49 protein-coding genes and 5 tRNA genes (2 of these 54 running past the window's edge) are annotated in these 57,382 nt (G+C 71.4%); 19 read left to right on the plus strand and 35 right to left on the minus strand.

Annotated features, from left to right (window positions below; genetic code table 11):
- Positions 1-519, minus strand: the start of a protein-coding gene (recG, locus tag ACIF80_RS32075; protein ID WP_399811066.1) for an ATP-dependent DNA helicase RecG. 1,719 nt of this gene lie to the left of the window's left edge; 519 of the gene's 2,238 nt are visible here — the first part of the coding sequence; the start codon lies at positions 517-519; its stop codon lies off the left edge, out of view.
- Positions 520-857: 338 nt separating this feature from the next.
- Here recG and ACIF80_RS32080 point away from each other — a divergent pair, with 338 nt between their 5' ends.
- Positions 858-2,708, plus strand: coding sequence for an HSP90 family protein (locus ACIF80_RS32080; protein ID WP_399811069.1), 1,851 nt, complete (start codon positions 858-860; stop codon positions 2,706-2,708).
- A complete protein-coding gene (locus ACIF80_RS32085) occupies positions 2,705-5,704 on the plus strand; it encodes a tetratricopeptide repeat protein (RefSeq protein ID WP_399811072.1) in 3,000 nt (999 codons plus the stop codon). The genes ACIF80_RS32080 and ACIF80_RS32085 overlap by 4 nt, the downstream gene beginning before the upstream one ends.
- Before the next feature lie 183 nt (positions 5,705-5,887).
- Here the strand turns inward: ACIF80_RS32085 and ACIF80_RS32090 are convergent, their stop codons facing one another.
- Positions 5,888-7,606 (minus strand): DAK2 domain-containing protein, encoded by a 1,719-nt coding sequence (locus tag ACIF80_RS32090; RefSeq protein ID WP_399811074.1) that lies wholly within the window; start codon positions 7,604-7,606, stop codon positions 5,888-5,890.
- Between the two features lie 266 nt (positions 7,607-7,872).
- On the opposite strand from ACIF80_RS32090, the gene rpmB reads away from it, so the two are divergent.
- A complete protein-coding gene (gene rpmB / locus ACIF80_RS32095) occupies positions 7,873-8,058 on the plus strand; it encodes a 50S ribosomal protein L28 (protein ID WP_033282681.1) in 186 nt (61 codons plus the stop codon).
- 149 nt (positions 8,059-8,207) lie between these two features.
- Here rpmB and thiD read toward each other — a convergent pair whose 3' ends face one another.
- Together thiD and ACIF80_RS32105 are read right to left on the minus strand one after the other, a co-directional pair.
- Positions 8,208-9,050, minus strand: a complete 843-nt coding sequence (thiD, locus tag ACIF80_RS32100) for a bifunctional hydroxymethylpyrimidine kinase/phosphomethylpyrimidine kinase (RefSeq protein ID WP_399811190.1) — start codon at positions 9,048-9,050, stop codon at positions 8,208-8,210.
- 74 nt (positions 9,051-9,124) lie between these two features.
- A complete protein-coding gene (locus ACIF80_RS32105) occupies positions 9,125-10,090 on the minus strand; it encodes a thiamine-phosphate kinase (protein WP_399811078.1) in 966 nt (321 codons plus the stop codon).
- A 218-nt stretch (positions 10,091-10,308) separates the two neighbouring features.
- Here ACIF80_RS32105 and ACIF80_RS32110 point away from each other — a divergent pair, with 218 nt between their 5' ends.
- Together ACIF80_RS32110 and ACIF80_RS32115 are read left to right on the plus strand one after the other, a co-directional pair.
- A complete protein-coding gene (locus ACIF80_RS32110; RefSeq protein WP_004983019.1) occupies positions 10,309-10,542 on the plus strand; it encodes an Lrp/AsnC family transcriptional regulator in 234 nt (77 codons plus the stop codon).
- A 20-nt stretch (positions 10,543-10,562) separates the two neighbouring features.
- Positions 10,563-11,063, plus strand: a complete 501-nt coding sequence (locus ACIF80_RS32115; protein WP_399811081.1) for a DUF3515 domain-containing protein — start codon at positions 10,563-10,565, stop codon at positions 11,061-11,063.
- Between the two features lie 15 nt (positions 11,064-11,078).
- Here ACIF80_RS32115 and ACIF80_RS32120 read toward each other — a convergent pair whose 3' ends face one another.
- The 3 genes from ACIF80_RS32120 to ACIF80_RS32130 form a co-directional block, all read right to left on the minus strand.
- Positions 11,079-12,236, minus strand: coding sequence for a D-alanine--D-alanine ligase family protein (locus tag ACIF80_RS32120; RefSeq protein WP_399811084.1), 1,158 nt, complete (start codon positions 12,234-12,236; stop codon positions 11,079-11,081).
- Between the two features lie 94 nt (positions 12,237-12,330).
- Complete coding sequence (locus ACIF80_RS32125) at positions 12,331-13,341, minus strand: NAD(P)H-dependent glycerol-3-phosphate dehydrogenase (RefSeq protein ID WP_399811087.1); 1,011 nt, start codon at positions 13,339-13,341, stop codon at positions 12,331-12,333.
- Positions 13,338-14,249, minus strand: coding sequence for a lysophospholipid acyltransferase family protein (locus tag ACIF80_RS32130; protein WP_399811090.1), 912 nt, complete (start codon positions 14,247-14,249; stop codon positions 13,338-13,340). Before ACIF80_RS32130 ends, ACIF80_RS32125 begins: the two co-directional genes overlap by 4 nt.
- Positions 14,250-14,407: 158 nt before the next feature.
- Here ACIF80_RS32130 and cofC point away from each other — a divergent pair, with 158 nt between their 5' ends.
- A complete protein-coding gene (cofC, locus tag ACIF80_RS32135; protein ID WP_399811093.1) occupies positions 14,408-15,046 on the plus strand; it encodes a 2-phospho-L-lactate guanylyltransferase in 639 nt (212 codons plus the stop codon).
- Positions 15,047-15,055: 9 nt separating this feature from the next.
- Positions 15,056-15,259, plus strand: a complete 204-nt coding sequence (locus ACIF80_RS32140; protein WP_055572423.1) for a hypothetical protein — start codon at positions 15,056-15,058, stop codon at positions 15,257-15,259.
- Positions 15,260-15,354: 95 nt separating this feature from the next.
- On the opposite strand, the gene ACIF80_RS32145 is transcribed toward ACIF80_RS32140, so the two are convergent.
- From ACIF80_RS32145 to leuC, 4 genes are all read right to left on the minus strand, one after another.
- A complete protein-coding gene (locus ACIF80_RS32145) occupies positions 15,355-15,981 on the minus strand; it encodes an HU family DNA-binding protein (protein ID WP_399811096.1) in 627 nt (208 codons plus the stop codon).
- Positions 15,982-16,117: 136 nt separating this feature from the next.
- A complete protein-coding gene (locus ACIF80_RS32150; RefSeq protein ID WP_399811098.1) occupies positions 16,118-16,348 on the minus strand; it encodes a hypothetical protein in 231 nt (76 codons plus the stop codon).
- Between the two features lie 265 nt (positions 16,349-16,613).
- The gene (gene leuD / locus ACIF80_RS32155; RefSeq protein WP_399811101.1) at positions 16,614-17,216 is read right to left on the minus strand and encodes a 3-isopropylmalate dehydratase small subunit; all 603 of its coding nucleotides are present in this window, start codon (positions 17,214-17,216) and stop codon (positions 16,614-16,616) included.
- A 2-nt stretch (positions 17,217-17,218) separates the two neighbouring features.
- A complete protein-coding gene (gene leuC / locus ACIF80_RS32160; protein WP_399811104.1) occupies positions 17,219-18,649 on the minus strand; it encodes a 3-isopropylmalate dehydratase large subunit in 1,431 nt (476 codons plus the stop codon).
- Positions 18,650-18,851: 202 nt separating this feature from the next.
- On the opposite strand from leuC, the gene ndgR reads away from it, so the two are divergent.
- A complete protein-coding gene (gene ndgR, locus ACIF80_RS32165) occupies positions 18,852-19,565 on the plus strand; it encodes an IclR family transcriptional regulator NdgR (RefSeq protein ID WP_055572410.1) in 714 nt (237 codons plus the stop codon).
- Between the two features lie 168 nt (positions 19,566-19,733).
- On the opposite strand, the gene ACIF80_RS32170 is transcribed toward ndgR, so the two are convergent.
- The 10 genes from ACIF80_RS32170 to ACIF80_RS32215 all read right to left on the minus strand — a co-directional run bounded on the left by ACIF80_RS32170 (position 19,734) and on the right by ACIF80_RS32215 (position 24,355).
- Positions 19,734-19,925 (minus strand): hypothetical protein, encoded by a 192-nt coding sequence (locus ACIF80_RS32170; RefSeq protein ID WP_399811107.1) that lies wholly within the window; start codon positions 19,923-19,925, stop codon positions 19,734-19,736.
- Positions 19,926-20,059: 134 nt separating this feature from the next.
- Positions 20,060-20,132 (minus strand) — tRNA-Glu (locus tag ACIF80_RS32175).
- 28 nt (positions 20,133-20,160) lie between these two features.
- Positions 20,161-20,232 (minus strand) — tRNA-Gln (locus ACIF80_RS32180).
- Positions 20,233-20,253: 21 nt separating this feature from the next.
- Positions 20,254-20,326, minus strand: a tRNA-Glu gene (locus ACIF80_RS32185).
- An 85-nt stretch (positions 20,327-20,411) separates the two neighbouring features.
- Positions 20,412-20,484: transfer RNA gene (locus ACIF80_RS32190), tRNA-Glu, on the minus strand.
- Between the two features lie 40 nt (positions 20,485-20,524).
- Positions 20,525-20,596: transfer RNA gene (locus ACIF80_RS32195), tRNA-Gln, on the minus strand.
- A 91-nt stretch (positions 20,597-20,687) separates the two neighbouring features.
- Positions 20,688-21,419, minus strand: a complete 732-nt coding sequence (locus ACIF80_RS32200) for an HAD family hydrolase (RefSeq protein ID WP_399811110.1) — start codon at positions 21,417-21,419, stop codon at positions 20,688-20,690.
- A gap of 129 nt (positions 21,420-21,548) precedes the next feature.
- Entirely contained in the window at positions 21,549-23,078 is a 1,530-nt protein-coding gene (gene gltX, locus ACIF80_RS32205) for a glutamate--tRNA ligase (RefSeq protein WP_399811113.1), read from the minus strand.
- Positions 23,071-23,856 carry a fumarylacetoacetate hydrolase family protein gene (locus ACIF80_RS32210; RefSeq protein ID WP_399811115.1) on the minus strand — a complete coding sequence of 262 codons (786 nt, stop codon included), beginning with the start codon at positions 23,854-23,856 and terminating at the stop codon, positions 23,071-23,073. Before ACIF80_RS32210 ends, gltX begins: the two co-directional genes overlap by 8 nt.
- A 307-nt stretch (positions 23,857-24,163) precedes the next feature.
- A complete protein-coding gene (locus tag ACIF80_RS32215; RefSeq protein WP_399811193.1) occupies positions 24,164-24,355 on the minus strand; it encodes a hypothetical protein in 192 nt (63 codons plus the stop codon).
- Between the two features lie 609 nt (positions 24,356-24,964).
- On the opposite strand from ACIF80_RS32215, the gene ACIF80_RS32220 reads away from it, so the two are divergent.
- The 8 genes from ACIF80_RS32220 (at position 24,965) to ACIF80_RS32255 (ending at position 35,684) form a co-directional block, all read left to right on the plus strand.
- Positions 24,965-28,816 carry a nitrate- and nitrite sensing domain-containing protein gene (locus ACIF80_RS32220; RefSeq protein WP_399811118.1) on the plus strand — a complete coding sequence of 1,284 codons (3,852 nt, stop codon included), beginning with the start codon at positions 24,965-24,967 and terminating at the stop codon, positions 28,814-28,816.
- Positions 28,817-28,825: 9 nt separating this feature from the next.
- Positions 28,826-29,239 (plus strand): roadblock/LC7 domain-containing protein, encoded by a 414-nt coding sequence (locus tag ACIF80_RS32225; protein WP_005479910.1) that lies wholly within the window; start codon positions 28,826-28,828, stop codon positions 29,237-29,239.
- Positions 29,240-29,350: 111 nt separating this feature from the next.
- On the plus strand, positions 29,351-29,746 hold the full coding sequence (locus ACIF80_RS32230) for a DUF742 domain-containing protein (RefSeq protein ID WP_399811121.1): 396 nt from the start codon (positions 29,351-29,353) through the stop codon (positions 29,744-29,746).
- Positions 29,727-30,317, plus strand: coding sequence for an ATP/GTP-binding protein (locus ACIF80_RS32235; RefSeq protein ID WP_055605268.1), 591 nt, complete (start codon positions 29,727-29,729; stop codon positions 30,315-30,317). Before ACIF80_RS32230 ends, ACIF80_RS32235 begins: the two co-directional genes overlap by 20 nt.
- Before the next feature lie 375 nt (positions 30,318-30,692).
- A complete protein-coding gene (locus tag ACIF80_RS32240) occupies positions 30,693-34,031 on the plus strand; it encodes a nitrate- and nitrite sensing domain-containing protein (RefSeq protein WP_399811123.1) in 3,339 nt (1,112 codons plus the stop codon).
- A 10-nt stretch (positions 34,032-34,041) separates the two neighbouring features.
- Positions 34,042-34,455 (plus strand): roadblock/LC7 domain-containing protein, encoded by a 414-nt coding sequence (locus ACIF80_RS32245; RefSeq protein ID WP_042168317.1) that lies wholly within the window; start codon positions 34,042-34,044, stop codon positions 34,453-34,455.
- Between the two features lie 94 nt (positions 34,456-34,549).
- On the plus strand, positions 34,550-35,122 hold the full coding sequence (locus ACIF80_RS32250; protein ID WP_399811125.1) for a DUF742 domain-containing protein: 573 nt from the start codon (positions 34,550-34,552) through the stop codon (positions 35,120-35,122).
- Entirely contained in the window at positions 35,103-35,684 is a 582-nt protein-coding gene (locus ACIF80_RS32255) for an ATP/GTP-binding protein (RefSeq protein WP_055625732.1), read from the plus strand. The genes ACIF80_RS32250 and ACIF80_RS32255 overlap by 20 nt, the downstream gene beginning before the upstream one ends.
- Before the next feature lie 175 nt (positions 35,685-35,859).
- On the opposite strand, the gene ACIF80_RS32260 is transcribed toward ACIF80_RS32255, so the two are convergent.
- Together ACIF80_RS32260 and ACIF80_RS32265 are read right to left on the minus strand one after the other, a co-directional pair.
- A complete protein-coding gene (locus ACIF80_RS32260; protein ID WP_399811127.1) occupies positions 35,860-36,054 on the minus strand; it encodes an acyl-CoA carboxylase subunit epsilon in 195 nt (64 codons plus the stop codon).
- A gap of 87 nt (positions 36,055-36,141) precedes the next feature.
- On the minus strand, positions 36,142-37,725 hold the full coding sequence (locus ACIF80_RS32265; RefSeq protein ID WP_399811129.1) for an acyl-CoA carboxylase subunit beta: 1,584 nt from the start codon (positions 37,723-37,725) through the stop codon (positions 36,142-36,144).
- Between the two features lie 697 nt (positions 37,726-38,422).
- Between ACIF80_RS32265 and ACIF80_RS32270 the strand changes: the two genes are divergently transcribed.
- On the plus strand, positions 38,423-39,031 hold the full coding sequence (locus tag ACIF80_RS32270; RefSeq protein WP_399811131.1) for a YceI family protein: 609 nt from the start codon (positions 38,423-38,425) through the stop codon (positions 39,029-39,031).
- Between the two features lie 161 nt (positions 39,032-39,192).
- Here ACIF80_RS32270 and ACIF80_RS32275 read toward each other — a convergent pair whose 3' ends face one another.
- The 7 genes from ACIF80_RS32275 to ACIF80_RS32305 all read right to left on the minus strand — a co-directional run bounded on the left by ACIF80_RS32275 (position 39,193) and on the right by ACIF80_RS32305 (position 48,364).
- Positions 39,193-40,533 (minus strand): hypothetical protein, encoded by a 1,341-nt coding sequence (locus ACIF80_RS32275; RefSeq protein ID WP_399811133.1) that lies wholly within the window; start codon positions 40,531-40,533, stop codon positions 39,193-39,195.
- Positions 40,534-40,653: 120 nt separating this feature from the next.
- The gene (gene cimA, locus ACIF80_RS32280) at positions 40,654-42,258 is read right to left on the minus strand and encodes a citramalate synthase (RefSeq protein ID WP_399811136.1); all 1,605 of its coding nucleotides are present in this window, start codon (positions 42,256-42,258) and stop codon (positions 40,654-40,656) included.
- A gap of 464 nt (positions 42,259-42,722) precedes the next feature.
- The gene (locus ACIF80_RS32285) at positions 42,723-43,811 is read right to left on the minus strand and encodes a branched-chain amino acid aminotransferase (RefSeq protein WP_399811139.1); all 1,089 of its coding nucleotides are present in this window, start codon (positions 43,809-43,811) and stop codon (positions 42,723-42,725) included.
- A 249-nt stretch (positions 43,812-44,060) separates the two neighbouring features.
- A complete protein-coding gene (locus tag ACIF80_RS32290; RefSeq protein WP_399811142.1) occupies positions 44,061-45,137 on the minus strand; it encodes a 3-isopropylmalate dehydrogenase in 1,077 nt (358 codons plus the stop codon).
- Positions 45,138-45,237: 100 nt separating this feature from the next.
- Positions 45,238-45,369 carry a hypothetical protein gene (locus ACIF80_RS32295; RefSeq protein ID WP_332430812.1) on the minus strand — a complete coding sequence of 44 codons (132 nt, stop codon included), beginning with the start codon at positions 45,367-45,369 and terminating at the stop codon, positions 45,238-45,240.
- Between the two features lie 327 nt (positions 45,370-45,696).
- Positions 45,697-47,337, minus strand: coding sequence for an L-glutamate gamma-semialdehyde dehydrogenase (gene pruA / locus ACIF80_RS32300; protein WP_399811144.1), 1,641 nt, complete (start codon positions 47,335-47,337; stop codon positions 45,697-45,699).
- 100 nt (positions 47,338-47,437) lie between these two features.
- Positions 47,438-48,364, minus strand: a complete 927-nt coding sequence (locus tag ACIF80_RS32305; RefSeq protein WP_399811147.1) for a proline dehydrogenase family protein — start codon at positions 48,362-48,364, stop codon at positions 47,438-47,440.
- A 139-nt stretch (positions 48,365-48,503) separates the two neighbouring features.
- Between ACIF80_RS32305 and ACIF80_RS32310 the strand changes: the two genes are divergently transcribed.
- Positions 48,504-49,760 (plus strand): PucR family transcriptional regulator, encoded by a 1,257-nt coding sequence (locus tag ACIF80_RS32310; RefSeq protein ID WP_399811150.1) that lies wholly within the window; start codon positions 48,504-48,506, stop codon positions 49,758-49,760.
- Positions 49,761-49,775: 15 nt separating this feature from the next.
- Here the strand turns inward: ACIF80_RS32310 and ACIF80_RS32315 are convergent, their stop codons facing one another.
- Positions 49,776-50,384, minus strand: a complete 609-nt coding sequence (locus ACIF80_RS32315) for a TetR/AcrR family transcriptional regulator (RefSeq protein ID WP_399811153.1) — start codon at positions 50,382-50,384, stop codon at positions 49,776-49,778.
- A 96-nt stretch (positions 50,385-50,480) separates the two neighbouring features.
- On the opposite strand from ACIF80_RS32315, the gene ACIF80_RS32320 reads away from it, so the two are divergent.
- Positions 50,481-52,028, plus strand: coding sequence for an MFS transporter (locus ACIF80_RS32320; protein WP_399811156.1), 1,548 nt, complete (start codon positions 50,481-50,483; stop codon positions 52,026-52,028).
- A gap of 290 nt (positions 52,029-52,318) precedes the next feature.
- Here the strand turns inward: ACIF80_RS32320 and serA are convergent, their stop codons facing one another.
- The 4 genes from serA to ACIF80_RS32340 all read right to left on the minus strand — a co-directional run.
- Complete coding sequence (gene serA, locus ACIF80_RS32325; RefSeq protein ID WP_399811158.1) at positions 52,319-53,908, minus strand: phosphoglycerate dehydrogenase; 1,590 nt, start codon at positions 53,906-53,908, stop codon at positions 52,319-52,321.
- Between the two features lie 348 nt (positions 53,909-54,256).
- Entirely contained in the window at positions 54,257-55,255 is a 999-nt protein-coding gene (gene ilvC / locus ACIF80_RS32330; RefSeq protein ID WP_399811161.1) for a ketol-acid reductoisomerase, read from the minus strand.
- A 118-nt stretch (positions 55,256-55,373) separates the two neighbouring features.
- On the minus strand, positions 55,374-55,898 hold the full coding sequence (gene ilvN, locus ACIF80_RS32335; RefSeq protein WP_030216544.1) for an acetolactate synthase small subunit: 525 nt from the start codon (positions 55,896-55,898) through the stop codon (positions 55,374-55,376).
- Between the two features lie 28 nt (positions 55,899-55,926).
- A protein-coding gene (locus ACIF80_RS32340) for an acetolactate synthase large subunit (protein ID WP_399811165.1) crosses the window boundary here: on the minus strand, positions 55,927-57,382 show its 3' portion. It continues 437 nt past the right edge of the window; 1,456 of the gene's 1,893 nt are visible here — the last part of the coding sequence; its start codon lies beyond the right edge, outside the window; its stop codon occupies positions 55,927-55,929.

A 57,382-nucleotide genomic window follows, 5' to 3' on the forward strand; every position in this document is an offset into this window, starting at 1 on the left:
GGCGGGGTAGAGCGGGATGAGGGCGCCGGCCCAGGTCTCGACGCTCTCCTCCGGATCGCCTCGCAGCAGCTCGTAGGCGGGGTGGGCGAGCTGGAGCCGGCGGTTGAAGACGGAGACCTTGCCGGCGAACATCGCGCGGGTGCCCGGCAGGAGTTCCTTGTGCGGCTTGTGGACTCCGCTGCCGAAGAAGACGAGCTGGAGCCGGCCGCTGCCGTCCGTGATGGTGACCTCCAGGCGCTGGCCCTTGCCGCGCGGGGCCTTGGCGGAGGCGAAGGTGTGCAGGCGGGCGTCGGCGACCTGGGCGACCACGGTGACGTGCTCGTCCATGGGGAGGTCGGCGAGATGGGTGAGCTGGCCGCGCTCCTCGTATCTGCGGGGGTAGTGGTGGAGGAGGTCGCCGACCGTGTGCAGGCCGAGGTGCTCGGCCATCACCTTCGCGGTGGGAGGGCCGAGCACCGACTTCAGCGGCTGTTGCAGTGGTTCTTGCGACGGTTTTTGCGATGCGGGCACGGGATCCATTGCACACCACGGCACTGACAAAGCGGGAACGCCCGTGCCGCCGCGCCCTGTCGTCCGGCTCGCGTCGTCCGCCCGGAGGGCGGGCAGCGCGGCGTGAGGTACGTGCTCCCGGTGCGTCGGGCCCTGAGCCTCGTACGGGAGGTACCCGGGTCCGGGCCCGGTGCGGCCAGTGGGGGTCCCCCGCTCGAAAAGCTTGGGGAAGGTCGGGAATTCCCTGGTCAGAGGAGTCTCCCGCGCTCTAGGATGACGCGCCAATGCTCCGGCCATCCCTGCGGTCACCGCCTCACCGGGACCGCCCGACCCCGCGCCGTCAAGAGTCCCCCACCGGCGCTGTGACGATGGACTCCCAGATCTCTCAGGCACCCCAGGCATCCGGCTCACCCCAGTCGCCCCATACGTTCCAGGTCGATCTTCGCGGCCTGGTGGACCTGCTCTCCCATCACCTCTACTCCAGTCCCAAGGTCTATCTGCGCGAGCTGCTGCAGAACGCGGTGGACGCCATCACCGCCCGCCGCGCCGAGGATCCGGACGCCCCCGCCCGCGTGCGGCTGTCCGTGGAGGCGGGCGCGCTGCGGGTGGAGGACACCGGCGTCGGCCTCACCGAGGCGGACGTGCACAGCCTGCTCGCCACCATCGGGCGCAGTTCCAAGCGCGCCGAGGGTCTGCAGGAGGCCCGCTCGGACTTCCTCGGACAGTTCGGCATCGGGCTGCTCGCCTGCTTCGTGGTGGCCGAGCGGATCCGCGTGGTCAGCCGCAGCGCGCGGACCCCGGACGCGCCGCCCGTGGAGTGGACGGCACGCGACGACGGTTCGTACACGGTGCGGACGCTGCCGCACGAGGCGCTGCCCGAACCGGGCACCGCCGTGCACCTGGTGGCGCGGACCGGGTCAGCCGAGTGGCTGGCCGAGGAGCGGGTCCTGTCGCTGGCCCGGGACTTCGGCTCGCTGCTGCCGTACGACGTGCGGGTGGGCGAGGAGGCGGTCACCGAGCTGCCCGCGCCCTGGGACCGTGCGCATCCGAGCCCCGCGGCCCGCAGGGCCGCACTCGCCCGGCACTGTCACGACCTGTTCGGCTTCACCCCGCTGGACTCCATCGACCTGGACGTGCCACTGGCCGGGGTGCGCGGAGTGGCGTACGTGCTGCCCTCGGCGGTCAGCCCGGCCCAGCGCGCGGGGCACCGCGTGCACCTGAAGGGCATGCTGCTGACCGAACGGGCCGAACAGCTGCTGCCCGACTGGGCCTTCTTCGTGCGCTGCGTCCTGGACACGGACAGTCTGCGGCCCACGGCCTCACGCGAGTCGCTGTACGAGGACGAGACGCTGGCCGGGATCCGCGAGGCGCTGGGCGAGCGGGTCCGCGGCTGGCTGACCGGGCTGGCCGCCGGTGACCCGGAGCGGCTCGCGGCGTTCCTGTCGGTGCACCACCTGGGCGTGAAGGCGCTCGCGCGGCACGACCGGGAGATGCTGCGCACCATGCTGCCCTGGCTGCCGTTCGAGACGACGGACGGGCGGCTGTCCCTGGAGGAGTTCGCGCAGCGGCACCCGATGGTGCACTTCACGCGGACCGTCGAGGAGTACCGGCAGGTCGCGCCGATCGCGTCCGCGCAGGGCATCGGCGTGGTCAACGGCGGTTACACGTACGACAGCGAGCTGGTCGAGGCGCTGCCGGCGGTGCGGCCGGGCACCGTGGTCGCCGAGCTGGACGCGGACACGGTCACCGCCCATCTGGACGCGGTGGACCCGGCCGAGGAGCTGGCCCTGTCGGGCTTCCTGGCCGCCGCGCGGGCCAGACTGGATCCGCTGGGCTGCGACGTCGTCCTGCGCGCGTTCCACCCGCTGTCCGTGCCCGCGCTGCACCTGGACGACCGGGAGTCCCGGCACGAACAGGCGCGCGCCGAGGCGGAGTCGGGTGCCGACGACCTGTGGGCCGGCATTCTCGGCTCGCTGCGCGGCAGCGCCCCGCGGGCACGTCTGGTGCTCAATCACCTCAATCCGCTGGTGCGGCGGATCGGTTCGCTGGGCGACTCCGAACTCATCGGTACCGCGACCGAGTCGCTGTACGGGCAGGCGCTGCTCATGGCGCAGCGGCAGCTGCGGCCGGCCGACTCGGCGCTGCTCAACCGGGCGTTCCTCGGCCTGCTGGAGTGGGCCACCCACGACGACGAGTCCACGGGGGGCTCCCACCGATGAGTTCGATCACCGATTTCGATTCCCTGCGCCGCGCGATGGGCGAGAACTCCGAGCAGCCGGAGGGACCGGCCCGCAACGCGCGCGCGGAGCACCTGCTGCTCGAGGCCGAGAAGCTGAACATCCCGCTCGCCGTCATCGAGGCGCTCGGACACCAGCTGAAGGTCTACAACTACAGCTCGGAGAAGGGGAAGATGTTCGTCCCCTTCGCGCGGCTGCTGCGCATGTGGGACGAACGCCCCGAGGACTTCGACGAGTACGAGACGCATTCCCTGCACTGGGTCTTCAAGTGGATGTCGGCCGGCATGCTCGACCAGCCGCACATCCCGCTCGCGTCGATCGAGAAGTGGCTCGGCGAGATGGAGCACCGCTACCGGCTGGCCGGCCATTCCGAACGGGCGGTGCGCAGCGCCGGGTTCAGTGTGGCCGCGCATGTCGGGGACATGCCGCGGGCCGAGCGGGCGTACGCCGCGTGGCTGGCCGCCGACCGGGACACCATGGCCGACTGCCACGCGTGCGAACTGCACGGGCAGGGCTGGTGGCAGGCACACAACGGGCGGGACGCGGAGGCGCTCGAGCTGTGGCGGCCGGTCCTGGAGGGCGAGTTCACCTGCGCCCACGAACCGCACACGGTCCTCGCGTCCTCCCTGCTGCCGCTGCTGCGGCTGGGCCGCGCGGACGAGGCGCGCGCCCACCATCTGCGCGGTTTCCGGCTGGTCCGGCCCATGGAGAGCATGCGCGGCGCCTACGCGGACCATGTGGAGTTCTGCGCGCTGAGCGGCAACGAGGCGCGCGCCCTCGAACTGCTCGCGGAGCGGCCCGCCTACTTCACCGACGAGGGTCATCCGCGCAGCAAGCTGGACTTCCTGAGCGTGGTGACGCTGCTCATGGACCGGCTGACCGAGCTCGGCCTGGGCGCCGGCCGGGCCCCCGGGCCGGCCGGGCGGGCCTGGACCGCCGCGGAACTCGCCCCGTACGCGCGGGCCGGGGCGCTCGCTCTGGCGGCCCGTTTCGACGAGCGCAACGGCACGGAGTACGTCAGCGCGCAGGCCCGCGCGCGGATGGCGCGCCGCCCGCTGGTGGACCGGCTGCCGCTCGGCGTACGGCCGTCGGGCACGTCCCCGATACGCGCGCCCGAGCGGCCGGTGGCGCCGGGTGCCGGGACGTCGGCGGCGTCCGGCACGGAGTCCTCCGGCGATTCCGCGCCGCCCGCACTGCCCGCCCTGCTCGTCGAGGCGCGGCGGCTGTCGGACACCCTGCGGCCGCACGCCGTGGAGGCGTGGGCGGCGGTGGCGCGCGCCGCGGAGGAGGCGAAGGCGGCGGGGGACGACACCGTCCTGGAGCCCCGCGACCGCGCGGAGATCGCCGACCACGAGGCGATGGCCCTCGGCCCCGGGGCCCCCGGCCTCTTCGAACGGGCCGCCGAGCTGTACGCGCAGGCGGGCGACCCCGGGGAGGCCCTGGCGGCACGCGCGCGTGCCGCGTACGTCCATGCGCTGGCGGACCGGGTGGACGAGGCGCTCGCGGCGGTGGCCGGGCCGCACGAGGAGATCCTCGCGCTGTACGCCGCCGGCGGTACGGGCCTGCGGCAGACGGCGTCGGTGCTGATGGCACGGGCACGGATCCTGACCCGGCGCGTGCACGCCGCCGGGGAGGACCTCGAGGACGCCGTCCTGGAGGAGGCCGTGACCGCCGTACGCGCGGTGCTCGCGCTCGTGGAGGGGCACACCGGCGAGGACGTTCGGCTCGCCGCGCGGGCCGCCGAGGCGCAGGCGATGCTCGGCGAGCTGGCGGGGCACGCCGGGGACGTGGACACCGCCGCGGAACTGTCCGCACGGGCCGCCGGGGCGTTCGTCGCGGCGGGGCTGCCGTGGTTCGCGGTGGAGTACGAGGCCCGGCTGGCGCAGCTCGCCCACCATCTCGGCGACGTCGACGGCACCGAGCGGGCGCTGCGGGCGGCCCTGGAGCACGGCGGACCGTACCTGGAGCCGGTCGGGCGGGCGCAGCTGCACCTGCAGCTCGCCGAGCTCACCGGCGGGCTCGGGCGGGTGGCGGAGGCCGCGGACCACGCCCTGGAGGCGGCGCACTGGGCCGACGAGGCGGGCGAGGGACCGACGCTGGGCGCCTGGGCGCGGCATCAGCTCGGCGGGTTCCTGCTGCGGCGCGGGCGATGGGCCGAGGCGGCCGAGGTGCTGGAGTCCGTACTGCCCGACGTGACCGCCGGGACGCACGGCGAGGGGGCGGTCGTGCAGACGCTCTGGTGGCTGGGGGACTGTCTCGGTGAGCTGGGCGAGCACCGGGCCGCCGCCGAACGGCGGTTGCAGGCCGCCGAGATCGCCCGGCACTGGCCGGAGCAGCAGGACCACGCGACGCTGGCCCATCTGGCCGCGTCCAGCCTGGAGCAGGCGGGCCTGGCCGGCGAGGCGGAGCGGGCCTACGCGCGCGCGGGCGAGCTGTGGCGCGCGATCGGCGACACGGCCGGTCTGGTGCGCTCGCTGCGCGCCCGCGCGTGGCTCACGCTGCGCGGGGAGGCGGGCCCGGACGGGGCACGCGCGCTGATGGCGGACGCGGTCGAGGAGTGCGGGGCGGCGGTGGACGCGGCCCCGGACGACGAGACCCGCGCGCGTCTCACCGCCGAGCTCGGCCACACGCACCGGCAGTTCGCGGACCTGCTGGTACGGGTGGAGGACGCGGGGGCCACGGACGACGACGGGGAGACCCTGTTCCAGGAGGCGGTGACCGCGCTGGACCGGGCGATCGCCGCGTTCGCGCCCCTCGGCCCGGACACCCTCGAGGACCGCTCCCGGGCCGAACTGGCCGCTGCCCGGCTGGAGGCCGACCTGGGCCGTCCCGCGGACGCGGCGGCACGCGCGCGGGCCGTCCTGACCGCCCACGGGAACGCCCCGGAGGAGGACGAGACGGCCCGGTCCCTGCGCGGCGAGGCGGAGCGCCTCCTGAACACCGTCACAAAGGAGAAGCGGGAGCCGGTGGAGAACTGAGCCCGTCGGACGACGGCCGCGCGGGCCGGGCTCTCCCTCGACGCCCTCGCGCGCGGCCCGCCCGTCGCCCGGCCGCCGGGCCGGGCCCGGAAGTCCGCCGGTGCTCGCCGGGTACCGGCCCCGGCACCCGGGCCGCCTGGCGTGGTCGGTCCCCGCCTGTCGGGGGCAGCGCCGCCTGCTTCCTCACTCCACCCCGATGAGGAGCAGGGCGCCCTGTCTGCCGCCCTGGTAGAGGACGGTGTCGACGGCCAGGTAGCCCTCGCGGACGTGGGTTTCCAGGTGGGTGGCGAGGGTGTGGGGGGTTTCGTCGCCGAGGACCAGGGTGACCATCTCGCCGCCGGCGGAGAGCATGCGGTCCAGGACGGCGGTGGCGGTGGCGGTGACGTCGTCGCCGATCACGGCCACGTCGCCGTCGATGAGGCCGAGGACGTCACCGGCCTGGCAGATGCCCGCCATGGTCCAGGACTGCCGTTCGGCGACGGCGATCTCGGCGTACCGGGTCGCGCCCGCCGCCGAGGTCATCGCCACCACGTCCTCGTCGAAACGGCGCTCCGGCTCGTGCACCGCGAGCGCCGCTATGCCCTGGACCGCGGAACGGGTCGGGATGAGGGCCACCCTGAGCCCTTCGGCGCGGGCTTGTTCGGCCGCCGCCGCGGCGGTGTGGCGCAGCTCGGCGTCGTTGGGCAGCAGCACGACCTCGTGCGCGTGGGCCCGCCGCACGGCCTCGACCAGTTCGCCGCTCGCGGGCGGCTCGCCGGGGCGGGCCAGCACCGTGGTCGCGCCGGCCCCGGTGTACAGGACGGCCAGCCCTTCGCCGGGCACCACGGCCACCACGGCCCGCGCGGCGCGTTCCACGGGCGGACGGCCGGCCCTGGGGCCATGGGCGTCACCGGCACCGAAGTGCGCGATCCGGATACGGTGCGGGCGCCCTGCCTCGACCCCCGCCTCCACGGCGGCTCCGGCGTCGTCGACATGGACGTGGACGTTCCACAGTCCGTCCCCGCCGACCACGACGAGCGAGTCCCCGAGACCGTCGAGCCGCTTCCGCAACCGCTCCACGGCCGCGTCCTCGGCCTCCAGGAGGTAGATGACCTCGTAGGCGGGCCCGGCGACCGTGGCCTCCGTCACTCCCCCGCCGTCGGCGCATCCGGCGGGTTCCCCGTGCCCCACGCGCGCGTGGGGCACGGGGCGCACCCGCGCGTGCGCCCCGGCGGTGTTCCTGTACGCGCCGGACGCGGGCCCTCCCGGCGTCTCCCCCGTGAACGTCTCCACCAGAGCCGCGAGCACCGCCACCAGCCCCCGGCCGCCCGCGTCCACCACGCCCGCCCGCCGGAGCACGGCCAGCTGGCCCGGCGTCGCGGCGAGGGCCGTGCGGGCGCCGTCGTAGGCCGCCCGCGCCACCTCCCCGCAGTCGCCCTCCGCAGCACCGGCCGCGTCGGCGGCGGCCGAGGCGACGGTGAGCACGGTGCCCTCCACGGGGTGGGCCACGGCCTGGCGCGCGGAGTCGGCCGCGGTCCGCAGGGCGCGCCGCAGCCCCTGTCCGTCGGCGTGGGCCGCCTCGTCCCCGGCCAGCACCTGGGCCATCCCCCGCAGCAGCTGCGCCAGGATCGTCCCGGAGTTGCCGCGGGCGCCGATCAGCGCGCCGTGGGCCATCGCCCGCGCCGCGTCGGCCAGCGTGGGCCCCTCGGACCCCTCTGCCGCGTAGCCCGCGAACACCGCCTCGACCGCCGTGGCCGCGGACTCGACCGTCAGGTAGAGATTCGTACCGGTGTCCCCGTCCGCCACGGGGTAGACGTTGATCGCGTCGATCTCCTCGCGCGCGCGCCCCAGGGCGTCGAGCGCGAGTCCGCACCAGGCGCGCACCGCGAGAGCATCGAAGAATGTCTGCGGCACCTGCGCCACCTGCGCCTCCCTGAGCTGCTGGACGTGTCACGCAGCGTAGACCTCGGGGGGCCGGACACCGGAAGCGGGCCGGGCGGGCCGCTGAGCTGCCATGCTGGTTTCGTTCTACTGGTTCAGGCGTTGTATGCTGCTCCGGTTGCCCGATCCGAATCGGGCCTCTCCCTGGCAGAGCCACTCAGATTCCCAAGAACTCCCCGAGTTCCGGCGTTCTGATCCCGGCATGCCGGGATCAACCGTAAGTGCATCTGAAGTCTTTGGAGTGACCCGTGGCTGCCAACTGCGACGTCTGTGGCAAGGGGCCGGGCTTCGGCAACAACATCTCGCACTCGCACCGCCGTACGCCCCGTCGCTGGAACCCGAACATCCAGCGTGTGCGTACCGTGGTGAGCGGGACGCCGAAGCGCGTGAACGCTTGCACCTCGTGCATCAAGGCCGGCAAGGTCTCGCGCTGACGCTCTCGCTGAGCGCGCGGCCACAGCTGGTTCACCGCACTGAGCCGGTCCACCTCGGGTGGACCGGCTTTTTGCCATGCCCGCGCGCGGCACGGCCGGCGGGGGTCCTGGTGCCCACGCCGGCGTTCCCGGCCCGGCGGGTTGTCGCCTCAGTCCTCGTCGGACGCGGTCCCGGTCCCGGTCGTCCCCGGGCCGTTCCCCCGCCCGAGCGCCCAGCCGTGATCCACCGGCCCGATACCGGCGCCCAGCGAGAACCCGGCCGCGATCGCCCCCGTGACGTACTCCTTGGCCGCCGTCACCGCCCGAGGCACCGGCTGTCCCTTCGCCAGCTGTGCGGCGATCGCCGAGGCGAGGGTGCAGCCCGTGCCGTGGGTGTGCCGGTTGTCGTACCGCGGGGCGCGCAGCCAGTGCTCCTGTGAACCGTCGGTGAGCAGGTCGACGGCCTCTTCCGAGTCCCCGGCGAGATGGCCGCCCTTGATCACGACCCACTGCGGCCCGAACGCCAGCACCGCTTCCGCGGCCCGGCGGAAGTCCCGTTCCGACTGTGCCCGCACACCGGTGAGCTGGGCCACCTCGTCCAGGTTCGGCGTGGCCACGGTCGCGACCGGCAGCAGCTTCGTCCGTACGGAGTCGAGCGCGGAGGCCGCCAGCAGCGCGTCCCCGTGCTTGGAGACCCCCACCGGGTCGACGACCACCGGCGCCCGGCTGCCGGCGAGCAGGCCGGCCACCGCCTCGACGAGTTCGGCGGAGGCGAGCATGCCGGTCTTGACCGCCTGGACCCCGATGTCGTCGACGACGCTGCGGTACTGGGCCCGTACCGCCTCCACCGGCAGCGGCCAGGCGCCCTGCACGCCGAGGGAGTTCTGCGCGGTGACCGCGGTGATCACGCTCATGCCGTGGGTGCCCAGCGCGAGCATCGTCTTCAGGTCGGCCTGGATCCCCGCGCCCCCGCCGGAGTCCGAGCCGGCGACTGTCAGCACCCTCGGCGGCACGGCCCCGGCACCCGCCGCGCCCCCGGCACCTCCGGTGCCCTCCGTGCCCGCGCCGCTCCCGGTGCCCCCGCCGCTCATGACTCGATGTCCGCGAAGTGGTCCCAGCCGCCCTGAGCGGTCCAGGGCGCCCCGTCGACCGTCACCTGGGGCAGCGCCGAGGGATTGAGCACCTCGCCTATCACCTTCCAGCGGGCGGGCAGCTTCACGTCCGGTGGGAAGGTGGCCACGATCGCGTGGTCCTCTCCCCCGGTCAGCACCCACTGCATGGGGTCGACGCCGACGGCCTGCCCGATGTCGTTCATCTGGGAGGGGATGTCGATCGCCCCGGAGCGGATGTCGATGCGCACCTTGCTGGCCTCGGCGATGTGCCCGAGGTCGGCGATCAGTCCGTCGCTCACGTCGCACATCGCGGTCGCCCCCAGCCCGGCCGCGGCGGGACCGGCGTGGTACGGCGGTTCGGGCCGGCGGTGCGCCTCGACGAAGGCGCGCGGCGAGCGGAAGCCGCGTGAGAGCACCGCGAACCCGGCCGCGGACCAGCCGAGCCAGCCGGTCACCGCGACGAGGTCGCCGGGCTGTGCGCCGCCCCGGGTCACCGGCTCCTGGTTGCGCAGGTCACCGAGCGCGGTGATCGAAACCATGATCGTGTCGCCGCGTACGACGTCTCCGCCGACCACCGCGGCCCCCGCCACCTGGCACTCGTCGCGCAGTCCGTCCATCAGCTCGGAGGGCCAGGTCACCGGCAGTTCGCCCGGGACGACCAGCGCGAGCAGCAGCGCGGTCGGCACGGCGCCCATGGCGGCGATGTCCGCGAGGTTCTGCGCGGCGGCCTTGCGGCCGACGTCGTAGGCGGTGGACCAGTCCCGGCGGAAGTGCCTGCCCTCGAGCAGGACGTCGGTGCTGGCCACGACCCTGCGGTCGGGTGCGGCGACCACGGCGGCGTCGTCGCCGGGGCCGATCCGGACCGCCGGGGTGGTGGTGAGGCGGGAGGTGAGCTCCCTGATGAGCCCGAACTCCCCGAGCTCACCAACCGTGCCCTTCATGTCCCCAGCTCCCCTTCTGTCCCGGGGCGTTCCCGGTTCCGTTCCCGGTCGCGAGTCGTCCCTGCCCTCGCTACGGTCGAAGTGACCGTCAACTTGTGTCCAGTCCGTACCCCGGCGCGCGGGGCCCGGTTCCCGCAGGTCTCCCCGCGGCGAGCGGCGACGCGATACCGTGGCGTTCCTTTTCCCCACATGATCCTCGTGGCCGCTCTGGAGGTTCCGTGGTACAGGCGTACATCCTGATCCAGACGGAGGTCGGCAAGGCGTCGACCGTCGCCGATCTGATCGGCAAGATCCCTGGAGTCGTCCAGGCCGAAGACGTGACCGGACCCTATGACGTCATCGTGCGCGCCCAAGCCGACACCGTCGACGACCTGGGTCGCATGGTGGTCGCGAAGGTCCAGCAAGTGGACGGCATCACCCGTACCCTGACCTGCCCGGTCGTCCATCTGTAGCCCCCGTCTACCCTGTGGCGGTGAGTTCCTTCCGTCACCGACACGCCGTCCTGCCCGCCCTCGCCCTGCTGATCACCACCGCGGGTTGCTCCTCGGCAGACGACAGCGCGTCGGCGGCGGTTCCCAGCCCGGACGCGAAGGTCACCACGTTGTGCCGGAACCTGGACGAGGTCCTGCCGGCGAAGGTGGACGGCGAGAATCGCGACGATCCCGAACCCGCGTCCGCACTGACCGCGGGCTGGGGCGGCGAGGCGATCATACTGCGGTGCGGTGTCGGGCAACCGCCGAAGATGGCGGATCCCAAGGTGGCCAACGGCAACGACCCGAAGGCGATGGCGGGCGGTGTCGACGGCGTCGACTGGCTGATGGAGCAGCAGGACGACGGGACGCACCGCTTCACGACCGCGAGCCGTGAGGCCTATGTCGAGGTGCGGGTGACCGACGGACGGGACAGCACGGGCGTACTGGTCGATCTCGCCCCCGCCGTCAAGGAGGCGATCCCCGAGGGGATCGCCTCCTAGGGCCTGTCCGGCGCCTCAGCGCAGGCCGGTCCGCCGTCGCAGCGCCGCCTGCACCAGCCGGTCCACCAGCTCGGGGTACTCGATGCCGGTGGCCTGCCACATCTTCGGGTACATGGAGATGGGCGTGAAGCCGGGCATCGTGTTGATCTCGTTGATGACGAACTCCCCGTCCTCGGTGAGGAAGAAGTCCGCGCGCACCAGCCCTTCGCAGCCGGCCGCCTCGAACGCCTCCACCGCCAGCCGGCGCACCTCGGCCGTCTCCTCGCCGGTCAGCGGTGCGGGCACCACGCCGGGCGTGGAGTCGATGTACTTGGCCTCGAAGTCGTAGTACGCGTGGGCGTCGGGCGGCGGGATCTCGGCGGGCACCGAGGCGCGCGGGCCGTCCTCGAACTCCAGCACCCCGCATTCGATCTCGCGGCCGCGCAGGGTGGCCTCGACGAGGATCTTCGGGTCGTGCCGCTGGGCCTCGGTGATCGCCTCGTCCAGACCGGAGAGGTCGTCGACCTTGGTGATCCCGATCGAGGAGCCCGCCCGCGCGGGCTTCACGAACAGCGGCCAGCCGTGCTCACCGGCGAAGTCGATGATCTTCTTGCGGGCGGCGGGCTCGTCGTTCTCCCACTCGCGGGGCCGGATCACCACATACGGGCCGACCTTGAGCCCGAAGGAGGTGAACACCTTCTTCATGTACTCCTTGTCCTGCCCGACGGCGGAGGCGAGCACCCCGGAGCCCACGTAGGGGACACCGGAGAGCTCCAGGAGTCCTTGCAGGGTGCCGTCCTCGCCGTAGGGGCCGTGCAGCACGGGGAAGACGACGTCGACCTCGCCGAGCGCCTTCGGCACCGAACCGGGCTCGCTGTAGACGACTTCGCGGTTCGCGGGCTCGAGGGGGAGCACCACTGTGCCCTCGGCCGCGTCGGTGAGCTGGTCCACGCTGGGCTGCCGCCGGTCGACGATCGCCATGCGGTCCGGTTCGTCGGCGGTGAGTGCCCAGCGGCCGTCCCGGGTGATACCGATCGGCAGGACGTCGTACTTCGTCCGGTCGATGGCCTTGAGGACGGCGCCGGCGGTGACGACGGAGATCCCGTGCTCGGAGCTGCGCCCGCCGAACACAACGGCCACACGCGGCTTGCGAGGCGGCTGCTCGGGGCTCTGGGGGAGGTTCTGGGTGCTCATATCGCGATGAGAGTACCCGGTGGCCGCCCCCCTGATACAGCGCCCGCGGTGCGGCAAACGGAGGGCTCCCGCGGGGGCGGGCACCCGCCGTCGCTCAGTGTCGTTCCGGCTTCGCGCTGCGCGACATCAGCTCCTTGAGGGCGACCACCGGGGGCTTGCCCTCGTGCACGATGCCGACGACCGTCTCGGTGATCGGCATGTCGACGCCGTGCCGGCGGGCCAGATCCAGCACCGACTCGCAGGACTTGACGCCCTCGGCGGTCTGTTTGGTGACCGCGACGGTCTCCTCCAGCGTCATGCCCTTGCCGAGGTTGGTGCCGAAGGTGTGGTTGCGCGACAGCGGTGAGGAGCAGGTGGCCACCAGGTCGCCCAGGCCCGCGAGTCCGGCGAAGGTCAGCGGGTCCGCGCCGAGCGCGGCACCGAGCCGGGTGGTCTCGGCGAGCCCGCGGGTGATGAGCGAGCCCTTGGCGTTGTCGCCGAGCCCCATGCCGTCCGCGATGCCGACGGCCAGCCCGATCACGTTCTTCACGGCGCCGCCCAGCTCGCAGCCGGCGACGTCGGTGTTGGTGTACGGGCGGAAGTACGGCGTGTGGCAGGAGGCCTGGAGCCGCTGGGCGACGGCCTCGTCGGCGCAGGCGACCACGGCGGCGGCCGGCATCCTGGCGGCGATCTCCCGGGCGAGGTTGGGGCCGGTGACCACGGCGATCCGGTCGGCGCCGACCCCGGCGACGTCCTCGATCACCTCGCTCATGCGCATGGCGGAGCCGAGTTCGACACCCTTCATCAGCGACACCAGGACGGTGTCCGGGGCGAGCAGCGGCTTCCACTCGGCGAGGTTGCCGCGCAGCGTCTGGGAGGGGATCGCGAGGACGGTGAAGTCGGCGTCGCGCGCGGCCTCGGCGGCGTCCGCGGTGGCCCGCAGGTTCGCCGGGAGTTCGACTCCGGGCAGGTAGTCGGGGTTGGTGCGGGTGGAGTTGACCGCTTCGACGAGTCCGGGGCGCCGCGCCCACAGCACCACGTCGCATCCGGCGTCGGCGAGCACCATGCCGAAGGCCGTACCCCACGATCCGGTGCCGAAGACGGCCGCCTTGACCGGCTTGCTCACGTGTTCAGCCCCTCTTCCCGCGCGGTGGCCCGTTTCCCGGCCCTCCGCTGTTCGTTCAGCCGTTCCTGGTGCCGGTCGTCCTGGTGCCGCGGACCGCCCTGCGCCCCGTCCGCCGGCGAACCGTGCGCGGAGGACCGGCGCCCGGACGGACCGCCGTGTCCCCTGCGCCAGGTCTGGGCCCTGGTCTCGTGGCGCTGCTCCACGCGTTCGCGCTGCGGATCGTAGGGCACCTCGGGGGCCTTTTCCCCGCGGATCTCCTCCAGGTGGCGGGTCACCGCGGCCATGATGGCCTCGGTCGCCTCCTTGAGCAGCTCCGGGGTCATCTCCCGGCCGTAGAAACGGTCCAGGTCGACCGGCGGTCCGGCCAGCACACGGTGTGTCTTGCGCGGGAAGAGGCGGAGCCGGCCGGCGTACGGCGGCAGCACCTCGTTGGCGCCCCACTGCGCGACCGGGACCACGGGGCACCTGGTCCGCAGGGCGACCCGCGCGGCACCGGTCTTGCCGGTCATGGGCCAGCCGTCCGGGTCGCGGGTGAGGGTGCCCTCGGGATAGAAGGCGACGCATTCGCCGCGCTCCACGGCGTCGATCGCGGCCCGGAAGGCGCTGAGCGCGTCCGTGCTTTCGCGATAGACGGGGATCTGCCCGGTGCCGCGCATCATGGCGCCGACGAATCCCTTGTTGAAAAGACCGCTCTTCGCCAGGAATCGCGGAACGCGACCGGTGTTGTACTGAAAATGCCCGTAGGCGAAGGGGTCGATGTGCGAATTGTGATTCACCGCGGTGATAAATCCGCCTTCGGCCGGAATGTTCTCCATTCCGCGCCAGTCCCGCTTGAGCAGAACCACCAGCGGAGGTTTGCAGATCACCGCGGCGAAGCGGTACGCGAAGCCGATTCTGCGGCGCGGCACAGGGACACCTTCCTCTAAGTCCTGGACCCGGGGGTCAGGCGGGCCGCACAAGTGTCGCCCCGGGCCGCCGGTCTGTCGAGAACACCGTACGCCCCGCTCTCCCGGCCACCGGGTGCCGCGGGGGACAATGACGACGACAAGAGAGGGACGTAACACGCGTGCAGTGGACCTTGGTGGTACCCCTGAAACCGCTGGCCGAGGCCAAGAGCAGGCTCTCCGACACCGCGGACGACGCCTTGCGTCCGGGGCTCGCGCTCGCCTTCGCACAGGACACGGTCGCGGCCGCCCTGGCGTGCCGCACGGTGCGGGACGTGGTGGTCGTCACGGACGACGCCCTGGCCGGCCGCGAGCTGGCCGCGCTGGGCGCGGGAATCGTCGCCGACGAACCGGGCAGCGGCCTGAACGCCGCACTCGCCCACGCGGCCGCCGCCGTGCGGACCTTGTGGCACGCGGGTCCCGTGGCGGCCCTCAACGCCGATCTCCCGGCGCTGCGCACGGCCGAACTGACGCGTGTACTGGAGAGCGCGGCCGCGTTCCCGCGCGCGTTCCTGCCCGATGCGGCGGGCGTCGGCACCACGCTGCTCACGGCGGCGGCGACGGAGGAACTGCGGCCGTCCTTCGGTCCCGGTTCCCGGGCCCGGCACCGCGCGTGGGGAGCCGTCGAACTGCGTCTCGACGCGGTGGATTCCGTACGGCAGGACGTGGACACGGGGGACGATCTCCGGGCGGCGCTGGCGCTGGGAGTGGGGCCCCGCACCGCGGCCGCCGCCGCGCGGCTGCTGATCGCGGAGCAGTAGGCTGCGGCCATGCAGGCGACCGCGTACACCTACGACCCCGAGAGCCGCAGCGGCCAGGTGCTGCTGGACGACGGCACTCCGGTCCCCTTCGACGCGCCGGCGTTCGACGCGGGAGGCCTGAGGCTGCTGCGCCCCGGACAGCGCGTGCGCATCGAGACCCGGGGTGAGGGCGAGGCCCGGCGGATCACCCTGGTGACGCTCCAGACGTTCTGACCGGCACGTTCCGGCCCGCACGTGCCGACCGGCACACCGCGGGCCGGACTCCGTGACGGAGTCCGGCCCGGCGCGTGAGTACCGCTTCGCTGCCGCTACTTCTTGCGGGCGCTGGTCTTCTTGGCGGTGGTCTTGCGTGCGGTCGACTTCTTGGCGGGCGCCTTCGTGGCCGTCGCCTTCTTCGCCGGGGCCTTCTTGGCGGTCGCCTTCTTCCCGGCGGTGGTCTTGGTGGCGGCCGGGGCCGTCTTGCCGGTGGCCTTCTTGGCGGTCGTCTTCTTCGCGGTCGTCTTCTTGGCCGCGGTCGCCTTCCCCGCGGCCCGCTTCGCCGTCGCCTTCTTGGCGGTGGCCTTCTTGGCGGCGGCCTTCTTCACCGTCGCGGAAGCCCCGCCGGACAGACTGCCCTTGGGTGCCTTCTTGACGGCGACCTCGCCACCGCGCGGCAGCTTCTTCGAGCCGCTGACCAGGTCCTTGAAGCCCTGGCCCGCACGGAAGCGCGGCACCGACGTCTTCTTGACCCGAACCCGCTCGCCGGTCTGGGGGTTGCGGGCGTAGCGGGCGGGGCGGTCGACCTTCTCGAACGAACCGAAGCCGGTGACCGAGACCCGGTCACCCGCGACCACAGCGCGGACGATGGCATCCAGGACCGCGTCGACGGCATCGGCGGCCTGCTGGCGACCGCCCATCTTGTCGGCAATCGCTTCTACGAGCTGCGCCTTGTTCACGTCTTCCCCTTCGGAGACATCGCCCGAACGAATCCGTTCAAGCGTTTTCGCACGTTAGGCAGATATATACCGCAAATCAAACACGAAACGGGCTTATCACCCTTGTGCCGCAACGAACTCGGCCGCCTCGATCGGTTCAGCGTTCCTCTTCGGGAAATCGGCCCTCGTCGAGGTCCGCGATGAACCGCTCCAGCCGCTTTGCCGCACCGGCGAGATCGTGCTTGGCCGCGGCCGTAATGACCAGCAGCTTCCGGGTCAGCGCCATCCGTACGCCCTCCGGTACTTGCAGTGCGCGCACGCTTGCATGCGCTTCTTTGAGCCGGACCGCGACTTCCGTGTAGAGCTCGAGTTGGCCGTCGCGTTCCATGCACAGATTGTGCCATCTGGGGCGAGTTGTCGCCTGCGCAGGGGGCAACTGCAGCCTCGGACGGCGGTCCGAGCACATTCCGAGGTCACGCGCACGTGACACGTGTACCCCGGCAACCACCTTCATAACGTGGGAAGTTGCAAGGCCTCAAGGGGACGCGCGGGTCCGAACGGGTGCAGACACGGCCGTACCCCCGATCGGACCGATCGGGGGTACGGGAGGGGGTGGGGGTGGCCGAAAGTCGACCTGCCGACTGGACTTCGGCTCAGGCGTTCTGCGCCGAGAGCGTCCGCGGTTTGTGCGACGGGCGCCTCGCCTCGTACGTGGCGATGTCCGCCTCGTTCTGCAGGGTGATGGAGATGTCGTCGAGCCCGTTCAGCAGCCGCCAGCGGGAGTTCTCGTCGAGTTCGAAGGCGGCGGTGATGCCCTCGGCGCGCACCTCGCGGGTCTCGAGGTCGACGGTGATCTCGGCCTGCGGGTCCCGCTCGGTGAGCTCCCACAGCGCGTCCACGATCTTCTGCTCGATGACGACGGTGAGCAGGCCGTTCTTCAGCGAGTTGCCGCGGAAGATGTCGGCGAAGCGGGAGGAGATCACGGTCTTGAAGCCGTAGTTCTGCAGCGCCCAGACGGCGTGCTCACGGGAGGAGCCGGTGCCGAAGTCGGGGCCGGCGACCAGGACCGTGGCGCCCTCGCGCTCGGGACGGTTGAGCACGAACTCCGGATCCTTGCGCCAGGCCTCGAACAGCCCGTCCTCGAACCCGTCCCGCGTCACCTTCTTGAGCCAGTGGGCGGGGATGATCTGGTCGGTGTCGACGTTGCTGCGGCGCAGCGGGACGGCCCGGCCGGTGTGTGTGGTGAATGCTTCCATGGTTATCGGACTCCAGCGGGCGTACGGGTGTCGGCGGCGAGGTCGGCCGGGGAGGCCAGGTGGCCGAGGACCGCGGTGGCGGCGGCGACCTGCGGGGACACCAGGTGGGTACGGCCGCCCTTGCCCTGCCGGCCCTCGAAGTTGCGGTTGGAGGTGGACGCGGAGCGTTCACCGGGGGCGAGCTGGTCGGGGTTCATGCCCAGGCACATGGAACAGCCCGCGTGCCGCCATTCGGCGCCGGCCTCCTTGAAGACCACGTCCAGGCCCTCGGAGACGGCCTGCAGGCCCACCCGCGCGGAGCCCGGGACGACCAGCATCCGTACGCCGTCGGCGACTTTGCGGCCCTTGACGATGTCCGCGGCGGCGCGCAGGTCCTCGATCCGCCCGTTGGTGCAGGAGCCTACGAAGACGGTGTCCACGCCGATGGAGCGCAGCGGCTGGCCGGCCTCCAACCCCATGTACTCCAGGGCCTTTTCGGCGGCGAGGCGCTCCGAGGCGTCTTCGTACGAAGCGGGGTCGGGGACCTCTGCCGACAGGGGCGCGCCCTGGCCCGGGTTGGTGCCCCAGGTGACGAACGGGGACAGCCGGGAGGCGTCGATGACGACCTCGGCGTCGAACTCGGCGTCGTCGTCGGTGCGCAGCGTCCTCCAGTAGGCGACGGCCGCGTCCCAGTCCTCGCCCTGCGGGGCGTGCGGACGCCCCTTGAGGTACGCGAAGGTGGTCTCGTCGGGGGCGATCATGCCCGCGCGGGCGCCGGCCTCGATCGACATGTTGCAGATGGTCATGCGGGCCTCCATCGAGAGCTTCTCGATGGCCTCGCCGCGGTACTCCAGGATGTAGCCCTGGCCACCGCCGGTGCCGATGCGCGCGATGACCGCCAGGATCAGGTCCTTGGCCGTGACCCCGTCGGGCAGTTCGCCGTCGACGGTGATCGCCATGGTCTTCGGGCGGGCCAGCGGCAGCGTCTGCGTGGCGAGCACGTGCTCGACCTGGGAGGTGCCGATGCCGAAGGCCAGGCCGCCGAACGCACCGTGCGTCGAGGTGTGCGAGTCCCCGCAGACCACGGTCATGCCGGGCTGGGTCAGACCCAGCTGGGGTCCGACGACGTGCACGACGCCCTGCTCGACGTCGCCCAGCGAGTGCAGCCGGACGCCGAACTCGGCGCAGTTCGCCCGCAGCGTCTCCAGCTGGATGCGGGAGACCGGGTCGGCGATGGGCTTGTCGATGTCGAGGGTCGGGGTGTTGTGGTCCTCGGTCGCGATGGTGAGGTCGAGGCGCCGTACGGTGCGGCCGCCCTTGCGGAGGCCGTCGAAGGCCTGGGGGCTGGTCACCTCGTGCAGCAGGTGCAGATCGATGAAGAGGAGGTCGGGCTCGCCCTCGGCGCGCCGGACGACATGGTCGTCCCAGACCTTCTCCGCGAGTGTCCTACCCATCGCTTTCCCTCCGGCCGGCAAAGGTGCGCCGGCCCAACTAGAGATCCTTGAGGAGACGGCGCCCCCACCCCTGATTCCGGGTCGTCGCCGCCGGGCCCGGTGATTCACGGGCCATTGTGTTGATGACTGTGTACGTCAAGAGTGGCGCGTTCTACGGAAAATTGAACTTGCGTTTCACAGAGTGAGACGCGAGTATCGTTGCATGGACAACAGTAGCGGCGTCGGCGTTCTGGACAAGGCAGCCCTCGTCCTGAGCGCTCTGGAGTCCGGTCCGGCCACCCTCGCGGGGTTGGTCGGTGCCACCGGACTGGCACGACCCACGGCCCACCGCCTGGCCGTGGCCCTGGAGCACCACCGGCTGGTGGCGCGCGACATGCAGGGCAGGTTCATCCTCGGCCCGCGCATGGCCGAGCTGGCCGCGGCGGCCGGCGAGGACCGGCTGCTCGCCACGGCGGGCCCGGTGCTCACGCACCTGCGCGATGTCACCGGCGAGAGCGCCCAGCTCTACCGCCGTCAGGGCGACATGCGTATATGCGTGGCCGCGGCGGAGCGGCTGTCCGGCCTGCGGGACACCGTTCCGGTCGGCTCCACGCTCACGATGAAGGCCGGTTCCTCCGCGCAGATCCTGATGGCCTGGGAGGAGCCGGAGCGGCTGCACCGCGGCCTGCAGGGCGCCCGCTTCACGGCGACGGCCCTGTCGGGTGTCCGGCGCCGCGGCTGGGCGCAGTCGATCGGCGAGCGCGAGCCCGGCGTCGCCTCGGTCTCCGCGCCGGTGCGCGGCCCGTCGAACCGGGTGGTGGCCGCCGTCTCGGTGTCGGGGCCCATCGAGCGTCTGACCCGCCACCCGGGCCGGATGCACGCCCAGGCCGTCATCGACTCCGCGACCCGTCTCTCCGAGGCGCTGCGCCGCTCCTGACCCTCACCGTCCGACCGTCCGTCCCGTCCGGGGGGCCGGGCCCGCCCCAACGCCGCGGCAGGCCCTCCCCCGCCCTCACACGCTGCCGGACGCCGTCTGCGACATCGCCTTCCCCGCCGCCCCTCGCGCAGGGTCCCGAGCCGGACGAGGACGACCCGGGTGTGGTCGTCACGCGTACGGAGGGGCCGGCTGCTGGTGCCGCTGGGCCGGGAGACGGCCCACCGGCTCGCCCCTCCCTCTCCCCCTGTACCGCTCGCCGGTGGCGGCGCCGCACCGGCCGGGCTGCTCCTGGGACGCCGAACCGATGACGCCGTACGGGGAGTTGAAGCACCAGGTGGCGCGCAGGCAGCTCGACTTCATGGAGACGCGCGCCTCCGGGAGGGAGCAGGCGGGGCAGGCGGGGCAGGCGGAGCCGGCGGTGGCCTCCGCGGTGCTCTTCGAACCTCCCGGAACGACGAGAGCCCCCCACCGAAGTGGAGGGCTCTCGCCATCTGTACCCCCGACCGGATTCGAACCGGCGCTACCGCCTTGAGAGGGCGGCGTGCTAGGCCGCTACACAACGGGGGCCTGGACACTGCGTTACCGCAGGCCCGAGCTGGTCTACCTGGACTCGAACCAAGACTAACTGAACCAGAATCAGTCGTGCTGCCAATTACACCATAGACCAATGATGGTTTAGACCAGTCAGTACCCCCGACCGGATTCGAACCGGCGCTACCGCCTTGAGAGGGCGGCGTGCTAGGCCGCTACACAACGGGGGCCCTAGCGATCCTCACCCGGCCGGAGCCGGGTGATGTCACCGTGAGGGCGTGGGAGCTACCCGGTCGCCCTCGCGGGATGGATCTGTACCCCCGACCGGATTCGAACCGGCGCTACTGCCTTGAGAGGGCAGCGTGCTAGGCCGCTACACAACGGGGGCTCGCGGATGAGATCCGCGCTTTGCAGATGAGCTCTGCGAGCTGGCCTACCTGGACTCGAACCAAGACTAACTGAACCAGAATCAGTCGTGCTGCCAATTACACCATAGGCCACTGGAACGCAAGCCCCTAAGGGTTCTTGTTCTAGCTGTGCGCTTGAGGGCTTTGACCTTCCGGCCCGGACCCCCGCGGCGCAGGAAGAACATTACCCGATGCCGGACCGGGCTCCAAAACGGGTATCCGCGCCGAGGAGTGCGGGGAGTTCGCCGAGGGAGACGATCCTGCGCGGCCCGACGGGCGGCTCGGCGGTCGCGTACGCCCCGCCGCGGTCGATCCACACCGACAGCAGCCCGGCCTCCGCGGCGCCCCGGCCGTCGATCTCCGGATGGTCACCCACGTACGCGACCTGGTCGGGCGGCAGCGCCAGGGCCTCGCAGGCCGCCAGGAAAGCGCCGGCCTCGGGCTTGGACACCCCCAGCTCGGCGGCGCACAGGATGACCTCGAAACGGTCGTGGACGCCGAGGGCGCGCAGCTTGGGGTCCTGGACGTGGAGGCTGGAGTTGGACAGCACCGCGTGCCGGTGGCTGGTGGCGAGCGCGTCGAGGACCGGCAGGACGTCCGGGAACAGGGACCAGGCGGCCTCGTAGTGCACCAGATAGCGCCCGAACCAGTCGTCGGCCTCGGTGTCGGTCAGCTCACGCTCCAGGAAGACCCGGATGCGGTCGCGGCGCTGGGTCTCGAAGTCGACCTCACCGGCGGCGAACCGGGCCCACTGCACGTCGGTCACCTCCCGCCAGTGCGCCAGCGCCTCCTCCACGGAGGCGTACCGGGCGAGCAGTTCCTCGGCGAGGAGATACGCCCGCATCCCTTCGCGGTCGGCGGAGGTGTAGTCGAAGAGGGTGTCGTCCACGTCCCAGACAACTGCTCGGATCGCCATGGGACCGACGGTACCGACAACGGCCGAGGGGCGGCACCCCGTCCTTCCGGGTGCCGCCCCTCGCCGTGGCGCCGCACGGGCGCGGTACGGCCGCTCCGTGCGGCCGCTCCGTGCGGCCGCTCCGTGGGACTACGCGGCGAGCTTCGCCAGGGCCGCGTCGATGCGGGCCAGTGTCGTCTCCTTGCCCAGGACCTCGAGGGACTCGAAGAGGGGCAGGCCGACCGTGCGGCCGGTGACGGCGACGCGGACCGGGGCCTGTGCCTTGCCGAGCTTGAGGCCGTGGGCCTCGCCGGCGGCCAGGACGGCCTCCTTCAGGGACTCGGGAGACGTCCAGTCGGCCGTGTCCAGCTTCTCGCGGGCGGTGCGCAGCAGGGCGTCGGAGCCCTCCTTCATCGCCTTGGCCCAGGAGGCCTCGTCGAAGACCGGCTCCGGCAGGAACAGGAAGTCGACGTTGTCCGTGATCTCCGACAGCACCTTCAGACGGGTCTGGGCGTGCGGGGCGATGGCCTGCCACTTGGCCTCGTCGAAGGCCTCCGGGGCCCAGGGGGCGTGGGGGGCCTGCAGCCAGGGCGCGCAGCGCTCGGTGAAGTCCTTCACGTCGAGCAGGCGGATGTGGTCGGCGTTGATCGCCTCGCACTTCTTGAGGTCGAAGCGGGCCGGGTTGGGGTTGACGTCGCTGACGTCGAAGGCCGCGACCATCTCCTCGATCGTGAAGATGTCCTGGTCGGCGGAGAGCGACCAGCCGAGCAGGGAGAGGTAGTTGAGCAGGCCCTCGGGGAGGAAGCCGCGCTCGCGGTAGAGGTTGAGCGAGGCCTGGGGGTCGCGCTTGGAGAGCTTCTTGTTGCCCTCGCCCATCACGTACGGCAGGTGGCCGAAGGCCGGGGTCCGCTTCGCGATGCCGAGCTCGGTCAGCGCCTTGTACAGCGCGACCTGGCGCGGGGTGGAGGAGAGCAGGTCCTCGCCGCGCAGGACGTGGGTGATCTCCATCAGGGCGTCGTCGACCGGGTTGACCAGGGTGTACAGCGGGGCGCCGTTGGCGCGCACGATGCCGTAGTCCGGGACGTTCTCCGGGGTGAAGGTCAGCTCGCCGCGGACCAGGTCGGTGAAGGTGATCGTCTCGTCGGGCATCCGGAAGCGGACGATCGGCTCGCGGCCCTGGGCCTTGTACTCCTCGACCTGGGCGTCGGTCAGCTCGCGGCAGTGGCCGTCGTACCCGGAGGGCTTGCCGGCGGCGCGGGCGGCCTCGCGGCGGGTGTCCAGCTCCTCCTGGGAGCAGTAGCAGCGGTAGGCGTGGCCGGCGTCCAGGAGCTTGCCGGCGACGTCGGCGTAGATGTCCATGCGCTGGGACTGGCGGTACGGCGCGTGCGGGCCGCCGACCTCGGGGCCCTCGTCCCAGTCGAAGCCGAGCCAGCGCATGGCGTCGAGGAGCTGCTGGTACGACTCCTCGGAGTCGCGGGCCGCATCGGTGTCCTCGATGCGGAAGACCAGGGTGCCGCCGTGGTGCTTGGCGAACGCCCAGTTGAACAGGGCCGTGCGGACCAGGCCCACGTGGGGGTTGCCGGTGGGCGACGGGCAGAAACGGACGCGTGGGGGCACCCCCTGTCCGAGCGTGGTCGAGGCCTTGGGGGAGGGGGCGGGGGAACCTGCTGCGCTAGCCACGCTTGACAACCTTGTTGGTGAGAGTGCCGATGCCTTCGATGGTGACGGCGACCTCGTCGCCGACGTTGAGGGGGCCGACGCCGGCCGGGGTGCCCGTGAGGATCACGTCGCCGGGCAGCAGCGTCATCGCCTCGGAGATGTTGACGATCAGGTCCTCGATGGAGTGGACCATTTCGCTGGTGCGGGCGAGCTGGCGCTGTTCGCCGTTGACCGTGAGCTGGAGGGTGAGGTCCGAGGCGGCGGCCAGGTCCAGGTCCGTCTCCACCCAGGGGCCGAGGGGGCAGGAGGTGTCGAAGCCCTTGGCGCGCGCCCACTGCCTCTCGCGCCGCTGGACGTCGCGGGCGGTGACGTCGTTGGCGCAGGTGTAGCCGAAGATCACGTCCTTGACGCGCTCGCGCGGGACCTCGCGGCAGAGCCGGCCGATCACCACGGCCAGTTCGGCCTCGTGGTGCACCTCCTGGGAGAAGGAGGGGTACTGGATCTCGTCACCGGGGCCGATCACCGAGGTGGCGGGCTTGAAGAAGGCGAACGGGGCGTCGGGCACCTCGTTGCCCATCTCCTTGGCGTGCTCCGCGTAGTTGCGGCCGAAGGCGACCACCTTGTTGGGGAGCACCGGGGGCAGCATCCTGACCTTGCTCACCGGGACCTTGGTGCCGGAGAGTTCGAAGTCCGTGAACGGGATGCCCTTGATGATGTCCAGGACGAGCTCGTCCTGCTGGTCACCCTCGACCGCGCCGAAGGCGACGTTCCCGTCGATGGAGAATCTGGCGATGCGCACGGGATGCTTGGCCCCTTGACTGAGCTGGCTGGAGTCTGACGCTCCAGGCTAACGCGGCAGGGGGTGCGTGCCTCGCGCATCGACCCGCGTACCGCCCCCTGGCGCTCGACGCACTCGACGTGCTCGCCGTGCATCGGCCGGGCGCGGCGAGCGGGTGCAGCAAAGAGCGGCGCCCCCTGGGGAGGGGACGCCGCGGGGCCAGTCCGGCCGCTCCGGGCCGCTGTGGACGTCTCCGGAGCCCTTGAGCATTTCGGGGCCGGTGCCCGTACCAGTCGGTGCCGGTACCGAAAGGGTGCCGGCGACAGGCCTACTGATGCGCGGCGACGGCCGCGACCGGGATCTCCATGAGGATGGTGCGCCTGGGATTGGCAGTCTGGGCCGGGAGTTCGACGGTGTGCTCCTGGTGGACCGGCGTCTGCAGTTCGGCGGCGCCGTCGAGGTGCGCCAGCGTCGTGCGTCGCGGGTTGGCGATCTTGTGGAACATCGTCGTCGTCTTCACTGTTTACTCGACCCTGTCCTGTTCACGGGCGCCCGGCGGGGTCCGGGGACCACTCGTCGGGCGCGGGTTGTCTGTTTTGCCATCGCTGTAAAGCGTCAGGCTAAACATGCGATTCCCCGCCGACCGCCGCCGGAGGCCGGGATGCGCGTGTGAGTTTGCTCACGAATCGACGGCCAAAGCACATCAATCCGGACTGGTGATCCACTCCCTCGAAACGGACATTGGCCTCCTGAACCCATCATTCCGCTCCTGATCATCGCGACTGGGACACCGGATCGACCCGATGGAATCACCCTCGTTCGCCCCCTTTGTTCGAGATCCATTTCTACGCCGGGTGACCCGCCCCTCACGCGGTGTCATGTAAGTCACGGCATAGCCCATGGCCCTTGTTGGGAGATCCCGCACTGTGCTGGAATTCCAGCGACCGCCGCAGATTCCGATCCGGCGCACAGGGGGCGCACGAAAGCGCCGTCGTGGCGGTGGTCAAGGGGGAACCCGCGCCGGTCACTCACGACCACCACGGGGGCGTATTCAGGGCGCCCCTATGACGCCGACACCGTGTCCCGCCGTTTGCGCGGAGGGGCGCCTGGTCCAGAGGTTGCGACGCTAGTGCAGGGACGTTTCAAGAGGGATGGCAGCGCTTCGGCGGAGCCGGAGCACGGCGGGAATGGCCCCATGGCCGTCGGCTCCTCGCCCCAGCACGCCCAGAACCAGAACCAGGGTCCGTCGGCCAACGGTGAGGGCGGAGACCGGCCCGGCCGCCCCGGGTCCACGTCCGCGGGACCGGAGGGCGCTCCCGCCGGCGCGCCGAAGCCCCCGAAGAGCCCTCCCGGCCCGGGGTCGCGCATGGCCCTGCGCAACTGGCGGATCTCCACCCGACTGGTGTCGCTGCTCGCGCTCCCGGTGGTCGCGGCCACCTCGCTGGGCGGTCTGCGTATCAACCAGTCGATGGACGACATCCAGCAGCTCGACAACATGAAGCTGCTGACGGACATGACCCAGGAGGCCACCGAGCTCGCCGCCGCGCTCCAGGAGGAGCGCGACCAGTCGGCCGGCCCGCTGGCGCACGGCGGCAAGGCCACCGACTTCGGGGTCAAGGGCCACCGCGAGAAGACCGACCGCGCCCGGAAGAACTTCCTCGACAGCTCCGAGGAGATCAACAACGCCAGCCGGGACGGCAATCTCACCGGTGTCCGCGACAACCTGGTCCAGCTCGCCGGCGACCTGGGCGACCTCGAGAAGATCCGCAACAGGGCCTATGTGGCGGAGGGCAACTCCACCCAGACCGTCGAGGCGTACCACCGTCTGATCGAGAACCTGATCGACCTCTCCCAGGACATGGCCGAGGCGACCAGCAACTCCGAGATGATCCAGCGCACCCGCGCCCTGGGGGCCTTCTCCGCCGCCAAGGAGTACGCGTCGATCCAGCGCGCGGTCCTCGCGGCGGCACTGCCCGCCAACAACACCAGCTTCGGCGAGCTCGCCGAGAACGACCGGCTCTACGCCGAGTCGGCGCTGGAGAGCCAGAAGTCCGAGGTGCGCAGCTTCAAGAGCATCTACGGCGACGACCCGGCCACCGAGCTGCTGGCGCCCGTCGAGGACGGCAACGACACGATCCAGGCCACCGACAAGTTCGCGGGCCGTGCCCTGGTGTCGGCCGACGGCCTGGAGTCGATGGGCAAGCGGTCCTACCGCGACTGGCTGGACGACAGCTCCACCAAGATCCAGCAGATGAAGAACATCGAGCTCCAGCTGCTCGAGGAGATGGAACAGAAGGCCCGCGAGCTGCGCAGCGCCACCGAGCGCGACGCGATCGTCTCCGGTGTGGTCATCCTGATCGTGCTCGGTGTCTCGCTGGTCGGCGCCTTCGTCGTGGCCCGCTCCATGATCCGCTCGCTGCGCCGCCTCGAGGACACCGCGACCAAGGTCGCCCAGGAACGTCTGCCCGAGCTGGTCAAGCAGCTGTCCGAGTCCGACCCGCAGGACGTCGACACGTCCGTGGAGTCGGTGGGTGTGCACTCCCGGGACGAGATCGGCCGTGTGGCCGCGGCCTTCGACGACGTGCACCGCGAGGCGGTCCGCCTCGCCGCCGAGCAGGCCCTGCTGCGGGGCAACGTCAACGCGATGTTCACCAACCTCTCGCGCCGCTCCCAGGGCCTGATCCAGCGCCAGCTGTCGCTGATCTCCGAACTGGAGTCCCGCGAGGCCGACCCGGACCAGCTGTCCTCGCTGTTCAAGCTGGACCACCTCGCCACCCGTATGCGCCGGAACGGTGAGAACCTGCTGGTTCTCGCGGGTGAGGAGCCCGGACGACGGTGGACCCGCCCGGTCCCGCTGGTCGACGTGCTCCGTGCCGCCGCGTCCGAGGTGGAGCAGTACGAGCGCATCGAACTGTCCGCCGTGCCGACCACCGAAGTGGCCGGCCGGGTCGTCAACGACCTCGTCCACCTGCTCGCCGAGCTGCTGGAGAACGCGACCTCGTTCTCCTCCCCGCAGACCAAGGTCAAGGTCACCGGTCACGCGCTGCCCGACGGCCGGGTGCTGATCGAGATCCACGACACCGGTATCGGTCTGTCCCCGGAGGACCTGGCGGCGATCAACGAGCGGCTCGCCTCGCCGCCCACCGTGGACGTCTCCGTCTCCCGCCGCATGGGTCTGTTCGTGGTCGGCCGGCTGTCGCAGCGGCACGGCATCCGGATCCAGCTCCGCCCGTCCGACTCCGGCGGTACGACCGCGCTGGTCATGCTGCCCGTCGATGTCGCCCAGGGCGGCAAGAAGCCCCAGGGCAAGCCCGGTCAGCCGGGTCTCGGCGGCGGTCCCGCCGCCGCGCAGGCCGCGGCCGGTGCCGCGGCGGCCCGCCGGTCCGCCGGTGGCGGTCAGTCCGGTGGCGGTGCTCTCGGCGCCGGTGCGCCCGGCGGTGGCCGGCTCGCCGCCGGCCAGGGTCCGCGGGCCGCACTGCCCGGCCGGGACGGCCAGGGCCGGCCGGGTGCCCCGGGCGGGGCGCGCGGTCCGCAGGGCCAGCCGGGCAGGTCGTCCGCTCCGTCGCTGTTCGAGCAGGGCGGCGCCCCCTCCGCTCCGCCGCAGGGCCGTCAGGCCCCGGCCGGCGCGGGTGCCGGCTACGGCGGTCAGGCCCCGGGTGCCCCGCAGGGGATGCAGTCCGCGGGTCAGGGCGGTGCGCAGGGCCAGGACCTGTTCGGCGGTGGCCGGGGTGACGTGCCCCAGCAGCGGGACAAGGGCAACGCCGAGCGCGGCCGTCGTCCGCAGCTGCCCCCGCGCGGCAACGGTCCGCGCGCGGAGCTGCCCGGCGGCGACCAGCAGCAGCGGGTGCCCAGCTGGAGCGACGAGAACGCCCAGCCGCCGGTACCCCGGGCTCCGCTGGACGCCCCGCGCGGCCACGACGAGCCGGACGCCGCCCGGACGAACGCCATGCCGCGGTTCGACGACCAGTACGGTGCCGGCGCCACGTCCGAGATGCCCCGGTTCGACGACCGGCAGGGCCACGGCGCTCCCGGTGCCGGCGCCCCGCAGCACACCGGCCAGTACGGCGGCCCGGGCGCGAACGGCCCCCAGGACACCGGCCAGTTCGTCCGCGGCGACCTCTACGGCGCCCCGGCGGACCGTTACAACGGCCAGGGCAACAACGGTCAGGGCACCGGGCAGAACCCGTCCCACACCGGCCAGTTCCCGGCCCCGCAGGGCTACGACACCGGGTCCTACGGCAACGGCTCGTACGGCAACGGTCCCACCGGTCAGTACCCGGGCCAGGGCGACGGCGCTCCCGCGCGGTACCCCGCCCCGGAGCGGCCCCACCACGCGGACCCGGCCTCCACCGGCCAGTTCGAGCGTCCGCAGACGAACGGGGCGCAGGAACCCGGCCTCGGCAACCGGCGTCCTCCGGCCCCGCAGCAGCGGCCGGACCGTACCCAGCCGGGCCAGGCGCCCGCCCCGCAGCGGCCCGACAACGGCCGCGGGCAGAGCGACGCCTGGGCACTGCCGCCGGCGTCCGGTCCCGGCGACGGGCGCACCCCGCTGTACGACACCCTGGAAACCAACTGGTTCCATGGTGCGCAGGAGGAGCAGGGCAATCCCCCGGCTCCGGCACAGCAGCCGCAGCAACAGTCACCGCAGCAGCCGCAGGGGCCGACCGGCCCGCAGCGGGCCGCTGCCACCTGGCGCAGTTCGCCCAACGACGAGCTGGTCCGGCAGGCCGAACGCGTCCGGCAGCCGGCCGCGGGCGGCGTCACCACATCCGGCCTGCCACGCCGGGTGCCCAAGGCGAATCTCGTCCCGGGCACGGCTCAGCAGCAGTCCCACCAGAGTGGTCCGCAGGTCTCCCGTGCACCCGATGACGTGCGCGGCCGGCTGACCAATCTCCGTCGAGGTATCGCACAGGGTCGTCAGGCCGGTTCGTCGTCCCAGACCGGCAGCTTCCCCCGACCCACTCACCAGCAGGAGCGTTAGTTGAGCCCGATGAGCCAGGCGGCACAGAACCTCAACTGGTTGATCACCAACTTCGTGGACAACACCCCCGGGGTGTCCCACACCGTCGTCGTGTCCGCCGACGGACTCCTCCTGGCGATGTCGGAGGGCTTTCCGCGCGACCGCGCGGACCAGCTCGCAGCCGTGGCGTCGGGACTGACCTCCCTGACCGCCGGCGCCTCCCGCATCTTCGAAGGCGGCGACGTCGCACAGACGGTCGTCGAGATGGAGCGGGGTTTCCTCTTCCTCATGTCCGTCTCGGACGGCTCGTCCCTGGCCGTCCTGGCCCACCCCGAGTGCGACATCGGTCTCGTCGGCTATGAGATGGCGCTCCTGGTCGACCGCGCGGGGGCGGTCCTCACTCCGGACCTGCGCGCCGAGCTACAGGGAAGTCTGCTCCACTGACCGGCCCCGGCACCACCCGTCTCACCAAATCACCGTCCGGCCGCCACAATCCCCCCACCGGCCCCGTCAGACGGCTTGACCGACCGACTTGCTGTCCCGCCCGGAGGACCCATGACCCCGCCCACCGCTTCTCATGATCCGTACGCGGAACCGTACGAGGACGAGGGCGATCAGCCACTGGTACGTCCCTATGCGATGACCGGTGGCCGGACCAGGCCGCGCTATCAGCTGGCCATCGAGGCGCTGATCAGCACGACGGCCGATCCGGCAGCGCTCATGGGGCTCCTCCCGGAGCACCAGCGCATCTGCTACCTGACCCGTGAGGTGAAGTCGGTCGCCGAGGTCTCGGCGCTCCTGAACATGCCGCTGGGCGTGGCCCGGATCCTGGTGGCGGACCTCGCGGAAGCGGGTCTCGTGGCCATCCATCAGCCGGGTGGCGACGAGTCCACCGGCGCACCGGACGTGACACTGCTCGAAAGGGTGCTCAGTGGACTTCGCAAGCTCTAGCGGCGGGACGGTTTCCGAGAACCGCTCCACCACCTCCGCGAAGATCGTGGTGGCGGGAGGCTTCGGCGTGGGCAAGACCACGTTCGTCGGTGCTGTCTCGGAGATCAACCCGCTGCGTACCGAGGCCGTCATGACATCCGCTTCAGCGGGCATCGACGACCTCACCCACACCGGGGACAAGACCACCACGACGGTGGCCATGGACTTCGGCCGTATCACCCTGGACCAGGACCTGATCCTGTACCTCTTCGGTACACCCGGCCAGGACCGCTTCTGGTTCATGTGGGACGACCTGGTACGCGGCGCCATCGGCGCGGTCGTGCTGGTGGACACCCGCCGGCTGGCGGACTGCTTCCCGGCCGTCGACTACTTCGAGAACAGCGGACTGCCGTTCGTCGTCGCCCTCAACGGCTTCGACGGACAGCAGCCGTACCAGCCCGAAGAGGTGCGTGAGGCACTGCAGATCGGGCCCGACGCCCCGATCATCACCACCGACGCCCGCCACCGCTCCGACGCCAAGAGCGCGCTGATCACTCTGGTCGAACACGCCCTCATGGCACGCCTCCGGTAGCCGAAGGCAACCACGGCATACAGCAGTTGTCGTAGACGAACCGGAGCCGGTTGTGTCCTTGGACACGGCCGGCCCCGGTGTTCATAACGTTTCGGCAGAGGAATCAGCCAGGGCCGACACGCGACGCGTTCGAGCGGTGCCACTGTGCGCACGACCGCCCCGTCTTTTGACGGGGCTCATTCTTTTTGACCGTTTTATCTGCGGCTTACATCACGCCGGAACCTTCCCTTCCGCTGTTTGGAAGTGGACTGGTGGACATGCTGGAATGCCTGGACTGCCCATTGGTCAAAGACGCACTCAGCAGTCGTTGGCACGCCGGGCTCTGAGACACTGCGGCACAATGTTGGTGCCGACCGCTGAGAGGTTGTTGGTCGAGTGAGGCGAAGCACGAACAGTCCCGAGCCGTCGGCCCGGGGCAACTTCACCCCGCCGCCGCGCGCAGCGGCTCCCACCCCCGTGCACGACGTGGAACCGACGGCCGCGTCCGCCCCGAGCGGCGGCCGTTTCTCCCCCCGCAACTGGCGGGTGGCCACCAGGCTGAACGCGATCCTGCTCATACCCGTGCTGGTCGGTCTGGTCATGGGCGGCTTCCAGGTGAAGGGTTCGATCGACACCTGGCAGGAGGCCGAGGACGCGGAGAACACCGCGCGTCTGGTGCGGGCCTCCCTCGTCTACGCCGACGCCCTCTACCTCGAGCGGGACCTCACCGCGGCCCCGCTGCTGCAGGGCAAGGGCCAGGACGACCCGACCGTCGTCAAGGCACGTGCCGCGACGGACAAGGCCGCCGACGACTTCGACGTGGCGGCCCAGTCCATGCCCGCCAAGGGTGGCCTGGAGCGCCGGCTGGAACTGCTGCGTGCGGCGGAGCCCAAGCTCACACCGCTGCGCCAGGCCGCGTACACCTCCAAGCTCAAGGGTGTGGAGACCGAAGAGGGCTACGTCCAGATAGCCAACCCGCTGATGCAGTTCGCCAACGAACTCGGCCTGGGCACCGGCAACGTCACCAGCTACGGCCGTACGGTCTACGCGATCTCGTTGAGCAAAGCGGCCCTGTCGCTCCAGCGGTCCATCGGTACGCACCTGCTGGTGAAGCCCGGCCCCACCGACAGCCAGCTCGCCAGCCAGCGGGTCGCGCTCTCGTCCTACGCCTACCTCGAGAACATCGCCGTCCAGGAGTACCTCGGCGGCGGCACCGAGGCCGACACCGCCAGGCTGAAGCAGCTCGAGCAGGAGATAAAGGCCGACGGCGCGGAACTGGCCAAGGAGAAGGCCGCCTCGGACCCGGACTACGTGCCGCCGCCCGAGAACCCGGTCACGTTGATCTCGGAGGTCGCGCGGCTCGGCACCACGGATCCGGCCGCCCGCACCGAGATGGCCGGCCGCGGCATCACCGTCGAGAACTACTGGGCGGTCAACACCCTCAAGTTCGACGGCTACCGCGAGATCGAGTCGGACCTCGCCGACTCCGCAGTGGACGAGGCCTCCGCCATCGCCGGTGACGCTCAGCGCGACGCCTTCATCACCGGTGGCGCCGTCGTGATCGCCCTGCTCGCCGCGTTCGTCCTGGCCGGCATGGTGGCCCGCCAGATGAGCCGCTCCATGCGCCAGCTGCGCAACGCCGCCTTCGGCATCGCCGAGCAGCGCCTGCCGATGCTGGTCGACCAGCTCTCCCGTACCGACCCCGGCCGGGTCGACACCCGGGTCGCCCCGATCCCGATCAACTCCACGGACGAGATCGGCGAGGTCGCCCGCGCCTTCGACCAGGTCCACCGCGAGGCCGTGCGGCTCGCCTCCGAGCAGGCTCTGCTGCGGGGCAACATCAACGCGATCTTCACCAACCTCTCGCGCCGCAACCAGTCGCTGATCGAGGGCCAGCTGACCCTGCTCACCGGCCTGGAGAACAACGAGGCCGACCCGGACCAGCTGGAGCACCTCTTCAAGCTGGACCACCTGGCCACCCGTATGCGCCGCAACGGCGAGAACCTCCTCGTCCTCGCCGGCGAGGAGCCGGGCCGCCGCTGGGACCAGCCGGTCCCGCTGGTCGACGTGATCCGCGCCGCCTCCTCCGAGGTGGAGCAGTACGAGCGCATCGAGCTGTCCGGCGTCCCCGAGGCCGAGATCCACGGCCGCGCGGTGACCGACCTCGTGCACCTGCTGGCCGAGCTCCTTGAGAACGCGACCACGTTCTCCTCCCCGCAGACCAAGGTCCGTGTCACCGCGACCCGTCTTCCCGACGGCCGCGTGATGATCGAGATCCACGACAAGGGCATCGGCCTGACCGCCGAGGACTTCGCGGACATCAACCACAAGCTGGCCAACCCGCCGACCGTGGACGCCGCGATCTCGCAGCGCATGGGCCTGTTCGTGGTCGGCCGGCTGTCCGACCGGCACGGCATCCGGGTCCAGCTGCGCCCCTCGGGCGAGCAGGCCGGTACGACCTCGCTGGTCATGCTGCCGGACGCGATCACCCATGGTGGCGGTGGCGAGACGCAGCCCGACCGCGACGAGTTCACGGTCTCCCAGATCATCCCGGAGCAGAACACCTACCCGGGCGAGGACTTCAGCCAGCAGCAGCAGCAGCCGCTGCGCACGGCGGCGGAACTCGGCTTCGACGACAGCCGCTACGAGGTCCCGGACGACGTCCGCGACCTGGACCCGGTCGGCCGTTCGCTGATGCGCGGGGAGCGACGGGCGGCCCTGGACCCGCAGAGCCAGCCGCCCGCGCTGTCCGACCCGCAGGCGTCCGGTGACCGCAACGGCTCCGAGCAGGCCGCCTACCCCGACGGGTTCGCCGCCGCCCCGCAGGGTTACGGCGACGGCCAGGGTGCCGGTGACGCCCGGAACTTCGAGGGCGCACCGACCGGCTACCCGCAGCAGGAGCAGGCCGGTTTCGACCAGCAGGCGTACGGCAACGGGCAGCAGCCGCAGTACGAAGGACAGCAGCAACCGTCGTACGACGACTCGTACTACGCACCCGGCACCCACCTGCCGCAGAACGACTCCTTCTCGTCGAACGGCGGTTACCCGGGCGGCTCCTACGCGGAGCCGGCCCAGGACGATCGGACGACGGGCGGCCCGGCCGGCCCCGGGGCGTTCCCGGGCTTCGGCGAGCAGCGTCCGCAGGACGACTGGCCGCAGCAGGACGGCTACCAGAACGGTTACCCGGCGCAGTACCCCGCGGCGTCCCCGGAGGCGGAGCCCGCACCGGCCGCTGACGCAACGGCGCAGGACAGCGTAGGCTTCAGCCGTCCGGGTCCGGCCCACTCCGCCCCCCACGAGCTGACCGACGCCGGGCTTCCGCGCCGTGGAGCCTCCACGGGCGGCGCCGGTGAGAAGCGGCGCGCGGACCAGGAGTCCACGGCTCCCGCGGCCGCCTCGGTTCCGGCCCAGCAGGGCGACGGCGACAGCTCCTGGCGTTCGGCGAACGACGAGCGCTGGCAGCAGGCGTCCTCGCTGCGGAGGCCCAAGGCGGGCGGGGTGACCTCATCCGGGCTGCCGCGACGTGTTCCCAAGGCCAACCTGGTCGAGGGCGCCGCCGAAACCACCCCTCAGGGAGGCCCCCAGGTCTCCCGCGCCCCGGAAGACATCCGAGGCAGGCTGAGCAACCTGCGGCGCGGCGTCCAACAGGGCCGCAACGCAGGCAGTGAAACGAACGGCCAGGCCACTGGGAATCACCGCAGTGGGCCTGACAGCACCTACAACCAGGAGCGTTAGTGTGAGCCCGATGAGCCAGGCGGCACAGAACCTGAACTGGTTGATCACCAACTTCGTGGACAACACCCCGGGGGTGTCCCACACGGTGGTGGTCTCCGCCGACGGACTCCTTCTGGCGATGTCCGAAGGATTTCCCCGCGACCGCGCGGACCAGCTCGCGGCCGTGGCCTCCGGGCTGACGTCGCTGACCGCAGGCGCCTCCCGGATCTTCGAGGGCGGCAGCGTGAACCAGACCGTTGTGGAGATGGAGCGGGGATTCCTGTTCCTCATGTCCATTTCCGACGGTTCCTCACTCGCCGTTCTCGCACATCCCGATGCGGACATCGGTCTCATTGGGTACGAAATGGCCCTCCTGGTCGACCGCGCCGGTACGGTCCTGACCCCGGACCTTCGCGCGGAGCTTCAGGGGAGCCTGCTCAACTGACAAACGGACGGTGCGGTTTCGCGTCCCGGGGCCGTAAGGTTTCGGGACGCGGCTTCCACATGATGGGTGCCAGGCACAGCCGGAGGAGGAGAAAGTGGCTACACCACCAGGCGGATCGTCTACGGGCAACTGGTCGTACGACCCCGCACAGGGTCAGAACGACGGTTCCCAGAACCGGTACGGCTACCCCTCTCCGCCGAACCACGGCCGGCCGTACGCGCCTCAGGGCCCCGGCCCCTCGCCGTACGAGCAGCCGCATGCGCCGCACATCCAGCCCGTGCAGCCGCAGCGCCGCGCCCCGGAGCCGTCGCCCGCCGGGGCGTCGAACAATCCCCTGGTGCGCCCGTACGCGATGACGGGCGGCCGTACCAGGCCGCGGTACCAGCTCGCCATCGAGGCACTGGTGCACACCACCGCGCAGCCGCACCAGATGCAGGGCCAGTTGCCCGAGCATCAGCGGATCTGCCACCTCTGCCGGGAGATCAAGTCGGTGGCCGAGATCTCGGCCCTGCTGACCATCCCTCTCGGCGTGGCCAGGATTCTCGTCGCCGACTTGGCGGAGGCAGGACTGGTCGCCATCCATCAGCCCGGCGGCGACGAGAGCGCCGGCGGCCAGCCAGACGTGACACTGCTCGAAAGGGTGCTCAGTGGACTTCGCAAGCTCTAGCGGCGGTCCTTCCCGCTCCACCACCTCCGCGAAGATCGTGGTGGCGGGCGGCTTCGGCGTGGGCAAGACCACGTTCGTCGGTGCTGTCTCGGAGATCAACCCGCTGCGTACCGAGGCCGTCATGACGTCCGCTTCAGCGGGCATCGACGACCTCACCCACACCGGGGACAAGACCACCACGACGGTGGCCATGGACTTCGGCCGTATCACCCTGGACCAGGACCTGATCCTGTACCTCTTCGGTACACCCGGCCAGGACCGCTTCTGGTTCATGTGGGACGACCTGGTACGCGGCGCCATCGGCGCGATCGTCCTGGTGGACACCCGCCGGCTGGCGGACTGCTTCCCGGCCGTCGACTACTTCGAGAACAGCGGACTGCCGTTCGTCGTCGCCCTCAACGGCTTCGACGGACAGCAGCCGTACCAGCCCGAAGAGGTGCGTGAGGCACTGCAGATCGGGCCCGACGCCCCGATCATCACCACCGACGCCCGCCACCGCTCCGACGCCAAGAGCGCGCTGATCACCCTGGTCGAACACGCCCTCATGGCACGCCTCCGGTAGCCGAGGCGGCCGGACCGTACGGTCGAACGAACAGGGGAACGCCCCCTCCGGTCCGGAGGGGGCGTTCCCCTGTTCGTGGTACTGCCCCGTCTGTTCGTGGTGCTGCCCCGTCGGCGGGCGGACGCGTGAAGGGGCCCGCCCTGGTGGGTGGGCCCCTTCAGGGCGTGCTGCGGGCTCAGTGCCAGCTGTGCGGGGCGCGGAAGCCGGGCTCGCGCTCGAGGCGGCGCCAGCCGGCCCTGGCGCGGCCGGAGCGGGCCGGGGCGTCGTGGGCGGGGCGGGCGGCGGCGCGGGCGAGGAGGATCGCGGTGATGGCGGCGACTTCCTCGGGCCCGGCGTGGCCCTTCTCGACGCGGATGTCAGGTGTGCTCATGGGTGTCAGTCTCCCTGGGAGAGAGGTCCGCGGGATTGCCGCGAGGGGTCCGCCGGGTTGCCGGGGCGGACTGCTTCGATCGGTCGGCTACTGCGGCGGGTTGCCGTGCTTGCGGGAGGGCAGATCGGCGTGCTTGGTCTGCAGCATCGTCAGGGAGCGGATCAGCACCTCGCGGGTCTCGGCGGGGTCGATGACGTCGTCGACCAGACCGCGTTCGGCCGCGTAGTAGGGGTGCATCAGCTCGGACTTGTACTCCTTGACCATGCGCGCCCGCATGGCGTCCGGGTCCTCGGCGTCGGCGATCTGGCGGCGGAAGATGACGTTGGCCGCGCCCTCCGCGCCCATCACGGCGATCTCGTTGGTCGGCCAGGCGTAGGTGAGGTCGGCGCCGATGGACTGGCTGTCCATGACGATGTACGCGCCGCCGTACGCCTTGCGCAGGATCAGCGAGATCCTGGGCACGGTCGCGTTGCAGTAGGCGTAGAGGAGCTTGGCGCCGTGGCGGATGATGCCGCCGTGCTCCTGGTCGACGCCCGGGAGGAATCCGGGGACGTCCAGGAAGGTGAGGATCGGGATGTTGAAGGCGTCGCACATCTGGACGAAGCGGGCGGCCTTCTCGGACGCCTCGATGTCCAGCACGCCGGCCAGCGCCTGGGGCTGGTTGGCGACGATGCCGACGACCTGGCCGTCCATCCGGGCCAGTGCGCAGATGATGTTCCGCGCCCAGCGCTCGTGGACCTCGAGGTACTCGCCGTCGTCGACGATCTCCTCGATGACCTTGGTCATGTCGTACGGGCGGTTGCCGTCGGCCGGAACCAGGTCGAGCAGGACGTCGCTGCGACGCTCGGCCGCATCGGTGCTCTCGGCCCTCGGGGGGTTCTCGCGGTTGTTCTGCGGGAGCAGCGAGAGGAGGTAGCGCACCTCGGCGATGCACGTCTCCTCGTCGTCGTAGGCGAAGTGGCAGACGCCGCTGGTCTCGGCGTGCACGTCCGCGCCGCCCAGGCCGTTCTGGCTGATCTCCTCACCGGTGACCGCCTTGACGACGTCCGGTCCGGTGATGAACATCTGCGACGTCTCGCGGACCATGAACACGAAGTCGGTGAGGGCGGGGCTGTAGGCCGCGCCACCCGCGCACGGGCCGAGCATCACGCTGATCTGCGGGATGACACCGGAGGCGCGGGTGTTGCGCTGGAAGATGCCGCCGTAGCCGGCGAGCGCCGAGACGCCCTCCTGGATCCGGGCGCCCGCACCGTCGTTGAGGGAGACCAGCGGCGCACCCGCCGCGATGGCCATGTCCATGATCTTGTGGATCTTGGTGGCGTGGGCCTCGCCCAGCGCGCCGCCGAAGATCCGGAAGTCGTGGGCGTAGACGAAGACCGTGCGGCCGTCCACGGTGCCCCAGCCGGTGATCACACCGTCGGTGTACGGCTTCTTGGTCTCCAGACCGAAGCCGGTCGCGCGGTGCCGGCGCAACTGCTCGACCTCGCGGAAGGACCCCGGGTCCAGCAGCAGTTCGATGCGCTCCCGGGCGGTCAGCTTGCCCTTGGCGTGCTGCGCCCGGGTCGCCTTCTCGCTCGGGCCGGCCAGTGCCTGCGCACGGATCTCGTGCAGTTCGGCAACACGTCCGCGCGCGTCGGCCGGCTCACCCGGTGCGTCATCCAAAACGGTCATGATGCGACCTTACGAAGTTCACCCGGGAATGCGAGCCGTCGACTCCTCACAGTCTCGGGGCCGTTTTCCTGGTACGACCGAACAGAACCGTGGCGGCGTGCAGGCGTTCCGACTGCCCAGAGGGCGTGCGCGTTGTAGGAGTCCGACAAACTCCGGGACTGAGACGCCCCTCACAGTCATGCGCCGCGCGGACTCCCCGCGGGTGCCGCACCCGGCGGATCCGGCGCCCGGCGTCCGGCGATTTCACCGGGCCGACAGCCTCTCCCGCACCCTCGCACCCGGTCGATCCCAGATGCTCTCCCGGGGTTCACCCGTTCGGGTCGGCCCGCACCGCAGAGGGTAGCGGTACGGCTCGCGGGTTCCACGGGCCCCTCAGGGTCGATCGGAGGCGGTCGAGGTCGGTCGGGGTCGGTCGGGCCGCGACGGAAACGAGTCGGTGCGGGGCGTGGAAGTGGGCGACCCGGGGGAACCGTCTTCGGTACGGTCGACCGAGCGGACCCTCCCGCCGACACCTCCCGCCGACGGGACCCGTCCCGCCCAACCCGTTCGACCGCCCCACCCGTTCGACCGGTCCACGCGCACCACTCCACCAAAGATGTTGAACTTTAAAGGGAATGCCTCTACAGTGAGTCTCGTTGAAGTGATTGAACATTCAACGGGATCATCCGATCTCCCCCGTCCCCAGGAGGAACACATCATGGGCATCTTCAGCCGCAAGAACGACGCGACCGCCACCACGACCGCCCCGGCCCCCGTGAACCCGGACCTGGCCGCCCTGTCCGGCGACTACACGATCGACCCCTCGCACACCACCCTCGGTTTCGTGGCCCGGCACGCGATGGTCACCAACGTCAAGGGCAGCTTCCAGGAGTTCACCGGCACTCTGCACCTGGACGGCTCCGACCCGTCCAACTCCACCGCCACCCTCGACGTGGAGATGGCCAGCATCGAGACCGGCAGCGCCGACCGTGACGGTCACCTGAAGAGCGCGGACTTCTTCAAGATCGAGGAGTTCCCGAAGATGACCTTCCGCTCCACCAAGACGGAGGCTCTGGGCGGCGACGACTACCGCATCACCGGTGACCTGACGATCCTCGGCACCACCAAGCCCCTCACCATCGACCTGGAGTTCAACGGCGCCGCCAAGGACCCCTTCGGCAACGAGCGCGTGGGCTTCGAGGGCAAGGCCGAGATCCTGCGCTCCGAGTGGGGCCTGACCTGGAACGCGGCGCTGGAGACGGGTGGCGTCCTGGTCTCCGACAAGATCAAGCTGAACTTCGACATCTCGGCGATCAAGAACGCCTGAGCCGACGGTCCCGCCCGTCCGGCACCGCTGAACGCGCGCCCGCCGCCTCCGTACGGAGGGGGGCGGGCGCTCGGCGTCCCAGCGCCGCGGGCGCACTCCCCCGGCATCGGCCGGGCCTACCGGGGCCCTCACCGGCGCGCAACGGGCCGGACGGCAGCGCGTCAGAACCCGCCGCCGAAGTCCCCTCCGCCGCCGAAGCCGCCGCCGCCACCGAAGTCGCCCCCGAAACCACCGCCGAAATCACCGGAGTCGAAGTCGGCGCCGGAGACGTCGCCGCCGCCGAAGTCGCCGTAGCCGGCGCCGTAGTCGGCCCCATAGGCGGGACTCGCCATCATGCTGCCCAGCAGGGTGCCGACCAGCAGGCCGGGCAGCACGCCACCGCCGAAGTAGCCGCCTGCCCAGGGACCGTAGGCCGGGCCCGCCTCCCAGTAGGGGCGTCGCCCGGAGTCGGTGTCGACCTCGCGGACGGCCGGGTCCCGGCCGTCGGCGAGGCGGGCTCGGTCCGCCGCGCAGACCGGGACCTCGCGCACGGCACCGCCCGGGGGCGTCCAGCGGGCGTCCGCGACCGAGGGGCCGTGGCGCGGGTCGAAGAAGCAGGGCGGGCGGCGCTCCGGCAGCGCCCGGCCCTCGCGGCGGGCGGCGAGCACGGCCAGCGCGAAGCGGCCGTCCTCCACGGCCTGGGTGACCGGCCGGACGTCCTCCGGCCGGTCAGCCCTGTCCATCAGCTGCTTGGACCGTTCGTAGGAGTCCAGCGCGCGCTCGTAGTCCGTGCGCATCGCGTCGTCGGCGCCGGGCTCACCGGGGTGGAAGTCGAGCCGGTCGAGCTCCTCGCCGAACGCGGTGATGTCCTCGTCGACCACGACCCGCAGCTTCTCCAGCGCGGCCCGCTGCTCCTCCTCGTGGCGCTTGCGGTTGCGGCGGACCACGGCGTAGGCGCCCGCGCCGCCCACCGCCACCACCGCGCCGACGGTGATCAGGCCGCCGAGCGGTACCTCGCCGCCGCCCTCGTTCCAGGAGGCCGGCGCCGATCCGCCGATGTTGCGCAGGGCGTCGTCGACGAAGTCGTTCAGCTGGGCCTTGGCATCGCCCGCGCCCCGCGCGGCGGTGACCAGGTTCCCCACACCCTGGCGGCTCAGCACGCTGTTGTCGGCGCGCGCGTCGAACTCGTCGCCGAGACGGATGCCGTACAGGCCGGTGATCCCGGTCTCGGTGCGCAGGTTCCGGAAGAGGTCCTCCGTGGGATATCCGGCGGGGAGAACCGCGACGAAGACGGGTTTGTCCGCCTCCTCGATCTTGTCCGCGAGAGCCTTGGCGTCCGACTCGGACAGGATGCCGGTCGCCTCGGGGTCGACGTAGACGGGGCTCTCACGCAGCGCCTGGGCCACGGTCGAGAGATCGGTGGCCGCGTGCGCGCCCGGCGCCCCGGCCATCAGGACCGCCAGAGCGGCGGCCACCGGCACGATCAGCAGGCGTACGAGGGTACGCGTCAGCGCGTCCTTCATATGTTCGAAGCTACCCGAACCGGGGCGGAAACGGGCATCCGGCCCGGCAGGGATTTCCCGTACGGCACACGCGACTCACGCATCACCACGGGTCGTCCCTGCCGGACCGGCCCGGCCGGGTCAGGCCGCCGGTTCGACCCCGGCCCGCAGCAGACCGTACGTGTACGCGTCCTCCAGGGCCTGCCAGGAGGCGGCGATGACGTTGTCCGCGACGCCCACCGTCGACCACTCCCCCGTACCGTCGGACGTGGAGATCAGGACCCGGGTGGTGGACTGCGTGCCGTGCTTTCCCTCGAGGATACGGACCTTGTAGTCGACGAGCTCCAGCTTGGCGAGCTGCGGGTAGATCCGTTCCAGGGCGACGCGCAGGGACCGGTCCAGGGCGTTGACCGGACCGTTGCCCTCGGCCGTGGCGACGATCCGCTCACCCTTGGCCCAGAGCTTGACCGTGGCCTCGTTGGCGTGGGTGCCGTCGGGGCGGTCCTCGACGATCGCGCGCCAGGACTCGACGTCGAAGTACTTCAGGGGCCCGCCCTCGGCCTCCGCGCGCAGCAGGAGCTCGAAGCTCGCGTCGGCGGCTTCGTACGTGTAGCCCTTGAGCTCGCGTTCCTTGACCCGCTCCACGACCCGGCCGACCAGTTCGCGGTCGTCGCCGAGGTCGATGCCGAGTTCCTTGCCCTTGAGCTCGATGGAGGCGCGGCCCGCCATGTCGGACACCAGCATCCGCATGGTGTTGCCGACCTGCTCGGGGTCGATGTGCTGGTACAGGTCCGGGTCGACCTTGATCGCGGAGGCGTGCAGGCCGGCCTTGTGGGCGAAGGCGGAGACGCCGACGTAGGGCTGGTGGGTGGAGGGGGTCAGGTTGACCACTTCGGCGATGGCGTGCGAGACGCGCGTCATGTCCCGCAGCCGGCCCTCGGGCAGGACCTGCTTGGCGTACTTGAGCTCGAGGGCGGCCACCACCGGGAACAGGTTGGCGTTGCCGACCCGCTCGCCGTAGCCGTTGGCCGTGCACTGCACGTGGGTCGCGCCCGCGTCGACGGCGGCGAGGGTGTTGGCCACCGCGCATCCGGTGTCGTCCTGGGCGTGGATGCCGAGCCGGGCACCGGTGTCGGCGAGCACGGTGGAGACGACGGCCTGGATCTGGGCGGGGAGCATGCCGCCGTTGGTGTCGCACAGGACGACGACGTCGGCGCCGGCTTCGGAGGCGGCGCGGACGACGGACTTGGCGTACTCGGGGTTGGCGCGGTAGCCGTCGAAGAAGTGCTCGCAGTCGACGAACACCCGGCGGCCCTCGGCCCTGAGGAAGGCCACGGTGTCGCGGACCATCGCCAGGTTCTCGTCCAGGGTGGTGCGCAGGGCGAGCTCGACATGGCGGTCGTGGGACTTGGCGACCAGGGTGATGACCTGTGCGCCGGATGCGAGGAGAGCCCTGACCTGCGGGTCCTTCTCGGCGGTCGTGCCCGCGCGGCGGGTGGCGCCGAAGGCGACCAGCTGGGCGTGGCGGAAGTCGATCTCCTGCTGGGCGCGGGCGAAGAACTCGGTGTCCCGCGGGTTCGCGCCGGGCCAGCCGCCTTCGATGAAGCCCACCCCGAAGTCGTCCAGGTGCCGTGCGATGGCCAGCTTGTCGGCGACGGTGAGGTTGATGCCCTCACGCTGGGCGCCGTCGCGCAGGGTGGTGTCGAAGACGTGGAACGAGTCGTCGGGCTCGCTGGTTGCGGTCATGGTCTGAAGGCTCCTGGTGTTGGATCTCGGTCTACCGGAATGACCGGTTCCACCGTCCCCCCATGGTCCCTCGCGCCCGGTCCCCGGCTTGAGGTGGGCCAGGAAACAGAAAAACCCCTCGCGGGTGCGAGAGGTCTGCGCGCGGGTCGAGGACGACGGTGTCCGCCCGTACGTTGTCGTACGTGCGGTCACTGCGGACCGGCGCGCCTGCTGCCAATAATCGTGGCGAACGAGAGCACGGGGGAAGTGTGGCACAAAGCGGTCCCGCGATCACCGTCCGTCTCAGGATGCGGGCGTCGGGTGTCCGGCCTGCGAGGACCGCAGAGCCGGGCCCGCGAGGGCCGGGGTCCGGACCGCGGCGGCCGGGCGGGGTCCGGACCGCGGTGGCCGGGCGGGGGTACGCGAAGGCGCAGCCCCCCGCGGGCGTCCGCGAGGGGCTGCGCACGTCGTCGTCGGGGCCGGGCTCAGCCCAGCGGGTGCATCCAGCCGTGCTTGTCCTCGGCCGTGCCGCGCTGGATGTCGAGCAGGGCCCGGCGCAGGCGCTGGGTGACCTCGCCGGGCTCGCCACCGCTCTGCTGCCACTCGCCGCCGGCCCGCTTGACGGTGCCGACGGGCGTGATGACGGCCGCGGTGCCGCAGGCGAAGACCTCGGTGAGGGTGCCGTTCTCGGTGTCGCGCTGCCACTGCTCGACCGAGACCCGCTCCTCGACGGCCTCGTAGCCGAGGTCGCGGGCGACGCTCAGCAGGGAGTCACGGGTGACGCCCTCCAGGATGGAGCCGGTGAGGGCCGGGGTGACGATCCTGTCTCCGTAGACGAAGTACAGGTTCATGCCGCCGAGCTCCTCGACCCAGGTGTGCTCCACGGCGTCGAGGTAGCAGACCTGGTCGCAGCCCTTGGCGGCGGCCTCGGCCTGGGCGAGCAGGGAGGCCGCGTAGTTGCCGCCCGTCTTGGCGTCGCCCATGCCGCCGGGGACGGCGCGGACGCGGTCCTCGGAGACCCAGATGGAGACCGGCTTCACACCACCGGGGAAGTAGGCACCGGCCGGGGAGGCGATCACCAGGAACAGGTACTCGTTGGCGGGCTTCACGCCCAGGCCGACCTCGGTCGCGATCATGAACGGGCGCAGGTAGAGGGATTCCTCTCCGCCGTGCGCCGGAACCCAGGCCTTGTCCTGCCCGACCAGGGCGTCGCACGCCGCGATGAACGTCTCCACCGGCAGCTCGGGCATCGCGAGGCGGCGGGCGGAGCGCTGGAACCGCTCGGCGTTCTTCTCCGGGCGGAAGGTGGCGACGGACCCGTCGGGCCGGCGGTAGGCCTTCAGCCCCTCGAAGATCTCCTGCGCGTAGTGCAGGACGTGGGTCGCCGGGTCGAGGGGGATCGGTGCGTACGGGACGAGCTGACCATCGTGCCAGCCCCGGCCCTCGGTCCACTTGATCGTCACCATGTGATCGGTGAAGTGGCGGCCGAACCCCGGGGCGGACAGGATCGCCTCCCGCTCGGCGGCGGAGAGCGGGTGGGCGGAGGGCTTGAGCTCGATCGTGGGCGTGGTCATGAATGGTTGTCCTTCACCGGTTGTAGTGACGGGCCGCGCTCACGCCCGTACGGCCGGTGGCCAGTGCTGGGACGTCCGAGCATTCCCTCATTCCGCGGCTCCGCGTTCGATTATCGCCCGGAGGCGGCGGAGGAGGGAATACGGGGTGAATGCGGCCCGGTGGTCGATGGTGGCACCCGGCGGGACATGGCGAAGCCGCCGGGCGGTTGCGACCGGCGGCTTCGAGTGGTGTCGAGTGTGCGCGCCCGGTCAGCCGGCTACGCGTACGGCGAGCGCGTCGCCGATCTCGGAGGTGCTGCGCGCGGGCAGGCCGGTGGGGGTACCTCCCGTGCCCTTGAGGCTACGGGGGAGCTCCGCGAGGTCGGCGGAGACGGCGTCCTCGATGCGGGCGGCCTCGTCGTCGTGGCCGAGGTGGCGCAGGAGGAGGGCGACGGACAGGACCGTGGCGCTGGGGTCGGCCTTGCCCTGGCCCGCGATGTCCGGTGCCGAGCCGTGCACGGGCTCGAACATGGACGGGAACGCGCCGGACGGGTTGATGTTCCCGCTGGCGGCGACGCCGATGCCGCCGGAGACGGCCGCGGCGAGGTCGGTGATGATGTCGCCGAAGAGGTTGTCGGTGACGATCACGTCGAAGCGCTCGGGCTGGGTGACGAGGTAGATCGTCGCGGCGTCGACGTGGATGTAGTCGGTGGTGACCTCGGGGTACTCCTCGGCCACCTTGTTGAAGACGTTCGTCCACAGGTGGCCGGCGAAGGTCAGCACGTTGTTCTTGTGGACCAGCGTGAGCTTCTTGCGGGGGCGGGCCTGGGCGCGGGCGAAGGCGTCACGGACGACGCGCTCGACGCCGAACGCCGTGTTCACCGAGACCTCGGTGGCGACCTCGTGCTCGGTGCCCTTGCGGATGGTGCCGCCGTTGCCGGTGTAGGGGCCCTCGGTGCCCTCGCGGACGACGACGAAGTCGATCTCCGGCTGCCCCGCGAGCGGCGTGGCCACGCCCGGCAGGAGCCTCGACGGCCGCAGGTTCACATGGTGGTCGAAGGCGAAGCGGAGCTTCAGCAGGAAGCCCCGCTCCAGGACGCCGGAGGGGACGCTCGGGTCGCCGATGGCGCCGAGCAGGATGGCGTCGTGCCGCTTCAGCGCGTCGAGGTCGGCGTCGGTGAGGGTCTCACCGGTGGCGTGATAGCGCTGGGCGCCGAAGTCGTACTCCTTGGTCTCCAGCTTCACATCCTGCGGGAGGACGGCGGAGAGCACCTTCAGGCCTTCGGCCACGACTTCCCGGCCGATACCGTCACCGGGAATCACTGCGAGATCGATACTGCGAGACATGCGGGCACCCTACTCCTCGTCCCATGCTCTGACATGAACCGTCCGGGATACGGACATCCGCACGGGAGGGGAGGTCGCGGTCCGGTGCGCGCGGCGCGGCTCAGTGGCCGGTCGAGCCGCCGTTGTCGCGGCGGTCGAGGGCGCGCTGGAGGGCGGCGGCGGCGTTCTTGCGGTCGGACTCGCTCGTGCGGGAGGCGTGACGGACGCGGCGGCGGGCGGTGGTCTCGGCCATGGGGAATCGACTCCTTCGACAAGCCGGGAATGCGGAGGGGGAAACGCGTCACCGGAAGGGGCGGGGAGCGGAGGCCGCAGGGGTTGCCTGCACGGGGCCCGGCTCGCTACCGCCGTTCGCTTGGTCGAGCGAGACGTTCGGCTCCTACAAAAATAAGGGGGCCCGGCGCATCTGTCTGCACAATTACTCGGACTTCCTACTATCTGAGACGGTGAACCCGGCCCCGCCGCCGCGACCTGCGAAAACGCCGGACGGGCCAGGTCGTGACGACCTGGCCCGTCCAACGGGGCTGCGGCAGCGGTACGGGGGGTCCGGTGCCGGGAGGGATCAGCCCATGTGCGGGTACGCGTAGTCGGTCGGCGGGACCAGGGTCTCCTTGATGGCGCGGGTCAGGGTCCAGCGCATCAGGTTCTGCGGGGCGCCGGCCTTGTCGTTGGTGCCGGAGGCGCGGCCGCCGCCGAAGGGCTGCTGGCCGACGACGGCGCCGGTCGACTTGTCGTTGATGTAGAAGTTGCCCGCCGCGTAGCGCAGCTTCTCCATCGTGTACGCGGCCGCCGCGCGGTCGTTGGAGACGACCGCGCCGGTCAGCGCGTAGTCGGACACCGACTCCATCTGGGTCAGCATCTCGTCGTACGCGTCGGCCGCGCTGTCGTCGTACACGTGCACGGCGAGGAACGGGCCGAAGTACTCGGTGCGGAAGACCTCGTTCTCCGGGTCGGAGCACTCGACGACGGTCGGGCGGACGAAGTAGCCGACCGAGTCGTCGTAGGAGCCGCCCGCGACGATCGTGCAGGACGGGTCCTCCTTGGCCCGGTCGACGGCGGCCTTGTTCTTGGCGAAGGACCGCTCGTCGATGACGGCGCCCATGAAGTTCGACAGGTCGGTGACGTCACCCATGGTGAGGCAATCGACCTCGGCGGCGAACTCCTCCTTGAAGCCGTCGTTCCAGATGGACGCCGGGATGTAGGCGCGCGAGGTGGCGGAGCACTTCTGGCCCTGGTACTCGAAGGCCCCGCGGGTCAGGGCGGTCTTGAGCACGGCGCGGTCGGCGCTCGGGTGGGCGACCAGGAAGTCCTTGCCGCCGGTCTCGCCGACCAGACGCGGGTAGGTGCGGTACTTCTCGATGTTGTTGCCGACCGTCTTCCACAGGTGCTGGAAGGTCTTGGTGGAGCCGGTGAAGTGGATGCCCGCGAGGTCGCGGTGCTCGAGGGCGACCTTGGAGACCTCGATGCCGTCGCCGGTGACGAGGTTGATGACGCCCTTGGGCAGACCGGCCTCCTCCAGCAGCCGCATCAGCAGCACCGCGGCGTGGGTCTGGGTCGGGGACGGCTTCCAGACGACCACGTTGCCCATCAGGGCCGGCGCGGTGGGCAGGTTGGCCGCGATGGCGCTGAAGTTGAAGGGCGTGATCGCGTAGACGAAGCCCTCCAGCGGACGGTGGTCCATGCGGTTCCACACGCCGGGCGAGTTGGCCGGGGGCTGCTCGGCGAGGATGCCGCGCGCGTAGTGGACGTTGAACCGCCAGAAGTCGATCAGCTCGCAGGGGCTGTCGATCTCGGCCTGCTGCGCGGTCTTGGACTGGCCGAGCATGGTGGAGGCGGCGATGGTCTCGCGCCAGGGGCCGGACAGCAGTTCGGCGGCGCGCAGGATGATCGCCGCGCGGTCGTCGAAGGACATCGCGCGCCAGGCCGGGGCCGCGGCCAGGGCGGCGTCGATCGCGTCCTGGGCGTCCTGCTGGGTGGCGTTGGCGTAGGTGCCCAGGCGCGCCTTGTGGTTGTGCGGCTGCACGACGTCGAACCGCTCGCCGCCGCCCATCCGCTTCTCGCCGCCGATGGTGCAGGGCAGGTCGACCGGGTTGTCGGCCAGCTCCTTGAGCTTGGTCTCCAGCCGGGTGCGCTCGGGTGAGCCGGGGGCGTAGCCGTGCACCGGCTCGTTGACGGGCGTGGGGACCTGGGTCACAGCGTCCATGGTTTCCGTACTCCTTGAGTTGAGGTGCGGGTGCTTGAGCGGAGGTGCCCGGGCCGCTGGGTGCCCGGGCGGTGGGTGCTCGGGCGGTGGGTGCTCGGGCTCAGCCCTTGCTGACCATCGAGCGCAGGAAGAAGCGCAGGTTCGCCGGCTTCTCCGCCAGACGGCGCATGAAGTAGCCGTACCAGTCGGTGCCGTAGGCCGTGTAGACACGCATGCGGTGGCCTTCGGCGGCCAGGCGCAGGTGCTCGTCGCCGCGGATGCCGTAGAGCATCTGGAACTCGTACTCGTCGAGTTTGCGGCCGGCGGTGCGGGCCAGTTCCTGGGTGATGGAGATCAGACGCGGATCGTGGGACCCGATCATCGGGTACCCCTCGCCCTCCATCAGCGTCCGCAGGATGCGCACGTACGCCTTGTCGATCTCGTGCTTCTGCTGGTGGGCGACCTCGGCGGGCTCCTTGTAGGCGCCCTTCACCAACCGTACGCGACTGCCGTTCGCGGCGAGGCGGCGCGCGTCCTCCTCCGTGCGGAAGAGGTAGGCCTGGATGACGCAGCCGGTCTGCGGGAAGTCCTTCCGCAGTTCGTCGTGGATGGCGAACATCGAGTCGAGGGTGGTGTGGTCCTCGGCGTCGAGGGTGACCGTGGTGCCGATGGCGGCGGCGGCCTCGACGACCGGGCGGACGTTGGCGAGCGCCAGGTCGTGTCCGCCGGGGAGCGCCTGGCCGAACATCGACAGCTTCACCGACATCTCGGCGCGGGTGCCGAGCTCCAGCGGGCCGAGCCGGCCGATCAGTTCCAGGTAGGCGTCGCGCGCGGCGGTGGCCTGCTCGGGGGTGGTGATGTCCTCGCCGACGACGTCCATCGTCAGTTCCAGGCCGTTGCCGGTGAGCTCGTCGATCACGGGCAGGATCTCGTCCACGGTCTCACCGGGGATGAAACGGTCGACGACCTGCTTGGTCACCGGGGCCGCCGAGACGAGGCGACGCATCCGGTCACTGCGTGAGGCGGCGAGAATCACGGGACCCAGCACGGGGCACCTCCACAAGCTGCTGAACGGCCGTGACCCGACGCTTCGGGCAGGGCACGGAGAACCACCGTGAAACCTAGGGATTCATCCGATCGTGGGCCATCGACAGCTGTCACGCATCCGTGCCACCGATCTCAGACAGATGTATGAAGGCAGTGCGGTTCTGCGGGAGAATGCCGGGGTGACATCGGACCGCAGGGGTGACTACCAGGAGCTGGTGGACGAGATCTCGGAGCTGCTCGGCGCTCCGGCGACCCTGGAGAACCGCGACTTCGAGCTGCTCGCGTTCGGCACGTACGACAGCGAGGGCGAGCTCGATCCGTCCGTCCTCGACCCGGTGCGCACCCGTTCGATCCTCACCCGCCGCTCGACGGCCGCCGTCCGGTCCTGGTTCGAGGGGTTCGGCATCACCCGCGCGACGGGCCCGGTCCGTATCCCGCGCGCCCCGGAGGCGGGTGTGCACCGGGGCCGTGTCTGCCTGCCGGTACGGCATCGGGGCGTCGTCCTCGGCTACGTCTGGCTGCTCGACTACGACCCGGGCCCCTCCGAGGAGCAGTTGGCCGCGGCGATGGGGGTGACCACCCGGATCGGGGCGCTGCTCGCCGACGAGGCGCAGCACGGTGCCGATCTGACCCGTGAGCTGCGGGCGGTGCTCGGCGCGGAGCGCGACGGGCAGCGCGATCTGGCGGTCGCCGAGCTCCGCACCGCCCTCGGCAGCCGCGCCGACGGCCCGTACACGCTGGTGTGCGTGGCCCCGTGGCCCTCCGCCGACCCCGAGGACGCCCCGTCGGTGCGTACGGTGCCGGGCGCCACGGCCCTGTGCACCCTGCCGTGGGGGGCCGCGGACGTGTCACTGGCCCTGCTCATGCGGCTGCGCGCCTCGGACGTGCTGACCCCGGCGACGACGGCCGCCGGCCGGCTCCTGGAGCGGGCCCGCACGAGCGGCGCCGGGCACCGGCCCGCCGCCACCGGCCCGGCCGCGGCTCCACCGGCCGCCGCCGGGATCGCCACGCCCCGCTCCCGTCTCGCCGGTCTGGGCGCCGCCTGGGGCGAGGCGTCGGCGGCGGCCCGCGCGGCCCTGGCCGAGCCCCGCCTGGGCCCGGTCGCCCGCTGGTCGTCGATCGGCCCCTACCGGCTCCTGACCGCGCTGCCCCGCCGGGCCGCCCCCGACCCCGCCGTCGGTCCGCTGCTCCTTCCGGTGCACCGGGAACTCGCCCGTACCGCCGAGGCCTACCTCGACCACGCGGGCCAGGCCGGCCGCACGGCCGCCGAGCTGGGCATCCACCGTCAGACCCTGTACTACCGCCTGTCCCGGATCGAGCAGATCACGGGCCTCGACCTGGACGACGGCGAGGACCGGCTGCTGCTGCACATGGCCCTGAAGGCGCACCGGCTGTGACCGGCCGAAGGGCCGTCAACTCCGGTCGGCGGCCTCGATCACCTGGCGGAGCCCCGCGGTGAGCCGGTCGGCGGCGGGCGCGTGCTGCCGGTCGAACGACCACTGGACCATCAGTCCCATCAGCAGCGTGACGTAGAAGCCGCCGAGCGTGTCCACGGTCTCCTCCGGGACGTCCTCCTCACGGCCGCCCATGAAGAGCGTGACCAGGCCGCGCGCGCCCTCCCGCTGGGCCCGTGCCAGGTGGTCCCGCACCTCGGGCATGTCGTCGCCCATGGCCACGATCTCCATGCTGAGCCGCCACAGCGAGCCGGGTTCCCCCATCGTGCCGATGATGTTCGACCACACGTCGGTGAACCGCTCCAGCGAGCCGGGCTCACCCCCGAGCTCACCGGCGGGCTCACCGGCGGGCCCGCCCTCCGTGCCGCCGTCGAAGGCGACGGACATGTCCTCCACCAGTTCGACGTAGGCCTGCGCGAGCAGCGCGTCCTTCGAGCCGTAGTGGTAGCCGATGGACGCCAGGTTGGTGCCCGACTCCTTGACGATGTCGCGCGCCGTGGTGCGCATGAACCCCTTCTGCAGCAGGCAGCGCTTGGCGCCTTCGAGCAGATCTTCGCGGTGTCCCATGACGACACCCTACTCCCGGCCCATACAGCCGTCCCAGACGCACGTTTTATACATGCGTCATAGACGAGCGTATAAAACGTGCGTACAGTCACCGGCATGACGACCGATCCGCCGAACGTCCCCCCGCCCGCCCGAGCCGGCCGCCGTGAGTGGACCGCGCTCACCGTGCTGATGCTTCCGCTGATGCTGGTCTCGATGGACGTCTCCGTCCTCTACTTCGCGATCCCGGAGATCACCGCGGACCTGGCGCCGAGCGGTACCCAGCAGCTGTGGATCTTCGACATCTACGGCTTCGTCCTGGCCGGCCTGCTGATGACGATGGGCTCCGTGGGCGACCGGGTCGGCCGCCGCAGACTCCTGCTGATCGGCGCGGTGGCGTTCGGCGCCGCCTCCCTGGCGGCGGCGTACGCGAACAGCGCCGAGACCCTGATCGCCGCCCGCGCGGTCCTGGGCATCGGCGGCGCCACCCTGATGCCGTCGACGCTGGCGCTGGTGCGCTCGCTCTTCACCGACGCGGGCCAGCGGACGCAGGCCATCGCGATCTGGTCCGCCGTGATGACGGCCGGTGTGGCGCTCGGCTCGGTGCTGAGCGGCGTGCTGGTGGAGTTCTTCTGGTGGGGTTCGGTCTTCCTGGTCAACCTGCCGGCGATGGCCCTGCTGCTCGTCCTCGGACCGATCCTGCTGCCCGAGTCGAAGGATCCCGCACCCGGCCGCTTCGACTGGCTGAGCGTTCCGCTGTCGATGGCCGCCGTGCTCCCCGTCGTCTACGGCCTCAAGGAGATCCCGTCCAAGGGCTGGAACGTCCAGTACGTCGTGGCGGTCACCGTGGGGCTGCTCTTCGCGGCCCTCTTCGTCCACCGGCAGCGGACGGCCCTCTCGCCGATGATCTCCCCTGCCCTGTTCCGCAGCCGCGGCTTCGCCCCGGCCGTCGCCCTCAACGTCATCACGTTGTTCGGGATGATGGGTTCGGCGTTCTTCACCACGCAGTACCTGCAGTCGGTGCTCGGCATGAGTGCGATGGAGGCGGCCCTGTGGGCGCTGGTGCCCTCGGTGCCCGTCGGCTTCGCGGCCCCGTTCGCGGCCCGGCTGGTGCGACGGGGCGTCGAACGCGCCCATGTGGTGACGGCGGGCTTCGTCACCGCCGCGTGCGGCTTCGTACCACTGATGTCCGTGGACACGGACGCACTGGTGCTGGTGCTGGTCGGCTGTGGGGTCCTCGCCTCGGGGGTCACCATGGTGGTGTCCCAGATCACGGATCTCGCGCTGGGCACCGCCCCGGTGGAGCGTGCGGGTTCGGCCTCCTCCCTGATGGAGACGGGCGCGGAGTTCGGCGGCGCACTGGGCATGGCGGTCCTCGGCTCCATCGGTACCGCCGTCTACCGCCACGGCGTCCCGGACACGGCCCCGGCTGCGGCCCGCGAGACGCTGGGCGGCGCGCTGGCCGCGGCCGACCGGCTGCCGGGGCGCGCGGGGGACGCCCTGGCGGCGGCGGCCCGGGAGGCGTTCGCCCAGGGCATGCAGACCGCGGCGATCGCGGCGGCGGGCGTCCTCGCGGCGGGGGCGGTGCTGGCGGCCGTGACACTGCGGGGAGTCCCCGTGCGGGAGGAGGCCACCGCGGCAAAGGCCGAGGAAGCGGCCGTCTGACCGGGGCAACGCGAAAGGCGCCGGGGGGCCCCCCCCCCGGGGGGGGCCCCCCCCCCGGGGGGGGGGCGGGGGCCCCGGGGGGGGGGGCCCCGGGCGCCGGGGGGCTCCCCCAGCCCCCCCCCCGGGCGCCCGGGGGGCCGGGGGGGGCGCCCCCCCGGGGGGGGCCGGCCGGGCCGGGGGCGGGCCCCCGGCCCCCCCCCCCCCCCCGCGGGCCCCCCCCCGGGGGGGGGCCCCCCCGGCGCCTTTCGGGCCGAACGGGACCCGGGGGCGGAGCTCCCGGGACGGCGGTCTCAGACCAGTTCCACCGAGCGGGCCGACGTGGCGCCGATCTCCGTCGCGACCTCGGCCAGCACCGCGGGGGGCACCGTGTCGTCGACCGTCAGGACGGCGAGGGCCTCGCCGCCGGCCGCGGCACGCGCGACCTGCATGCCGGCGATGTTGATGCCGGCCTCGCCGAAGACCCGGCCCACGGTGCCGACGACACCCGGCCGGTCCTCGTAGCGCAGGACGGCCATGTGGTCCGCGAGCGCGAGGTCCACGTCGTAGTCGCCGACCGCGACGATCTTCTGGACGTTCTTGTGACCGGCCAGCGTGCCGGAGACCGCGATCTCCTCGCCGTCGGCCAGGGTGCCGCGCACCGTGACGACGTTGCGGTGGTCGGCGGACTCGGAGCTGGTGGTCAGCCGGACCTCGACGCCCCGCTCCTGCGCGAACAGCGGCGCGTTCACGTAGGACACCGTCTCGTCGACGACGTCCTCGAAGACGCCCTTGAGCGCGGAGAGCTCCAGCACCTTCACGTCGTGCTGGGTGATCTCGCCGTACACCTCGACGTCGAGGCGGACCGCCACCTCGCCGGCCAGCGCGGTGAAGATCCGGCCGAGGCGCTCGGCGAGCGGCAGACCCGGCTTGACGTCCTCGGCGATGACCCCGCCCTGCACGTTCACCGCGTCCGGGACCAGCTCGCCGGCGAGCGCGAGGCGCACCGAGCGGGCGACGGCGATGCCGGCCTTCTCCTGCGCCTCGTCGGTGGACGCGCCGAGGTGCGGGGTGCAGACGACCTGGTCGAACTCGAAGAGCGGGGAGTCCGTGCAGGGCTCCTTCGCGTACACGTCCAGGCCGGCGCCGGCGACCCGGCCCTCCTTGAGCGCCGCGTACAGCGCCTGCTCGTCGACGATGCCGCCGCGCGCGGCGTTGATGACGCGCACGCTCGGCTTGACCTTGCGCAGCGCCTCGTCGCCGATCAGGCCGAGCGTCTCGGGGGTCTTGGGCAGGTGGACGGTGATGAAGTCGGAGACCTCGAGCAGCTCGTCCAGCGACAGCACCTTGACGCCCATCTGCGCGGCCCGCGCGGGCTGCACGTAGGGGTCGTAGGCGACGATCTTCATGCCGAAGGCGGACATGCGCTGTGCGACGAGGGCGCCGATCCGTCCCAGACCCACGACTCCGAGGGTCTTCTCGGCGAGTTCGACGCCCGTGTACTTGCTGCGCTTCCACTCGTGGTTCTTCAGCGCGGCGTTGGCCTGCGGAATGTTGCGCGCGGTGGCGATGATCAGCCCGCACGCGAGTTCCGCGGCGGTCACGATGTTCGAGGTGGGCGCGTTGACCACCATCACGCCGGCCTTGGTGGCGGCGGAGACGTCGACGTTGTCCAGGCCGACACCGGCCCGCGCGACGACCTTGAGCTTCTTCGCGGTGGCGATGGCCTCGGCGTCGACCTTGGTGGCCGAGCGGATCAGGATCGCGTCCACTTCGGCGATGGCGGGCAGCAGCTCCGCCCGGTCCGCGCCGTTGCAGTGGCGGATCTCGAAGTCCGGGCCGAGCGCGTCCACGGTCGCGGGCGACAGCTCTTCGGCGATGAGTACGACAGGTTTCGAGCTCACGTGGGTCCTCACATGTCCAATGCGGACGGCCGTCCCGACGGCCGCATGCGGTGGAGGGGAGCGGCGCCGGGATGTGCCTGCAATTCCTCGGTGTCGCTTAGCCGCGTGGAAGACGCACGACGCTGTGGGCCTGACGCGTATGGTGCAGCAGTGTAGTGGCGCCGGGGTGTCGTCCTGCGTCGCTGCGGAAGGATCATCCGTAAGTGGCCGGACCGGCCTGCCAACGAAAGACCCACCCCCTGTGGCGATGGTGGAGCGGGGTCGGGGGGCGGGCCCCGGCGGGGCCCTCCCGAAGGGCTCCGCGACGGTGCCGGCCTCAGCGCCCGGCACCGCCCCGGAGCGCTCGGCTCACGCCTCTTCGTCGACCCAGCTCATGAGCTTGCGCAGCTCCTTGCCGGTGGTCTCCAGCAGGTGCTCGCTGTCCTGCTTCTTGTACTCGTTGTACTTCTTCAGACCGCCGTGGTACTCGTCCATCCACTGCTGGGCGAAGGTGCCGTCCTGGATCTCGGCGAGGACCTTCTTCATCTCGGCCTTAGTGGCGTCGGTGATGATCCGCGGGCCGGTGACGTAGTCGCCCCACTCGGCGGTCTCGGAGATCGACCAGCGCATCTTCTCCAGGCCGCCCTCGTACATGAGGTCGACGATCAGCTTCAGCTCGTGCAGGCACTCGAAGTAGGCGATCTCGGGCTGGTAGCCCGCCTCGGTCAGCGTCTCGAAGCCCGCCTTGACCAGTGCCGCGGTGCCACCGCAGAGGACGGCCTGCTCACCGAACAGGTCGGTCTCGGTCTCCTCGGTGAAGGTCGTCTTGATGACGCCGGCGCGGGTGCCGCCGATGCCCTTGGAGTACGACAGGGCGAGCTCGAAGGCGTTGCCGGAGGCGTCCTGCTCGACGGCGGCGATACAGGGAACACCGCGGCCCTCCTCGTACTGACGGCGCACCAGGTGGCCCGGGCCCTTCGGGGCGACCATGCAGACGTCGACGCCGGCCGGGGGCTTGATGAAGCCGTAGCGGATGTTCAGGCCGTGACCGAAGAACAGGGCGTCGCCGTCCTTCAGGTTGTCCTTGATGTGCTCCTCGTAGACCTGGGCCTGGATCGGGTCCGGGACCAGGATCATGATGACGTCGGCCTCGGCGGCGGCCTCGGACGGGTTCACCACGCGCAGGCCCTGCTCCTCGGCCTTGGCCTTGGACTTCGAGCCCTCGTGCAGACCGACGCGCACGTCGACGCCGGAGTCGCGCAGCGACAGGGCGTGGGCGTGGCCCTGGCTGCCGTAACCGATGACCGCGACCTTGCGGCCCTGGATGATGGACAGGTCGGCGTCGGCGTCGTAGAACAGCTCGGCCACTTTGGGTTCTCTCCTTGTGTGCAGGTGTCGCGTCCCACCGTATGACGGCGGGGGGAGGGGAGGTTTCGGAGTCTCGGAATACGGGCGGCCGGTGTGTCGCGGCCGCCCGTCGCTTGTCCTACGCCGACCGGTCGAGCGCGCGCAGCGATCGGTCGGTGATCGAACGGGCGCCACGTCCGATCGCGATCGTGCCGGACTGGACCAGTTCCTTGATGCCGAAGGGTTCCAGCATCTTCAGCATGGCGGACAGCTTGTCGCTGCTGCCGGTGGCCTCGATGGTCACGGCCTCCGGGGAGACGTCCACGGTCTTGGCGCGGAACAGCTGGACGATCTCGACGATCTGGGAACGCGTCTCGTTGTCGGCCCGCACCTTCACCAGAACGAGTTCGCGCTGGACGGCCTGCCCGGGTTCGAGCTCGACGATCTTCAGCACGTTGACGAGCTTGTTGAGCTGCTTGGTCACCTGCTCCAGCGGGAACTCCTCGACACTCACCACGATGGTGATGCGGGAGATGTCGGGGTGCTCGGTGACGCCCACGGCGAGCGAGTCGATGTTGAAGCCGCGGCGGGAGAACAGCGCGGCGATCCGGGCCAGGATGCCGGGGGTGTTCTCCACCAGGACGGAGAGCGTGTGCTTGGACATGTCGTGTTTCCTCTTCGCTCTTCCTGGCTCAGTCGTCTTCGTTGTCGCCGAAGTCGGGGCGGACGTCGCGGGCGGCCATGATCTCGTCGTTGGAGGTGCCGGCGGCGACCATCGGCCACACCATGGCGTCCTGGTGGACGACGAAGTCCACGACGACCGGGCGGTCGTTGACGGAGTTCGCCTCCTCGATGACCTTGTCGAGGTCCGCCGGGTCCTCGCAGCGGATCGCGTAGCAGCCCATGGCCTCCGACAGCTTGACGAAGTCGGGGACGCGGGTGCCGGCGCTGCGCTGCGTGCCGGGGCCCACCGCCGAGCCGCTGCCCAGGTCGGTGGGGGCGCTGCCCGCCTCGATGGGGCCGGCTCCCAGCACGGTGTTGGAGTAGCGCTGGTTGTAGAACAGGGTCTGCCACTGGCGGACCATCCCGAGGGCGCCGTTGTTGATGATGGCGACCTTGATCGGGATGTTGTTCAGGGCGCAGGTGGTGAGTTCCTGGTTGGTCATCTGGAAGCAGCCGTCGCCGTCGATCGCCCAGACGGTCCGGCCGGGCTGTCCGGCCTTGGCGCCCATGGCTGCCGGGACGGCGTAGCCCATGGTTCCGGCGCCGCCGGAGTTCAGCCAGGTGGCGGGCTTCTCGTACTGGACGAAGTGCGCGGCCCACATCTGGTGCTGGCCGACACCGGCGGCGAAGATCGTGTCCTCGGGCGCCAGCTGTCCGATGCGCTCGATGACCTGCTGCGGGGAGAGCGATCCGTCCTCGGGCTGGTCGTAGCCCAGGGGGTAGGTGTCGCGCCAGCGGCTCAGGTCCTTCCACCAGGCGGTGTAGTCGCCCCGGTGGCCCTCGGCGTGCTCCTTCTGGACGGCCAGGACGAGGTCGGCGAGGACCTCGCGGGCGTCGCCGACGATCGGCACGTCGGCGGTCCGGTTCTTGCCGATCTCGGCCGGGTCGATGTCGGCGTGGACGATCTTCGCGTAGGGGGCGAAGCTGTCCAGCTTGCCGGTGACGCGGTCGTCGAAACGGGCTCCGAGGGCGACGATCAGGTCGGCCTTCTGCAGCGCGGTGACGGCGGTGACCGCACCGTGCATGCCCGGCATTCCCACGTGCAGCGGGTGGCTGTCGGGGAATGCGCCGAGTCCCATCAGGGTGGTGGTGACGGGAGCCTCGGTGAGTTCTGCCAGGACCCTCAGCTCCGCGGTGGCGCGGGCCTTGATGACGCCGCCGCCGACGTAGAGGACCGGCCGCTTCGCGGAGGTGATGAGCTTGGCGGCCTCACGGATCTGCTTGGCGTGCGGCTTGGTGACGGGCCGGTAGCCGGGCAGGTCCATGGTGGGCGGCCAGGAGAAGGTGGTCCTCGCCTGGAGGGCGTCCTTGGCGATGTCCACGAGCACCGGGCCGGGGCGGCCGGTGGCGGCGATGTGGAAGGCCTGCGCGATCACCCGCGGGATGTCCTCGGCCTTGGTGACCAGGAAGTTGTGCTTGGTGATC

This window comes from Streptomyces sp. NPDC085927 (genome assembly GCF_044540975.1).
GTDB classification, from domain to species: domain Bacteria; phylum Actinomycetota; class Actinomycetes; order Streptomycetales; family Streptomycetaceae; genus Streptomyces; species Streptomyces hirsutus.

Bases quoted from the DNA above. Each gene is read 5' to 3' on its own strand.
- ACIF80_RS32085 (WP_399811072.1), top strand. From the start codon at position 2,705: ATGAGTTCGATCACCGATTTCGATTCCCTGCGCCGCGCGATGGGCGAG.
- ACIF80_RS32080 (WP_399811069.1), top strand. From the start codon at position 858: ATGGACTCCCAGATCTCTCAGGCACCCCAGGCATCCGGCTCACCCCAG.
- ACIF80_RS32245 (WP_042168317.1), top strand. From the start codon at position 34,042: ATGAGCCAGGCGGCACAGAACCTGAACTGGTTGATCACCAACTTCGTG.
- ACIF80_RS32225 (WP_005479910.1), top strand. From the start codon at position 28,826: ATGAGCCAGGCGGCACAGAACCTCAACTGGTTGATCACCAACTTCGTG.
- ACIF80_RS32270 (WP_399811131.1), top strand. From the start codon at position 38,423: ATGGGCATCTTCAGCCGCAAGAACGACGCGACCGCCACCACGACCGCC.
- ACIF80_RS32285 (WP_399811139.1), bottom strand. From the start codon at position 43,811: ATGACCACGCCCACGATCGAGCTCAAGCCCTCCGCCCACCCGCTCTCC.
- ACIF80_RS32275 (WP_399811133.1), bottom strand. From the start codon at position 40,533: ATGAAGGACGCGCTGACGCGTACCCTCGTACGCCTGCTGATCGTGCCG.
- ACIF80_RS32265 (WP_399811129.1), bottom strand. From the start codon at position 37,725: ATGACCGTTTTGGATGACGCACCGGGTGAGCCGGCCGACGCGCGCGGA.
- ACIF80_RS32120 (WP_399811084.1), bottom strand. From the start codon at position 12,236: ATGAGCACCCAGAACCTCCCCCAGAGCCCCGAGCAGCCGCCTCGCAAG.
- ACIF80_RS32295 (WP_332430812.1), bottom strand. From the start codon at position 45,369: ATGGCCGAGACCACCGCCCGCCGCCGCGTCCGTCACGCCTCCCGCACG.
- ilvN (WP_030216544.1), bottom strand. From the start codon at position 55,898: ATGTCCAAGCACACGCTCTCCGTCCTGGTGGAGAACACCCCCGGCATC.
- ACIF80_RS32200 (WP_399811110.1), bottom strand. From the start codon at position 21,419: ATGGCGATCCGAGCAGTTGTCTGGGACGTGGACGACACCCTCTTCGAC.
- leuC (WP_399811104.1), bottom strand. From the start codon at position 18,649: ATGGGTAGGACACTCGCGGAGAAGGTCTGGGACGACCATGTCGTCCGG.
- ACIF80_RS32315 (WP_399811153.1), bottom strand. From the start codon at position 50,384: ATGGGACACCGCGAAGATCTGCTCGAAGGCGCCAAGCGCTGCCTGCTG.
- ACIF80_RS32260 (WP_399811127.1), bottom strand. From the start codon at position 36,054: ATGAGCACACCTGACATCCGCGTCGAGAAGGGCCACGCCGGGCCCGAG.
- ACIF80_RS32105 (WP_399811078.1), bottom strand. From the start codon at position 10,090: ATGAAGGGCACGGTTGGTGAGCTCGGGGAGTTCGGGCTCATCAGGGAG.
- pruA (WP_399811144.1), bottom strand. From the start codon at position 47,337: ATGGACGCTGTGACCCAGGTCCCCACGCCCGTCAACGAGCCGGTGCAC.
- ACIF80_RS32310 (WP_399811150.1), top strand. From the start codon at position 48,504: ATGTATGAAGGCAGTGCGGTTCTGCGGGAGAATGCCGGGGTGACATCG.
- ACIF80_RS32150 (WP_399811098.1), bottom strand. From the start codon at position 16,348: ATGGAACGCGACGGCCAACTCGAGCTCTACACGGAAGTCGCGGTCCGG.
- ACIF80_RS32230 (WP_399811121.1), top strand. From the start codon at position 29,351: ATGACCCCGCCCACCGCTTCTCATGATCCGTACGCGGAACCGTACGAG.
- ndgR (WP_055572410.1), top strand. From the start codon at position 18,852: ATGGACAACAGTAGCGGCGTCGGCGTTCTGGACAAGGCAGCCCTCGTC.
- ACIF80_RS32290 (WP_399811142.1), bottom strand. From the start codon at position 45,137: ATGTCTCGCAGTATCGATCTCGCAGTGATTCCCGGTGACGGTATCGGC.
- ACIF80_RS32170 (WP_399811107.1), bottom strand. From the start codon at position 19,925: ATGAAGTCGAGCTGCCTGCGCGCCACCTGGTGCTTCAACTCCCCGTAC.
- ACIF80_RS32140 (WP_055572423.1), top strand. From the start codon at position 15,056: ATGCAGGCGACCGCGTACACCTACGACCCCGAGAGCCGCAGCGGCCAG.
- ACIF80_RS32320 (WP_399811156.1), top strand. From the start codon at position 50,481: ATGACGACCGATCCGCCGAACGTCCCCCCGCCCGCCCGAGCCGGCCGC.
- cimA (WP_399811136.1), bottom strand. From the start codon at position 42,258: ATGACCGCAACCAGCGAGCCCGACGACTCGTTCCACGTCTTCGACACC.
- leuD (WP_399811101.1), bottom strand. From the start codon at position 17,216: ATGGAAGCATTCACCACACACACCGGCCGGGCCGTCCCGCTGCGCCGC.